The sequence below is a fragment of the Sedimentitalea sp. XS_ASV28 genome, from assembly GCF_041224545.1.
Lineage (GTDB): Bacteria > Pseudomonadota > Alphaproteobacteria > Rhodobacterales > Rhodobacteraceae > Sedimentitalea.
Genome location: NZ_JBGFGP010000176.1, coordinates 227,811 through 285,481, shown reverse-complemented (window position 1 = coordinate 285,481; position 57,671 = coordinate 227,811). Strand labels below are relative to the sequence as shown.

Annotated in this window: 50 protein-coding genes and 1 tRNA gene (2 of these 51 cut by a window edge); 24 read left to right on the top strand and 27 right to left on the bottom strand. The window is 62.6% G+C overall.

Features of this window, described 5'->3' with window-relative positions:
• The 5 genes in view from pdxA to lptF are tightly spaced (each overlapping or abutting the next) and all read right to left on the bottom strand, a layout consistent with a single transcriptional unit that may run on beyond the window.
• On the bottom strand, positions 1–38 hold the start of the coding sequence (gene pdxA / locus AB9K34_RS23160; RefSeq protein ID WP_369957039.1) for a 4-hydroxythreonine-4-phosphate dehydrogenase PdxA. Its footprint begins 967 nt before the window's first position; only the first 38 of its 1,005 coding nucleotides appear in the window; it begins with the start codon at positions 36–38; the stop codon falls past the left edge of the window.
• The gene (locus tag AB9K34_RS23155; protein ID WP_369957038.1) at positions 35–1,282 is read right to left on the bottom strand and encodes a peptidylprolyl isomerase; all 1,248 of its coding nucleotides are present in this window, start codon (positions 1,280–1,282) and stop codon (positions 35–37) included. Before AB9K34_RS23155 ends, pdxA begins: the two co-directional genes overlap by 4 nt.
• Positions 1,273–3,426, bottom strand: a complete 2,154-nt coding sequence (locus tag AB9K34_RS23150; protein ID WP_369957037.1) for an LPS-assembly protein LptD — start codon at positions 3,424–3,426, stop codon at positions 1,273–1,275. Before AB9K34_RS23150 ends, AB9K34_RS23155 begins: the two co-directional genes overlap by 10 nt.
• Positions 3,423–4,526: an LPS export ABC transporter permease LptG gene (lptG, locus tag AB9K34_RS23145; RefSeq protein WP_369957036.1), complete on the bottom strand. Its 1,104-nt coding sequence runs from the start codon at positions 4,524–4,526 to the stop codon at positions 3,423–3,425. The genes AB9K34_RS23150 and lptG overlap by 4 nt, the downstream gene beginning before the upstream one ends.
• The gene (gene lptF / locus AB9K34_RS23140) at positions 4,523–5,665 is read right to left on the bottom strand and encodes an LPS export ABC transporter permease LptF (protein WP_369957034.1); all 1,143 of its coding nucleotides are present in this window, start codon (positions 5,663–5,665) and stop codon (positions 4,523–4,525) included. The genes lptG and lptF overlap by 4 nt, the downstream gene beginning before the upstream one ends.
• Positions 5,666–5,800: 135 nt before the next feature.
• Between lptF and AB9K34_RS23135 the strand changes: the two genes are divergently transcribed.
• Together AB9K34_RS23135 and AB9K34_RS23130 are read left to right on the top strand one after the other, a co-directional pair.
• The gene (locus AB9K34_RS23135) at positions 5,801–7,285 is read left to right on the top strand and encodes a leucyl aminopeptidase (RefSeq protein WP_369957033.1); all 1,485 of its coding nucleotides are present in this window, start codon (positions 5,801–5,803) and stop codon (positions 7,283–7,285) included.
• Between the two features lie 84 nt (positions 7,286–7,369).
• Positions 7,370–7,825, top strand: coding sequence for a DNA polymerase III subunit chi (locus tag AB9K34_RS23130; protein ID WP_369957123.1), 456 nt, complete (start codon positions 7,370–7,372; stop codon positions 7,823–7,825).
• 27 nt (positions 7,826–7,852) lie between these two features.
• On the opposite strand, the gene AB9K34_RS23125 is transcribed toward AB9K34_RS23130, so the two are convergent.
• The 4 genes from AB9K34_RS23125 to AB9K34_RS23110 form a co-directional block, all read right to left on the bottom strand.
• Positions 7,853–9,055: a cation:proton antiporter gene (locus AB9K34_RS23125; RefSeq protein ID WP_369957031.1), complete on the bottom strand. Its 1,203-nt coding sequence runs from the start codon at positions 9,053–9,055 to the stop codon at positions 7,853–7,855.
• Positions 9,056–9,143: 88 nt separating this feature from the next.
• A complete protein-coding gene (locus tag AB9K34_RS23120; RefSeq protein WP_369957030.1) occupies positions 9,144–9,725 on the bottom strand; it encodes a TIGR02281 family clan AA aspartic protease in 582 nt (193 codons plus the stop codon).
• 51 nt (positions 9,726–9,776) lie between these two features.
• Positions 9,777–10,394: a MarC family protein gene (locus tag AB9K34_RS23115; RefSeq protein WP_369957029.1), complete on the bottom strand. Its 618-nt coding sequence runs from the start codon at positions 10,392–10,394 to the stop codon at positions 9,777–9,779.
• 2 nt (positions 10,395–10,396) lie between these two features.
• Complete coding sequence (locus tag AB9K34_RS23110; protein ID WP_369957028.1) at positions 10,397–12,247, bottom strand: ABC-F family ATP-binding cassette domain-containing protein; 1,851 nt, start codon at positions 12,245–12,247, stop codon at positions 10,397–10,399.
• 94 nt (positions 12,248–12,341) lie between these two features.
• Between AB9K34_RS23110 and AB9K34_RS23105 the strand changes: the two genes are divergently transcribed.
• A complete protein-coding gene (locus AB9K34_RS23105; RefSeq protein WP_369957027.1) occupies positions 12,342–13,544 on the top strand; it encodes a multidrug effflux MFS transporter in 1,203 nt (400 codons plus the stop codon).
• A 137-nt stretch (positions 13,545–13,681) separates the two neighbouring features.
• Positions 13,682–14,104, top strand: coding sequence for a nucleoside-diphosphate kinase (gene ndk / locus AB9K34_RS23100; protein ID WP_369957025.1), 423 nt, complete (start codon positions 13,682–13,684; stop codon positions 14,102–14,104).
• A gap of 171 nt (positions 14,105–14,275) precedes the next feature.
• Here ndk and trpE read toward each other — a convergent pair whose 3' ends face one another.
• The 6 genes from trpE to fabI form a co-directional block, all read right to left on the bottom strand.
• Positions 14,276–15,790, bottom strand: a complete 1,515-nt coding sequence (trpE, locus tag AB9K34_RS23095) for an anthranilate synthase component I (RefSeq protein WP_369957024.1) — start codon at positions 15,788–15,790, stop codon at positions 14,276–14,278.
• Between the two features lie 6 nt (positions 15,791–15,796).
• Positions 15,797–17,641, bottom strand: a complete 1,845-nt coding sequence (locus AB9K34_RS23090; protein WP_369957022.1) for a peptidyl-prolyl cis-trans isomerase — start codon at positions 17,639–17,641, stop codon at positions 15,797–15,799.
• A gap of 80 nt (positions 17,642–17,721) precedes the next feature.
• Positions 17,722–18,891 (bottom strand): aminotransferase, encoded by a 1,170-nt coding sequence (locus tag AB9K34_RS23085; protein ID WP_369957021.1) that lies wholly within the window; start codon positions 18,889–18,891, stop codon positions 17,722–17,724.
• Positions 18,892–18,921: 30 nt separating this feature from the next.
• On the bottom strand, positions 18,922–19,428 hold the full coding sequence (gpt, locus tag AB9K34_RS23080; protein WP_369957020.1) for a xanthine phosphoribosyltransferase: 507 nt from the start codon (positions 19,426–19,428) through the stop codon (positions 18,922–18,924).
• A 64-nt stretch (positions 19,429–19,492) separates the two neighbouring features.
• Complete coding sequence (locus AB9K34_RS23075) at positions 19,493–20,101, bottom strand: LysE family translocator (protein ID WP_369957019.1); 609 nt, start codon at positions 20,099–20,101, stop codon at positions 19,493–19,495.
• 6 nt (positions 20,102–20,107) lie between these two features.
• Complete coding sequence (gene fabI, locus AB9K34_RS23070; protein ID WP_369957018.1) at positions 20,108–20,914, bottom strand: enoyl-ACP reductase FabI; 807 nt, start codon at positions 20,912–20,914, stop codon at positions 20,108–20,110.
• Between the two features lie 129 nt (positions 20,915–21,043).
• Between fabI and pdxH the strand changes: the two genes are divergently transcribed.
• From pdxH to AB9K34_RS23050, 4 genes are all read left to right on the top strand, one after another.
• The gene (gene pdxH, locus AB9K34_RS23065) at positions 21,044–21,649 is read left to right on the top strand and encodes a pyridoxamine 5'-phosphate oxidase (RefSeq protein ID WP_369957122.1); all 606 of its coding nucleotides are present in this window, start codon (positions 21,044–21,046) and stop codon (positions 21,647–21,649) included.
• Positions 21,650–21,772: 123 nt separating this feature from the next.
• A complete protein-coding gene (locus AB9K34_RS23060) occupies positions 21,773–22,309 on the top strand; it encodes a cold-shock protein (protein ID WP_369957016.1) in 537 nt (178 codons plus the stop codon).
• Between the two features lies 1 nt (position 22,310).
• Positions 22,311–22,781: a DUF192 domain-containing protein gene (locus tag AB9K34_RS23055; protein WP_369957015.1), complete on the top strand. Its 471-nt coding sequence runs from the start codon at positions 22,311–22,313 to the stop codon at positions 22,779–22,781.
• Positions 22,782–22,928: 147 nt separating this feature from the next.
• Positions 22,929–23,005, top strand: a tRNA-Pro gene (locus tag AB9K34_RS23050).
• Positions 23,006–23,237: 232 nt separating this feature from the next.
• On the opposite strand, the gene AB9K34_RS23045 is transcribed toward AB9K34_RS23050, so the two are convergent.
• The gene (locus AB9K34_RS23045; protein WP_369957014.1) at positions 23,238–23,684 is read right to left on the bottom strand and encodes a hypothetical protein; all 447 of its coding nucleotides are present in this window, start codon (positions 23,682–23,684) and stop codon (positions 23,238–23,240) included.
• A 559-nt stretch (positions 23,685–24,243) separates the two neighbouring features.
• Between AB9K34_RS23045 and AB9K34_RS23040 the strand changes: the two genes are divergently transcribed.
• From AB9K34_RS23040 to AB9K34_RS23030, 3 genes are all read left to right on the top strand, one after another.
• Entirely contained in the window at positions 24,244–27,915 is a 3,672-nt protein-coding gene (locus AB9K34_RS23040; protein ID WP_369957012.1) for a vitamin B12-dependent ribonucleotide reductase, read from the top strand.
• A 488-nt stretch (positions 27,916–28,403) separates the two neighbouring features.
• Positions 28,404–29,348, top strand: coding sequence for a calcium-binding protein (locus AB9K34_RS23035; protein WP_369957011.1), 945 nt, complete (start codon positions 28,404–28,406; stop codon positions 29,346–29,348).
• Between the two features lie 333 nt (positions 29,349–29,681).
• Positions 29,682–29,918, top strand: a complete 237-nt coding sequence (locus tag AB9K34_RS23030) for a hypothetical protein (RefSeq protein ID WP_369957010.1) — start codon at positions 29,682–29,684, stop codon at positions 29,916–29,918.
• 82 nt (positions 29,919–30,000) lie between these two features.
• Here the strand turns inward: AB9K34_RS23030 and AB9K34_RS23025 are convergent, their stop codons facing one another.
• Together AB9K34_RS23025 and AB9K34_RS23020 are read right to left on the bottom strand one after the other, a co-directional pair.
• On the bottom strand, positions 30,001–31,551 hold the full coding sequence (locus AB9K34_RS23025) for a trimethylamine methyltransferase family protein (RefSeq protein WP_369957009.1): 1,551 nt from the start codon (positions 31,549–31,551) through the stop codon (positions 30,001–30,003).
• Positions 31,552–31,816: 265 nt separating this feature from the next.
• Positions 31,817–32,998 carry a pyridoxal phosphate-dependent aminotransferase gene (locus AB9K34_RS23020; RefSeq protein WP_369957008.1) on the bottom strand — a complete coding sequence of 394 codons (1,182 nt, stop codon included), beginning with the start codon at positions 32,996–32,998 and terminating at the stop codon, positions 31,817–31,819.
• A 279-nt stretch (positions 32,999–33,277) separates the two neighbouring features.
• Here AB9K34_RS23020 and cysS point away from each other — a divergent pair, with 279 nt between their 5' ends.
• The 4 genes from cysS (at position 33,278) to AB9K34_RS23000 (ending at position 37,896) form a co-directional block, all read left to right on the top strand.
• Positions 33,278–34,660, top strand: coding sequence for a cysteine--tRNA ligase (cysS, locus tag AB9K34_RS23015; protein ID WP_369957007.1), 1,383 nt, complete (start codon positions 33,278–33,280; stop codon positions 34,658–34,660).
• Positions 34,661–34,778: 118 nt separating this feature from the next.
• Positions 34,779–36,401, top strand: a complete 1,623-nt coding sequence (gene cimA / locus AB9K34_RS23010) for a citramalate synthase (RefSeq protein WP_369957006.1) — start codon at positions 34,779–34,781, stop codon at positions 36,399–36,401.
• Positions 36,398–37,111: a trans-aconitate 2-methyltransferase gene (locus tag AB9K34_RS23005; RefSeq protein ID WP_369957005.1), complete on the top strand. Its 714-nt coding sequence runs from the start codon at positions 36,398–36,400 to the stop codon at positions 37,109–37,111. Before cimA ends, AB9K34_RS23005 begins: the two co-directional genes overlap by 4 nt.
• The gene (locus AB9K34_RS23000; protein ID WP_369957004.1) at positions 37,108–37,896 is read left to right on the top strand and encodes a squalene/phytoene synthase family protein; all 789 of its coding nucleotides are present in this window, start codon (positions 37,108–37,110) and stop codon (positions 37,894–37,896) included. Before AB9K34_RS23005 ends, AB9K34_RS23000 begins: the two co-directional genes overlap by 4 nt.
• A 4-nt stretch (positions 37,897–37,900) precedes the next feature.
• Here AB9K34_RS23000 and AB9K34_RS22995 read toward each other — a convergent pair whose 3' ends face one another.
• Complete coding sequence (locus AB9K34_RS22995) at positions 37,901–39,133, bottom strand: MFS transporter (RefSeq protein ID WP_369957002.1); 1,233 nt, start codon at positions 39,131–39,133, stop codon at positions 37,901–37,903.
• 102 nt (positions 39,134–39,235) lie between these two features.
• Here AB9K34_RS22995 and AB9K34_RS22990 point away from each other — a divergent pair, with 102 nt between their 5' ends.
• The 3 genes from AB9K34_RS22990 to AB9K34_RS22980 all read left to right on the top strand — a co-directional run bounded on the left by AB9K34_RS22990 (position 39,236) and on the right by AB9K34_RS22980 (position 41,447).
• On the top strand, positions 39,236–39,991 hold the full coding sequence (locus AB9K34_RS22990) for a cobalt-precorrin-6A reductase (RefSeq protein ID WP_369957000.1): 756 nt from the start codon (positions 39,236–39,238) through the stop codon (positions 39,989–39,991).
• A complete protein-coding gene (locus AB9K34_RS22985; protein ID WP_369956999.1) occupies positions 39,988–40,623 on the top strand; it encodes a DNA-3-methyladenine glycosylase in 636 nt (211 codons plus the stop codon). The genes AB9K34_RS22990 and AB9K34_RS22985 overlap by 4 nt, the downstream gene beginning before the upstream one ends.
• A 158-nt stretch (positions 40,624–40,781) precedes the next feature.
• Positions 40,782–41,447: an alpha/beta hydrolase gene (locus AB9K34_RS22980; protein ID WP_369956998.1), complete on the top strand. Its 666-nt coding sequence runs from the start codon at positions 40,782–40,784 to the stop codon at positions 41,445–41,447.
• A gap of 122 nt (positions 41,448–41,569) precedes the next feature.
• Here AB9K34_RS22980 and AB9K34_RS22975 read toward each other — a convergent pair whose 3' ends face one another.
• Together AB9K34_RS22975 and AB9K34_RS22970 are read right to left on the bottom strand one after the other, a co-directional pair.
• Positions 41,570–42,001: a VOC family protein gene (locus tag AB9K34_RS22975; RefSeq protein WP_369956997.1), complete on the bottom strand. Its 432-nt coding sequence runs from the start codon at positions 41,999–42,001 to the stop codon at positions 41,570–41,572.
• A gap of 12 nt (positions 42,002–42,013) precedes the next feature.
• Positions 42,014–42,586 (bottom strand): pseudouridine synthase, encoded by a 573-nt coding sequence (locus tag AB9K34_RS22970; protein WP_369956996.1) that lies wholly within the window; start codon positions 42,584–42,586, stop codon positions 42,014–42,016.
• 238 nt (positions 42,587–42,824) lie between these two features.
• On the opposite strand from AB9K34_RS22970, the gene AB9K34_RS22965 reads away from it, so the two are divergent.
• Entirely contained in the window at positions 42,825–43,409 is a 585-nt protein-coding gene (locus AB9K34_RS22965) for an HNH endonuclease (protein ID WP_369956995.1), read from the top strand.
• A gap of 50 nt (positions 43,410–43,459) precedes the next feature.
• On the opposite strand, the gene AB9K34_RS22960 is transcribed toward AB9K34_RS22965, so the two are convergent.
• The 3 genes from AB9K34_RS22960 to rocF form a co-directional block, all read right to left on the bottom strand.
• Positions 43,460–44,440, bottom strand: a complete 981-nt coding sequence (locus AB9K34_RS22960) for an HAD family hydrolase (RefSeq protein ID WP_369956994.1) — start codon at positions 44,438–44,440, stop codon at positions 43,460–43,462.
• 220 nt (positions 44,441–44,660) lie between these two features.
• Positions 44,661–45,707, bottom strand: coding sequence for an ornithine cyclodeaminase (locus tag AB9K34_RS22955; RefSeq protein WP_369956992.1), 1,047 nt, complete (start codon positions 45,705–45,707; stop codon positions 44,661–44,663).
• Between the two features lie 106 nt (positions 45,708–45,813).
• A complete protein-coding gene (gene rocF / locus AB9K34_RS22950) occupies positions 45,814–46,728 on the bottom strand; it encodes an arginase (protein ID WP_369956991.1) in 915 nt (304 codons plus the stop codon).
• 107 nt (positions 46,729–46,835) lie between these two features.
• Between rocF and AB9K34_RS22945 the strand changes: the two genes are divergently transcribed.
• Positions 46,836–47,261 (top strand): Lrp/AsnC family transcriptional regulator, encoded by a 426-nt coding sequence (locus AB9K34_RS22945; protein ID WP_369956990.1) that lies wholly within the window; start codon positions 46,836–46,838, stop codon positions 47,259–47,261.
• A 1-nt stretch (position 47,262) separates the two neighbouring features.
• Here the strand turns inward: AB9K34_RS22945 and AB9K34_RS22940 are convergent, their stop codons facing one another.
• Both AB9K34_RS22940 and AB9K34_RS22935 read right to left on the bottom strand, forming a co-directional pair.
• The gene (locus AB9K34_RS22940; RefSeq protein WP_369956988.1) at positions 47,263–48,654 is read right to left on the bottom strand and encodes a DUF2235 domain-containing protein; all 1,392 of its coding nucleotides are present in this window, start codon (positions 48,652–48,654) and stop codon (positions 47,263–47,265) included.
• 104 nt (positions 48,655–48,758) lie between these two features.
• A complete protein-coding gene (locus AB9K34_RS22935; protein ID WP_369956987.1) occupies positions 48,759–50,798 on the bottom strand; it encodes an ASKHA domain-containing protein in 2,040 nt (679 codons plus the stop codon).
• A gap of 239 nt (positions 50,799–51,037) precedes the next feature.
• Here AB9K34_RS22935 and guaB point away from each other — a divergent pair, with 239 nt between their 5' ends.
• The 3 genes from guaB to AB9K34_RS22920 all read left to right on the top strand — a co-directional run bounded on the left by guaB (position 51,038) and on the right by AB9K34_RS22920 (position 56,184).
• On the top strand, positions 51,038–52,486 hold the full coding sequence (gene guaB / locus AB9K34_RS22930) for an IMP dehydrogenase (protein ID WP_369956986.1): 1,449 nt from the start codon (positions 51,038–51,040) through the stop codon (positions 52,484–52,486).
• A 117-nt stretch (positions 52,487–52,603) separates the two neighbouring features.
• Positions 52,604–53,782, top strand: a complete 1,179-nt coding sequence (locus AB9K34_RS22925) for an RsmB/NOP family class I SAM-dependent RNA methyltransferase (protein WP_369956985.1) — start codon at positions 52,604–52,606, stop codon at positions 53,780–53,782.
• Positions 53,783–53,994: 212 nt separating this feature from the next.
• Positions 53,995–56,184 carry an ATP-binding protein gene (locus AB9K34_RS22920; RefSeq protein WP_369957120.1) on the top strand — a complete coding sequence of 730 codons (2,190 nt, stop codon included), beginning with the start codon at positions 53,995–53,997 and terminating at the stop codon, positions 56,182–56,184.
• Positions 56,185–56,195: 11 nt separating this feature from the next.
• On the opposite strand, the gene AB9K34_RS22915 is transcribed toward AB9K34_RS22920, so the two are convergent.
• Entirely contained in the window at positions 56,196–56,789 is a 594-nt protein-coding gene (locus tag AB9K34_RS22915) for a gamma-glutamyl kinase (RefSeq protein ID WP_369956984.1), read from the bottom strand.
• Between the two features lie 194 nt (positions 56,790–56,983).
• Here AB9K34_RS22915 and recA point away from each other — a divergent pair, with 194 nt between their 5' ends.
• Positions 56,984–57,671, top strand: the 5' portion of a protein-coding gene (recA, locus tag AB9K34_RS22910; RefSeq protein ID WP_369956983.1) for a recombinase RecA. 386 nt of this gene lie beyond the right edge of the window; only the first 688 of its 1,074 coding nucleotides appear in the window; it begins with the start codon at positions 56,984–56,986; its stop codon lies beyond the right edge, outside the window.

Sequence of the window (57,671 nt, the reverse complement as noted above, 5' to 3'; positions counted from 1 at the left end):
GCAGGATCCCCGCAGGTCAGCGCGATCGGCGCGGTCATCTTTCCACGATGATGGCGTCGGCCTGAAGCTGGTCGAGATAGCTGTCGGCATAGGCGGTCAGGCGCTGCTGGATCAGCGATTGCGCAACCTGCTCCCGGGTGGCCTCTTCGTTGGCTTCGGCGGTGCGCCCGCACATCATCAGCAGGACGAGAGTCTGCCCGTTGGACCGGGTCAGTGCGGTGGACACCTCGCCCTCATCGAGCTTGGCCAATTCGACGGCGACATCACGAGGAATCTGCGACGGGGCCTGGCTCAACCGTTCCAGTTGCGACGGCGGCTGATCCTTGGCGATGCCATAGAGATCGTCACAGGTGTCGATGTCGCTTGCAATCCGCGCCGCATTGCCAAGCGCTTCGGGCGTCCGGCCGCCGGGCAGGTAATAGAGCGCATAGTCGATCTTGGAATAGCGCGGCGTACTCACGGCGGCTTCCCTGATGTCCCGAAGCTGGAACAGGGCAACCGCTTCGGAAAGGGAAATCGGGTCGGTCACCTCGCCCGGGGACAGCGCGAGGATCAGCGGACGAAGCCCTGGCGGCAGGGCATTCAGGTCGATCCACTCCATACGCCCGCCGTTGTTGCGGGTCTGTGTCGCCGAGTATTTGCTTGCGGCATCGGAGAATGCGGCAAAGCTCCTGAGCTGCGCCAGTTGCCCGGCCAGTTCGTCAACCTGATCCCGCGTCTGCGGTGTGACCGGGATCACGATTTCCGAGAGCAGAACGCGCAGCCCACCGCCCCCGCCGCTGCCGATGGCGCGGTCGATCTCGGCTTCGCTGGGACGTGCGCGCGACAGATAGAGACCACGGATCAATTCGCGCCAGGCCACGTTGACCTTGGCGAAATCGCGCAGGGTTTCGACCGAAACACCCCCCCTTTCGATTTCCTTTATGAACTCTTCCGGCGAAAGATCGGTGCGCGAGGACAGTTCTTCTATGCCGGCATCGATCTGTTCGGAGGTGATTTCCAGATCGACGGATTTGACGGCCTGCAATTTCAGCCGGTCCTCGATCAGTGCCTCGCGTGCGAGTTGGTCCGGGTTGCCCGGCACGCCGAGCAACCTGAGAAATTCGGCGCGCTGCTCGAGCTCATAGCGGGTGATGACCTGGTCGTTCACCGTGATAACCGGCGCAAACAGCCCTTGCGCAGCGGCGATTCCCGTTGTCGCTGACAGGGCCAGGGCGGCGAGAAAACCGGAACGCAGCCTGTTGGCGGCGGAGGAGATTCGGAAAGTGAGGTTCAACTGCATGATCGCCTATATTTTTCGGTTCCGCTGTCTACGGCAAAGCCGCGTAGCGAGATACTAAAGCCAAAATCGGTCGTTGGCTCAATACTTGTGGATGACGTATAGTCGCGACTGAGGGAAAGATCGACCGTTACGCACTCATTGCGGTAGACAAGCCCCAGACCGGCCCGTGTGGCGCGACGGTCGGAGATGTCATACCGCAGACTGGCGCCCGCGGACCAGCTTGGGCTGATGTCATACATGCCGTCGAACCACATTTCGGAAAGCGGCGATCCGCGGTCTTCCTCGGGATCGGTGCCCAGCCAGAGATAGGTGCCCGCCAGGTCGAGCCGGTCATTGCGCCAGCGGCCCCGGAACTCGGCCTTGTTCATGCTCAGCGAATTGTCGATCAAACCGCGTCCCATCAGCAAAAGACCGCTTTCGTGCTCAAACTGCCCTGCCACCAGGATCGAGGACGATGTTCCCGACAGCCCGGACGTGTCGGTGAACGAGCCGTCCTCGGTCTTGCGAAATACCTGTCCTATCGTGGCCCAGGCCTGCCAGCCGGAGGGCGCATAGCGCGACCAGTTCAGGCCATAGACCAGGGCCGCGCCATTCTCGCGGCGGTCGGGTGCCGGAAAGCGTGACAGGGACAGCAGATTGCCCTGATCGAATTCGACAAAGCGGCTTTCGTCGTTGGGCGGATCGTCTCCGTGAACGTCGCTCCAACCGAGCTGAACAACCGGACCCAGGTAATGGGTGACGCCGTTGCCCATGCTCTTGCTCATGGGATAGCTGAACGTCAACGCCGCACTCGGGGTCGTGCGGATGATGTCGTCGGGATAATCGCTGTCCTGGTAAATCTTGAAGATGTCACCGGTGACGCCCATTTGCCAATCGGTGCGCAGGCCGTTGCCTGCAATCCAGCTCCGCCGCCAGTTTATGTCGGCCGTCGCACGCACGACATCGCGTCCGTCGATATCGACGCTTGAGACACGTTCGTGGCCGTGGCCTTCGAAATTCAGCCGCAATTCGCCGCCGATCGCCCGGGGGAAGTACCGGCGTTCGTAGAATACGTCGGCAAAGCGGCTCGGTGTCGTCTCGTCGTCATCCTCGCGCAGGGACTGGTAGTGAATCAGGTCGATCTGAAAAGCGCTGTCGCGCTTGACGCGCGTCAACGCGATCTCGCTGCGCAGGCGGTCGAGATCCGGCAAGTCATATTCAGACAGGTAGGCATCGTCGGAAACCAGCGCCAGATCGAATTTCAGTTCGAAATCGCGGGGCAGGTCAAAGGCGCCATAGCCGAACAGGTAGCCGCGCGAATCGCCCGGCTGCAGGTCGTCGCGCGTATAGGCGCCTTCAAAATTGATGCGGCCGTTGCGGAACGCCTGCCGGTAGCGATAGTCCAGCGTTCGCGTGCGCGATGAGATATAGGGGGCAAGCGTGATATCACGCGAGTCACCCCAGGGGATGAAATACGGCAGCCGTACCCCGGTGCTCAGTTGCGTGGTCGTTCGGATCGACGGGATCAGGAAGCCGCGCGCGCGGTCGAGCGTCGGATCCGGCAGGCGGAACCGCGGCAGATACATCACCGGCACGTCAAGAATGCGAAACTGCGCATCCTCGAAATAGAGCTGTTTCTCGGTCTGGTCGTGGATCACCCTGCGCGCCCTGATCTGCCAGAGCGGTGGACGACCGTCCCCGCAGACATGACAGGAGGTCACAGCGGTCTTGAACAGTTGCGTATAGCGGCCACTGACCCGGTTCATCTGCAAGGCGGCCATTTGCAGTTGTTCGTCCAGCACCATCCGCGCGCCGGTCAAAAGGCCGTTCTGAAAGTCCGAATCGATCTGCGCGGCATCGGCGAGGATGACCATGTCGCCGCCGTCATCGATGTAAATTGGCCCTTCGATCGAGAGCAGCCCGGTTTCGCGATCATAGATGATCCGCCTGGCGCGCAGGCGGGTGGTGCCCTGAAACGCCTCGACATTGCCCTCGGCCACCAGTTGGCGATCCGGCGTGACAAAGACGCTGTCCGCAACCAGCATCGCCGGAACCGCGCCCTGCGCCGCGCTGTCAGGCTCCTGCTGTGCAACCGCAGGCGTGGCCGTCCAGACTGCGGTTGCGAGCAAAAGGCTTCTGAATAGGTTGCCGATGGTGTGCGTCATCCGTCTTCCGCATGCAAGAGTAACCCGAGGGTGAGCATAATCGACGCGATCGGCGGTGCCCAGGCGGCCAGCAATACGGGGATCTGGCCATTTTCTCCGAGTATTTGCGCAAAGTTGCGGATGAAGTACAGCCCGAAACCCAGAAGGACCGAGGCCAGCACCGCAATGCCGGTTCCGCCAAAGCGGGTGTGGCGCATGGTAAAGGCGGCCCCGACCAGAACCATCGCAACCAGGAAGAGCGGTCGCGCCAGTTCGCTTTGCAACCAGACCTCCTGGCGCTTGGTCGAGAACCCGGCCCGTTTCAGTTCGCGAATGGTCTGCGGCAGGTCATAGACCGAAATGCCGGTCGGTTTGCCGATACTGTCGCGGATACGGTCCTCGGTCAGCGTGGTCGGGATGCGCAGCGTGTCATATGTGACGGCGTTGGATTCCGGGTTCAGCCCGGCGGCGAGCGGCCACACCTTGACGTCGCCCAGTATCCATTCCTCCTCGGTCAGTGTGGCGCTTTCGGCACGAATACGCCGCACCGGACCGCCATCCCTGGCATAGGTCAGGATGGTCACATCATAGAGCACCAGCAAATCCTCGTCGCCGCCATATCCCGTGGCGTGAATGACCGACTGCCCCTGAAGCGCCCCTTGCCGCAACCACAGACCTTCGCCGCTGAGCGACAGCGCCGATGGACCACCGGTGCGGTAGGTGTCGGACAATTGCTGATAGCGGTTGGAGGTCGCGGCGACGATGGGATTGAGCGTGCTGACGGCAAGCCCCCCGATGATCATCGCCACCAGCACCGGAGCCGCCAGCGCGCGGATGCCCGATCGCCCCGCAGCGCGCGTCACGACAAGTTCGCTGCTGCGGGCCAGCCCTATGAACAGGACGATGGTCGAGAGGATCATCAGCAACGGCAGGATTTCGTTGATCGCCGCCGGCGCATTGAGCAGCATCAGGCGAAACAGCTGCCCGAAGCTGACATCGACGCCCTCGAACCTGCGCAGTTGCTCGATCAGGTCGATCAGCATGATCAGCGTCAGGAACACCGCGCCGATCATCAGGAAACTGATGAGAAAGCGTTTTGCAAAATACCGGTCGAGGATCATGGGGCGACCTCGGCGGGCGGGGCCGGGTTCGGCTTGATGCGCCGCAGGCGCGGTCGCGAGGCGAGACGCAGGAACAATACCGCGACCATCAGTCCAACGACGGTCGGCAGGTAGATCAGCGGCCATCGGTTCGCATTCTCCAGAACCGGGTCGGACACGACACCGCGCAGCATTTCGAGGAAGATCAGCAGCACGAACGCCAGAAGTGCCTGCCGCCAGACGCCAAAACGCGAGAACCCGCCAAGCATCAGGGTCGAGAACCCGATCAGTGTCACCGCCACACAGATCAGTGCCCGCGCGAAGCGCAGATGCAGTTCCTCGGCGATCTGTCCGGGCGTATAGCCGTCATTCTCGGTGATATCGCCTGGTGTCCGCATCAGTTCCAGGGTCGGAATGGCACGGATACTGCGGGTGCGATTGTCGTTCTTCTTGATCAGCGAGCTGATATCGAAGGAAAAATCCGCAAAAACCGTGGTCGAGAGGGTCTCGGTCGCCGTGTCGAGACGCTGCGCCATACCATCCACCATGATCAGATTGGCACGATCCCCCTCGCGCACGAGATAGGCCTCGGCCCCGGTATAGGTCACGCGTTGTTCGGGATCGCGTCGATCCGACAGGAAAACGCCGTTCAACCGGCCGTCCGGGTCGATCTGGCGGATGTAGAAGGTGACGCCGTTGGCAGGGTGCAGGAAACTGCCTTCGGTCAGAAGGCGGGCGGTGACGTTGCGGGCGATCTCGGCCTCGCGGATCGCCAGTTGCTTGGTCGAGGCGGGCATCAGCACATGGGTGAGAATGCTCATCATCAGCGCGGTGATCAGCCCGAAAGCCAGCGCCGGGCGGGCCAGTTGCCAGGGGCTCGATCCCGTGGCCTGCATCACCGTCAGTTCACTTTCGGAATTCAGCCGGTTGGTCACATAGACCGAGGCCGCAAACGCCGCCATCGGCAGCACCATCCGGATCAGGTTGGGAAGGGTCAGCGCAGTGAATTCAAGAAACACCATTGCCGACTGCCCGTCCCCGATCAGCCGGTCGAACAGCACGACCGCGCGGTTGATCCAGAACACGGCCACGAGAATCAACGAGAAGAAGCCGAACAACACAAGGTACTGCGACAGGACGTATCTGTCGTATCGTGACACCGCGCTCTCCCTGCTCGACTGCAAAATTCGTGAACGCGACCCTAATGCAATTCGAAGGTGGCGGAAACTGCTATCTGGTCAAGCTGTGCCGCCCGCGTTACCTGTAGCGGCGACACCAGATGGGAGAGCCCGAAGATGAGCCGATTGACGCCGATTGCATTCGAAACCACCGATCTTGACCTGATGGAGACCGCCGAGGGGCGGGTTGCCATCATCGTGGCGCCGGACGGCAAGCTGAACCCGGCGGCGCGCCGGGCCAACCGGCTGACCAGGGGGGCGCTGGCGCGGCTGTTGGAAAGCGAGCGTTTCTCCAAGGCCAAGTCGGGCCAGGTGATCTCGCTGGCCTGGCCGACCGGCATGGCGGCAGAGGCGCTGGATGTCCTCGTTCTGGATCGCAAGGTCTCGGCGGTCGACGCCCGCAAGGCCGGAGCGGCTCTGGCCAAACTGAAAGGCGACAAAGCGCTCAGCATCATGGCCGGCAGCAGCGGCAAGGCGGCGGAACTGGTTCTGGGAGTCGCGTTGCGTGACTACCGTTTTGACGTGCACAAATCCTCTGACGAGGAGACGCAGGACACGCCCGGCGCGGTCACGCTCTATCACACCAGGGCGGATGAGGTTTCCGAGGCCGCCGCGCCGTTGCTGGCGGTCGCCGAGGGCGCGCATATGACCCGCGATCTGGTGAACGAGCCGGCAAATGTGCTGACCACCACCGAGTTTGCCGACCGTCTGGCCGAGATGCGGGAACTTGGCCTCAAGGTCGAGATCCTCGAAGAGGACAAGCTCGAGGAACTGGGCATGCGCACCTTGCTCAGCGTCGGGCAGGGCTCTGCCAGCCCATCCAAGGTTGTGGTGATGCAATGGGACGGCGGCAAGGAAGGCGATGCGCCACTGGCTCTGGTCGGCAAGGGCGTGGTGTTTGACACCGGCGGTATCTCGCTGAAACCGGCGGGCGGCATGGAAGACATGACCATGGACATGGGCGGCGCGGGGGTTGTCGCCGGCACCATGCGCGCCCTCGCGCTGCGCAAGGCAAAGGCCAATGTCGTCGGGTTGGTCGGGCTGGTCGAGAACATGCCATCGGGCACGGCCACGCGGCCGGGCGATGTCATCACGTCGATGAAGGGCACCACCGTCGAGGTGATCAACACCGATGCCGAGGGCCGTCTGGTTCTGTGTGACGTGCTCTGGTACGCGCAGGAACGGTTCAACCCCGCGGGCGTGATCGATCTCGCGACCCTGACCGGCGCGATCATCATCGGGCTTGGCCACGACAATGCCGGGGTGTTCTCGAACGATGACGACCTCTGCAACGCCTTTCTCAAATCCGCGGCGGCGGAGGGCGAGGGCGCGTGGCGGATGCCGCTGGGCAAATCCTATGACGATCTCATCAAGTCGCGTATTGCCGACATCAAGAATACCGGCGGGCGCCCGGCCGGGTCGATCACCGCGGCCCAGTTCCTCGCGCGTTTTATCAAGGACGAGACGCCGTGGATTCATCTGGACATCGCCGGTGTGGCGTCGGTCAAGGCCGAGACCGACTTTGCCCCCAAGGGCGCGACCGGCTGGGGCGTTGCGGCGTTGAACCGGCTGGTGCTGGACAAGTTCGAAGCGTCGGAGTGATCGGGATCGCGTGATCATGCCGGAACTTCCCCCATTGCCCGTGGCGTCGACGCCGGGAAACCATGATCCGATGGCCGTGTCGTGATGGGGGCGGTGTATTTCTATCATCTCACGCGCCAGCCGCTGGAACGCACTTTGCCGGTGCTGCTGGGCAAGGCGCGTCAGGCCGGTTGGCGCGTCGCGGTGCGTGGCACCGATACTGCGCGCATGAACTGGCTGGATGAACAGCTCTGGCTTGGCCCGGAGGATGGATTTCTGGCACACGGGATCGCGGGCGGGCCGCATGATGCGGACCAGCCGATCCTGCTCACCACCGACCGCGCCGCGAATGCGCCGGATTGCATGATGACCATCGACGGGGCGGATATCGAACCGGCGGAAGTGACCGCTCTTGAACGGGCCTGTATCCTGTTCGATGGCAACGATCCTGCGGCGGTGCAGCGTGCGCGCGAGCAATGGAAATCGCTGACCGCTGCAGGATGCGCGGCGCAATACTGGTCCGAAGACTCCGGTCGCTGGGAGAAAAAGGCGGAACACTGATCCACGGTTTCGCCGGCGCGAAACGCTTCAGCTTTCCCCGGACTTGTCCAGTCGGAACATCTGTGCCGCGTATTTGGCCGTGAACCCGTGGACAAAGGCCGAAATCAGCACCGCGGTGATCGCGATGGCGACGATCTGCTGCACCATAACGATTCCCTTGAAATCGGTGGCGACAAAGATCGCGAACAACGCCGTCGCGAGCCCGCGCGGTCCGAACCAGCCATAAAACAGCCTTTCATTGGTGCTGGTTTTCGTTCCCAGCAGCGAGAGCCAGATGGCAAGTGGACGAACAACCAACAGCGACAGCAGGATCACGAGCAGCGCCGGCCCGGTCATGTAGCCAAGCGCCTCGGGGATGAACAGGACGCCGATGAAGAAGAAACTGAGCATGGCGAGAAACTGGCCATCGCCTTCGAGAAAGTGGCGGGCGGGCAGTATCGACGCCTTGACCGTATTGGCATAGGCGAGCCCGGCAACGAACACCGCAACAAAAGCGTTGCCCCCGATATGATCGGCCGCGAAATATATGAAACCGACCAGGATCAGGACGGCAACCTGACCGAGTTCCGGGTCCATCAATCCGCGCGCGTTCACGTGATTGCGCAGCTTGCCGATCACGAACCCGCCGGCCAGCCCGACGGCGGCGCCGATGCAGATTTCCCTGGCAACCAGCGTGACCAGGACGCTGCCACCAGAGGACGGATCGGAATCGCCCACCGCGAGCCCGGCAAAAAAGACCACGAAGGGCAGGGCCAGCCCGTCATTCAGCCCGCTTTCCGCGTTCATGGCATCACGGAAGTCCTGCGGGATGTTGTCATTGGACTGGATCGATTGCCCCAACGCCGCATCCGTCGGAGCGAGAAGCGCGGCCAGCAGGCAAACCTCCCACAACGGCCAACCGGGCAGCAGCAGCCAGTTCACACAGGCGCCGATGACGATGGCAAGGGGCAGGCCAACCAGCAGCATGCGCTGCGTGCGTTGTCCGATCTTTCGCAGGCTGTCGCGCCGCAGGCTGGTCGCGTCGGCAAAGAGCAGCAACGCCAGCGTGACTTCCGCCAGGTGGTGAAAGGTGGTGGCCGCGCCAAGACCAAGCGTGGAATCGGCCAACCCGAACAGGACGCCGAGCGCAAGGCAGACCATGGGCATGGTGACGCCGAACGAGCCGATCCTGGCCGAGTACATGCAATACAGAAGCATCGCGAAGGCGATGTAGACGAGATAATGTTCCATGCACGGGTCCTGCGTTCGACAGCGTCAGGACCATCTATGCATCATCGAGAGCGCGGGCCAACCCGATTTCCAGCCGGATCGCAACGTGTTAGCGGGTCAGCACCAGCGCATTGTCGCTGATCTCGATGCGGCTCCAGCGGCGCAGATAGGTCATGCCGAGCAGGGATTGCTCCATCTTGCCTTCGTTGACCCATGCGGTCACATCCCGGTCACGATGGTCGCCAAGGGCAACGCTGTCGAGGCGGGCACGCGCGGTGCGTACCTCGCCATTTGCAGTCATGGCGCGGCCGGAAAAGATCAGGTCGTCCATGACCAGCCCTATGCGTTCCGCGTCTTCGGCGGTCAGCACCATCTCGGACGCGCCGGTATCGACAAGGAAATCAACCGGTGTGTCATTGATCTGAAGGGTCAGATAATAATGTCCGTCGGGCGCACGCGGGACCTCGATCTGCCCGGTTGCGGTTATGACGCTCTGGGTCGGGCGCAGTGTCTGACGGATATCGTCCCAGACCCCGATTGCCGCGACGACGCCGACAAAGATCAAACCCCAGGCCAGCGCCTGTTGCGCAACCCGCCCCAACGACCGGCGGTTCTGCGCGACATACCATGTGAGTACCATGACCAGCAGCAGGATCAGGTAGAGCGCGTTGCCTATTTCGAATGACGACATGGGGACCTTTCGCAGCGTACCCGATGCATATAGGCAGTCGGCGCGCGCTTGCTAGCTGGCAAAGCCGAAATTGCGCAGCCCGTCGAGCACGAACTGGGTTGCAAGTGCGGCGAGCAACATGCCGAGCAGACGGGTGACAACGACAATCCCGGTCTTGCCGAGCGCCCTGGCGAGAACGTCGCTGAGCAGGAACATGAGAAAAACAAGCGCGACAACCGCGATCATGATGCCGATCACGACGGCGAGTCCCTCGACCCCCGGTTTCTGTCCTGCCAGAAGGATCACGGTCGCGATCGACCCCGGACCGGCGATCAGCGGGATGGCCAGCGGAAACACCGACGGGTCCGGTCCCTCGTCTTCCTCGGCCTTGTCTTCGCGTCGCTTGGTGCGCCGTTCGAACAACATGTCCAGCGCAGTCAGGAAAAGCAGAATACCACCGGCGACGCGAAAGGCGGGCATCGAGATTCCGATGAAGCTCAGCACCGCCTCGCCAAACGCGGCAAAGACGGTCAGGATGCAGATCGAGATCACACAGGCGCGAATGCCGATCGCCCGCCGTTTTTGCGCCGATGTGTCATGGGTCATCGCGATGAACAGCGGTGCAAGCCCGATCGGGTCGATCACGACAAACAGCGTGACAAAGGCGGTGATCAGAAATGCGGTATCCATGCTCAGGTCTCGGCCCGTTCGAGTTTTTCCAGTGCGCTCATCCACAGGGCCTCGGCCCGGTCAAGCCCGTCCATCACCTCGGCATATTTGCGCTGCCAGACCTCGGCCTCGCCCTTCTTGTCGTCATCATAAAGCGCAGGATCGGCCAGTTTCGCAGCCAGCCTGTCGCGCATGTCGTTCAGTTTCTGCACCCGTTCCTCGCCCTTGCGGGCCTCGGCTCGCAGCGCAAGGATAGCATCGCGCGACGGACGTTTGGGTTTCGGCCTGGCCTCGGCCTGCTTGCGCGCCGGCTTGTCGCGCGCCAGCAGCAGGTCGCGATAAGAACCCAGATCGCCCTCATACGGTTTCACCGTGCCCCCAGAGACCAGCCACAGTCGATCCGCGACCAATGACAGCAGATGCATGTCGTGGCTGACGAGGATCACCGCGCCGGAATAGGCGGTCAGCGCCTCGACGAGCGCCTCGCGGCTCTCGATATCAAGGTGGTTCGTGGGTTCGTCAAGGATCAGAAGATGCGGCGCGGGCAGGGTGGCCAGCAGCAGCGACAATCGCGCTTTCTGCCCCCCGGACAGGCGCCCCACCTCGGTATCGGCCTGGTCCGCGCCCAGCCCGAAGCCGGCCAGCCGCGCGCGCAGTCTCGATTGCCCCTCGGCGGGCCGCTCGCGCAGCAGATGTTGCAGCGGCGTTTCATCGACCCGCAGTTCGTCCACCTGATGCTGCGCAAAGAAAGCGATGCGCAGCTTGCCCGACCTGTTCATCCGGCCTTCCATCGGCGCGAGACGGTCGCTGAGCAGTTTCGCAAGGGTCGATTTGCCCTGACCGTTCTTGCCAAGCAGCGCGATGCGATCATCCTGGTCGATGCGCAGGTCCAGGTTGCGCAGCACGACCGTATCGCCATAACCGACCTTGATGCCTTCGGTGGAAATGATCGGGGGCGACAATTCTTCCGGCTCGGGAAAGGAAAACACCGTGCGGGCCGCATCTTCGGGCGCGCGGATGGTTTCCATCTTTTCCAGCATCTTGATCCGGCTCTGAGCCTGTTTCGCCTTGCTCGCCTTGGCCTTGAAGCGATCGACAAAGGCTTGCAAATGCGCGCGCCGCGCATCCTGTTTCTTGGCCGCCGCCGCCTGCACCGCGCGGTTGGCGGCGCGCTGGCGGGCAAACTGGTCGTAATTTCCGGTGTAATAGGTCAGCCCCCGGTTCTCGAGATGCAGAATGCCGCCCACCGCCCGATTGAGCAGTTCGCGGTCGTGGCTGATGATGATGACCGTATGCGGATAACGCGCGAGGTAGTTCTCGAGCCACAACGCCCCTTCGAGATCGAGATAGTTGGTCGGCTCGTCCAGCAGCAGATAGTCAGGTTCGGAAAACAGCACCGCCGCCAGCGCCACCCGCATCCGCCAGCCGCCGGAAAAGGCGCTGCACGGCATTGCCTGTTCCTCGCTGTCAAACCCGAGCCCGCGCAGGATCGACGATGCCCGCGCCTCGGCCGACCAGGCATCGATATCCGTGAGCCGGGTCTGCACCTCGGCGATTCGCGCGGGATCGGTTGCGGTCTCCGCCTCGGCCATCAGCGCCGCGCGCTCGGTATCGGCCGCGAGAACCGTATCGAGCAATGACACCTCGTTGCCCGGCACCTCCTGCGCAACGCCGCCGATGCGGGCCTGTGCCGGCAGGCTGATCGACCCGCTTTCCAGCGCAAGTTCGCCCCGGATCAGGCGGAACAGCGTGGTCTTGCCGGTGCCGTTGCGCCCGACCATGCCCACCTTGTGACCGGTCGGAATCGTGGCGCTGGCCGCCTCGAACAGCGGACGTCCCTCGACCGCATAGGTGATATCGTTGATGCGTAACATGTCGCGGCTCTTAGCAGAGGCGGGGAGGCTATGGCCAGCCTGTCCGCGACGTGATAGCGCGGCAATATACAGACCCCTGGTATGGCCGACCCACATGCGTCCCGCGCAAACCCCACCACATCTGTTCACACTCGTGATCCTGAACGGGGTGTCGGTGGTCACCCTGAACATGATCCTGCCGTCGCTGACACGGATCGCCGATGAATTCGGGGTTTCCTACGGCTATGTAAACCTTGCGATCTCTGGTTATCTCGCGATCACCGCCGTGCTGCAAATCCTGATCGGGCCCCTGTCCGACCGGTTCGGGCGTCGCCCCGTGCTGCTGGTCTCGGTGGCCGTTTTTGCGCTGGCCTCGGTTGGATGCCTGCTGGCCCGGGATTTCCGCATGTTCCTGTTCTTTCGACTGCTGCAGGGGGTCATCGCCTCCGGCCAGGTTCTGTCCCGCGCGATCATCCGCGACATGTACCCCCCGAACGAGGCCGCGAGCCTGATGGGCTATGTGGCAATGTCGATGGCGCTGGCCCCGATGCTGGCACCGGTACTGGGTGGCGCGCTGGACATGCTGTGGGGCTGGCGCGCCGGCTTTGTCGTTTTCGCGACTCTCGGGGCCGCGCTTCTGATCCTGCTCTGGGTCGATCTGGGCGAAACCCATCGCAATCGCTCAGCCGGGTTCGCTCAGCAGATACACGACTATCCCGACCTGCTGAAATCGCGCCGTTTCTGGGGCTACAGCCTCTGCATCGCCTTCTCCGTCGGCGGGTTCTATACCTTCATTACCGGCGCACCGCTTGTCGCCTCTGCCTGGTTCGATCTCAGCCCGGCAATGCTCGGGGTGGGAATCGGAATCATCACCACCGGTTTCATGGCCGGCAATTTCGTGACCGGGCGCATGGCGACCCGCACCGGGGTGATGCCGCTGATCCTCTGGGGGCGCGGCGCGGCAACCATCGGGCCATTGATCGGCCTCTTGTTGTTTCTGCTCGGCCTCGGGAACCTCTGGGTGTTTTTTGGCGCGGCGGTGGCGGTGGGCTTTGGCAACGGTCTCACCGTCGCAAATGCCAGCGCTGGCCTGCTGTCGGTCCGCTCCGACCTCGCCGGGACGGCATCGGGGCTGTCCGGCGCGCTGGCCGTTGCACTCGGCGCGGTCCTCACCAGCGGCACCGGCGCCATCGTGACGGCAGACAATGCGCCTTTCGCGGTGCTGGGCCTGATGTCGTTGATCAGCGGCCTCGGGCTTCTGTCCGCGCTCTATGTCCGTCATTGCGACAGGATCGATCCGCTGCCCGGTATCTCCTGACCGCGCCGCCGCCACAGTCGCCAAAATGCGTGCCGCACACCGTCAACGCGCCTTTTCAAACCCGCCAGCCCATGCTAGGCGCGCGCCATCCATTACCCGGCCGGCACGCGGCCGGCCGAATTGCAAGGAGATGCCCGATGGCACTGGAACGCACCTTTTCGATCATCAAGCCCGACGCCACCCGCCGCAACCTGACCGGCAAGATCAACGCCAAGTTCGAAGACGCGGGTCTGCGCATCATCGCGCAAAAACGCATCCACATGACCAAGGCGCAAGCGGGCGTGTTCTACGAGGTCCACAAGGAACGCCCCTTCTATGACGAACTGTGCGACTTCATGTCGTCGGCCCCGGTGGTCGTGCAGGTGCTGGAAGGCGAAAACGCCATCACCCGCAATCGCGAGATCATGGGCGCCACCAACCCGGCAGACGCTGCTCCGGGCACGATTCGCGCCGAATTCGCGGAATCCGTCGGTGAAAACTCCGTGCACGGTTCGGATGCTCCGGAAACCGCCGCTGTCGAAATCGCCTATTTCTTTTCCGGTCTCGAACTGGTCGGCTGACGCGTTTCGCGAAAAACTGCACCGGGGCTGGTCCAGGACGGATTGGCCCCTCTGTCTGCCCGGCAATCCCCACAGCACTTCATCTTTGTGAAAATACTCCGGGGGAGCCGTCCCGTGGACGGCGGGGGCAGAGCCCCTGTCGCGTTACCCGCTTACACGCGCGAGTGCGGCTCAGCCGTTGCCATTGCCGGTAAACCGCGCGGCATCCGCGGCGGCGCGCCGGATGGCGTTCGATTTATGGACGGTCTCCTGGTATTCCGCCTCGGGATCGCTGTCATAGACAACGCCACCGCCGGCCTGGATATAGAGCTTGCGGTCCTGCACCACGGCGGTGCGCAGCGCGATGCACATGTCCATGTCGCCCCCGGCCGAGAAATATCCGACACCACCGCCGTAGACACCGCGCTTTTCCGGTTCCAGTTCGTCGATGATCTCCATCGCGCGCACCTTGGGTGCGCCGCTGACGGTGCCTGCGGGCATCCCGGCAAAGAACGCATCGAGCGCGTCCTTGTTCTCGTCCAGTTCGCCGACGACGTTGCTGACGATATGCATCACGTGCGAATAGCGCTCGATGATGAACTTCTCTGTCGGGCGCACCGTTCCGATCCGCGCCACGCGGCCGGTGTCGTTGCGCCCGAGATCGAGCAGCATCAGATGTTCGGCCAGCTCTTTCTTGTCCGCCAGCAGTTCCGCCTCGAGCGCGCGGTCCTCTTCCGGGGTCGCGCCGCGCGGACGGGTGCCGGCGATCGGTCGAATTGTCACTTCCCTGCCAAAGACCCGCACGAGGATCTCCGGGGATGCGCCGATCACCTGAAAGCCGCCGAAGTTGAAATAGAACATGAAGGGCGACGGGTTGGTGCGCCGCAGGCTGCGATAGAGCGCAAAGGGGGGCAGGGGGAAATCCTGCGTCCATCGCTGCGACGGCACGACCTGAAAGATGTCCCCGGCGCGAATGTATTCCTTGGCGGTCTCCACCGCGGCGCGATAGGCTTCGGGGCTGAAATTGCTGACCGGCGGGGCGATCTCGGCCGCGTCGCCCAGGTCGCGGGTTTCCGCCGGCATCGCCCGTTCCAGGTCGCGCACCGCGTCCATGACCCGCTCGGCGGCCTGCGCATAGGCGGCCCGCGCTGTCTGTCCGTCGCTGACCCAGGCGGGCGAGACCACCGTGACTTCGCCCTTGACGCCGTCCAGAACCGCCACCACCGACGGGCGCAACAGCACCGCATCGGGCAGCCCCATCGGGTCGGGCGGCACATCCGGCAGATGTTCCACGAGACGCACCATGTCGTAACCCAGATAACCGAACAGCCCGGCGGCGGCCTGCGGCAGGTCATCGGGCAGTGCGATGTAGCTTTCCGCGATCAGCGCGCGCAGGTTCGCCATGGGATCGCCGGGTTGCGGTTCGAACGCATCGGAGTCAAAGCGGGCAGAGCGGTTCAACGCGCTTTCGGTGCCGTGACACCGCCAGATCAGGTCGGGCTTCATCCCGATGATCGAATAACGGCCACGCACCTCTCCCCCGGTCACGGATTCGAGCATGAAGGCGTCCTTCTGGGCCCCAGCCAGCCTGAGCATCAGCGAGACGGGCGTATCCAGATCGGCCGCCAGCCGTGTATAGACAACCTGGTTTTCCCCGGCTTCATAGGCACGGGCAAAGCTCTCATAATCGGGGGTCAGCACGTTCATCTGCCCCTACTGGAAACTGGCCTGCACGGCGTTCAGGGCCTGCTGGTCGATCTGCGGTTTGGCGCGCAGGCGGGCGTCGCGCGCGAACACCTCGAACAGGGCCTCGGACAGCGCCTGATCGACCCCGTCCGCAAACGCCGTTTGCATCGCCGCCAGCTCATCCGTCTCTTCCGGCGGCAAAGTGTCGTCAAGCCGCACGATGAACGCAGTTCCCGGCCCGGAAATGACGCGCAGTTCACCTTTGTCCATCGCAAATACCTGTGACATGAAATCTGTCGGTGCGCCGTCTATGAAGGCACTGCGGGTCATGCCGTTTTCGACGCGGACGGACAGACCGGTGGTCGCGAAATCGTCACTGTCGCTCAGATCCGCGACGATCCGCTCCGCCTGCTCGCGCAGCGCGATGGTGGTTTGTTCGAGTGTCCAGGCATCGGCCACCTTGTCACGCGCCGATGCAAAGGGTTCCGGGCGAACCGGAAGCACTTCTTCCAGGCGCAGGGCAAAGATCGCGCCATCTTCGGTAAAGCCGATCTCGGGGAAATCATCCCCTGTCACTGCGGCGGCCGCGGCGCGAAATTCCTCATAGGCCGCCACACCCTCATGGGCATCGTCGGTCCAACTCATGGTGCCGAGTTCCATGTCGGTCTCCTGCGCCAGCTCCTCGAGCGTCGCGCCTCCAGCCATCAGGTCGTTGATCTCTTCGGCGCGCGTTTCTATCAGACGGCGTGCGCGATCCCCGGCGAGTTCGGCACGCAGCTCCTCTTCCGCATCCTCGAACGGCGTGACACGCGCCGCAAGAGTGCCGTTGACCCGGAACAATGCGGGGCCAAGCGACGATGGAAGCGGACCCAGGACATCGCCTATGTCGGCGGCAAACACGTCGTCGGCCGCATCGCCGAGATCCGAACGCGTGACATCGCCGAGATCGACATCGGCCAGCGCCAGCCCGCGTTGCTCGACCAACGCCTCGAAGGTCGTGCCGCCCACATCGATCTGTGCCTTGGCGGTGGACGCGGCGGTGACGTCGGAAAACACCAGCCGCTCAACCAGACGCCGTTCTGGTACGTCATATTCGACGCTGCGGCTGTCATAGAGATCGCGCAGGGCAGTTTCGTCGACGTCGACCTCGTCCAGGATCATTTCCGGAGTCATGAGCAGATAGGTCAGACGCTTGGTTTCCGGCAGCATGAAATCATCCGGTTGCGCGTCGTAGAAGGCCTGCAACTGCTCAGGAGTCGGCTCGGGCACCGGTGTCTGCAAATCCTCAGCCGTCATCTGGGTCCAGGTAAAGTTGCGGCGCGCGGCGATGTAATCGACCATCGTGTCGCCCAGGACAGCAGGCATCCTGGTGCCTGCCATGATCGCCCCCTGCACGAGCGTGCGCGCAGATTCCTTGCGCAGGTCGTCTTCGAACTCGGTTTCGTTCAGACCGGCCTGGCTGAGCGCAAATCGATAGGCTTCGCGGTCAAAGCCGCCGTCGATCCCCTGGAACGCCGGAATTTCGATGATTTCCTTTTGCAGGTTGGCATCACCGATCGAAATCCCGAGATCGGCCACTTCGTTGTCGATCGATGCCAGCCCGACCAATCGCGAAAGCACCACTTGCTCAAGCCCCATGGCGCGCACCTGTGACATCGGCAGGGTCTGTCCCGACTGGGCCTCGATCGCGCGGATCTCGCGCTGGAGTTCGCGGGCATATGAATCGACGCTGATAGGTTGATCGCCCGCATAGCCGATGGTCCGGATGGTCCCGCTCAGATTGGTCGCCCCGAATCCGGCCAGCCCCACGATGAGAAGTGCGAGAATGATCCAGACGAATGTCCTGGACATACTTTTTACGCCTGCGGCCATGATGCCTCCCTGCTGGCAGTGAACTGCCTTGAATTTCGCCGCCTTGTCTACGACGCACATACTGGGGGGGCAAGACGGGTTCAGGCGGGCAGGGCCGCCATTCGGTCGAAAAAGGTGGCAATTCCGGCGCGATCGAGGTTGGCAAAGGCCACACGCAGGTGGCGCGCGCCATGGGAATCGCCGGGCGGGGTGAACATGGTGGCAGGCAAGGCAAGAATGCTCGCGGTTTCAACCATCGATCTTGCCAGCGCGTCGGACTCTTTGTCGAACGGATGTTCGAGATAGGCGAAATAGGCCCCCAGCCCGCGCAGTTTCCACCCGCGTTCGGAAAGCACCGAAAAGCCATCGCGGATCGCGGCGCGACGCGCCAGGATTTCCGCGCGCTCACCCGCCAGCCATTCAGACAGGTTGCGCATGCCCCACAATGCCGCGCGCTGCCCGGTCTGGGTCGGGCATATTGTGACGGTGTCCAGGAACTTTTCGACCTCGCTCAGCAGTTGCGGAGAGGTCGCAAGCGCGCCAACGCGGTGGCCGGTCAGTCGGTAGGCCTTGGAAAAGGAATAGAGATGTACCAGCGTCCGATCCCAGTCCGGATCGCCGAACAGGTCATGCGGAGCGCCATCGCGGCTGTCGAAATCGCGATAGGTTTCATCCACGATGAGCTTCAGTCCCCGTCTGCTGGCAAGATCGTAAAAGGCGTGCAGCAACCCGGCGGGGTATTCGGCGCCGGTCGGATTGTTCGGGGTGACCAGCACGATGGCGCGCGTGCGCTCGGTAATCAGGGCAGCGGCCTGCTCGGGATCGGGCAGCATGTCGCGCTGAACCGGCAGCGGCACGGCAGTGACGCCGGACATGTCGAGCCACATCTTGTGATTGAAATACCAAGGAGTTGGAAGGATAACTTCATCCCCCTGACCGGTCAGTGTCGCGATGGTCGCGGCAAAGGCCTGGTTGCAGCCAGAGGTGATGGCGATCTGCTCGGGTGCGACCTGGCCACCATATTTGCTGCTGCATTGCGCGGCGAGTGCCGCGCGCAAATCCGGCAGGCCAAGCACCGGCCCGTAAAGATGGATCGAGTCATCATGCATCACCATCTCGGCCAGCGCGCGGCGCAACTCTTGTGGAGGGGGCGCGACCGGTGCGGCCTGTGACACCAGCATCAAGGGGCGATCCGCCGGATGCTCGATGCCCTTGAGCCAGCCAAAGGTCTCGACGATTGGAGAGGCGAAGGTGGATTGCGTTCGTGTCATCGCTGGCACCGGCAAACGTGACCTCTGCACCTAGTCCGTGCCCCGGTAGGGCTCGACATATTGCAGGGCCATGTCCCAGGGAAAGAAAATCCAGGTGTCCTGGCTGACTTCGGTGATGAAGGTGTCAACCTGCGGCCGTCCCTTGGGTTTGGCGTAAACCGTCGCGAAATGCGCTTTGGGGAACATCCTGCGCACGACTTCGAGCGTCTTTCCGCTGTCGACGAGATCATCGACGATCAGAACGCCCGTGCCGTCCCCCATCATCTCGCTGTTCGGCGCCTTGAGCACCTTGGTCTCGGACTGTTTCTGATGATCGTAGGATTTGATGCTGATCGTATCGACGGTGCGGATATCAAGCTCGCGCGCCACGATCATCGCGGGGGCCATGCCGCCACGGGTGATGGCAACGACGGCGCGCCAACCGCCGTCATCCGGGCCGTGACCGTCCAGACGCCACGCCAGCGCGCGGCTGTCCCGGTGAATCTGGTCCCAGCTGATGTGAAACCCTTTCTCATGGGGCAGGCGGTTGTCGGTCATGTGATCTCTCCTCGTCTGTGCCGCCTTAGCGCAAGCGCGGGGTCGGCGAAAGCCCGATCACGCCCTATCCGCGCGACAACAGCAGCCGCAGGCCAAGCGCACCGAGAACGGCGGCGGCGATCCTGTCCAGAACCGGTTTCAGGCCCAGATAGCGACGCCGTATCACCGCAGTCGACAGCAGCACCGCCAGCAAGGGCTGTACGGTCAGTTCGACCACCAGGTGGTTGAAGAAAATTAAGGTCTTTTCGGCAACGTTCAGATCGGATGGAAAGATCACCAGCAACACGGCGGCGGCGAACATCACCGATTTGGGATTGCCCAGGTTGATCAGCACCCCTTGCAGGAACATGCGCCGTCCCGAAGGCGCGGCCACCTCGTCCAATGGTTCGCGAGCGCTGCGCCACGTGGTCCACGCGATATAGAGCAGATAGCCCGCGCCCAGCAGCTTGAACGCGCCATAGGCCCAGGGGAACAGGATAAACAGCCCCTCAAGACCCAGCAGCGCCATCAATGTCCAGAGCGCGGCCATGACCGCGAGCCCGCAGGCGGCGGCGACACCGGCGCGCCGGCCATGCGCCATCGAACTGCGCGTCAGGAAGAGCAGGGAGGGACCGGGGCTTGCAATGGCCGCCAGCAGCGTCAGGTTGAACGCGATGACATGTGCAAGCTCCATCGCGACCTAGCCCTTGGCCATGTCCGGCGCATCGACCGCCTTCATGCCAACCACGTGATAGCCCGCATCCACATGCAGAACCTCGCCGGTGGTGCCCGCAGCCAGATCAGACAGCAGATAGAGCGCGGAACCGCCCACATCGTCGATTGTCACGTTGCGGCGCAAGGGCGAATTGTACTCGTTCCACTTCATGATATAGCGGAAATCGCCGATGCCGCTGGCGGCCAGCGTCTTGATCGGGCCGGCCGAGATGGCGTTGACCCGGATCCCGTCCTTGCCCAGATCCTCGGCCAGATAACGCACCGATGCTTCGAGCGCCGCCTTGGCAACGCCCATCACGTTGTAATGTGGCATGACGCGTTCCGCACCGTAATAGGTCAGTGTCAGACAGGAACCGCCTTGGTTCATCATCTTTTCGGCACGGCGCACCACCGCAGTGAACGAGTAGACCGAAATGTCCATCGACATCTGGAAATTCGCGCGGCTGGTGTCGACATAGCGGCCCCGCAATTCGTTCTTGTCGGAGAAGCCGATGGCGTGCACCACGAAGTCGAGCGTGCCCCAGCGTTCCTGCAATTCGTCAAAGAGCGCGTCGATCGACGCCTCGTCGCTGACATCGCAGGGCAGGACGATGTCGCTGCCAAGTTGCGCGGCAAGTGGATCGACTCGCTTTTTGAGCGCATCGCCTTGATAGGAAAACGCCAGTGTCGCTCCGGCATCGGACAGCGCTCTGGCAATGCCCCAGGCAATCGACTTGTCGTTCGCGAGGCCCATGATAAGACCCCGTTTGCCGGCCATTAGCTGATTTGACATTCTTTTCTCCGACCAATGCGCAATGTGGGCTTGACCTTTAGGCGATTGGTCTGACTGCTTCAAGTGCCGGCGGGTCGCCATAAGCGGCGGTCGGACGATCGATGCAGAGGGCCATGCAGAGGGAACATGATGACCGAACGGGACGGGATATTCGCGGGTGACGACCCATTTGAAATCGCACGGCGCTGGCTGGCCGAGGCCGAGGCGGTCGAGCCGAACGATCCGAACGCCATCGCGTTGAGCACGGTCGATGCGGATGGTCTGCCCAATGCGCGGATGGTCCTGCTCAAGGAGATCGAACCCGCAGCTTTCGTCTTCTACACGAACTATGAAAGTCAGAAGGCGCAGGAACTCGACGCGGCAGGCAAGGCCGCTTTCGTGATGCACTGGAAATCGCTGCGCCGGCAGGTTCGGGTGCGTGGCACGATCAGCCGAGAGGACGGCGAACAGGCCGATGCCTATTTCGCGTCGCGGTCGCTCAAGAGCCGTCTCGGGGCCTGGGCCTCGCGGCAATCGAGACCTCTGAGCAGTCGCGCTGCCCTGATGGCCGAGGTTGCCAGGGTCACGGCGCAGCATGGCACGACTCCGGCGCGCCCACCGTTCTGGGGAGGCTACCGCATCGTTCCGAGCCATATCGAATTTTGGGCTGACGGTGCGTTTCGATTGCATGACCGGTTCCTCTGGCAACGTCCGGATGCGGGTTCGGAATGGCAGATTCAGCGACTCAGTCCGTGACATTCACGTCACGCGAAATGCAACTATTTGTAATACCGTCGTAATTTCTTCTTGAAATTGGTGCTTAAACTTGTCCACTACTTCGTGTAACAATGGGGCAACAATCATCGTGGTGGTTAATTTGTGGCGGACGATCTGAATAGCATGTACCGCGTGCGCGGTCAGGTGAAGTGGTTCGATCCCGTCAAGGGGTTCGGCTTCGTCGTGAGTGACGAAGGGGGGCCTGACATACTGCTCCACGTCAACGTTTTGCGGAACTTCGGACAAAGCTCGGTCGCGGACGGCGCCGGCATCGAAGTGGTGACCCATCGGACCGATCGGGGCGTGCAGGCGGTCGAAATCGTCAGCATCACGCCCCCCGTCCGGGACGAAGCGCCGGTTCTGACCGATTTCGCGGCGCTGGAATCCGACGCCATCCATAACGCGCCGCTCGAACCCGCGCGGGTCAAGTGGTTTGACAAGTCAAAGGGCTTTGGTTTTGCCAACGTGTTCGGCCGGCCTGAGGATGTGTTCCTGCACATCGAGGTGCTGCGCCAGTCGGGTCTTGCGGATCTGCAACCGGGCGAGGCGCTCGCGATGCGCGTGATCGATGGCAAGCGTGGACGCATGGCTGCCGAGGTCATGGCCTGGGAAATGGCCGTAACGGCATCCAAAAAGTGACATGATACGCGTTCTCGCGGTTGTTCTGGCCCTTGTGTGTGGCGCAGCGGTCGGTGCCGCCGAAACCACATGTCGTGAGGATCATGTGCAGTTGCGCGGATCCTGGGGCGAGGCAGGCTTTGACGTCGAGGTCGCCGATACGCCGAAAACACGGTCCAGGGGGCTGATGTTTCGCGAGTCACTGCCGCGTGGCGCGGGCATGCTGTTTGTCTATGAAGCGCCGCGCCGCGCGAGTTTCTGGATGAAGAACACCCTGATTCCCCTGGACATGATTTTTGTCGATCAGACCGGGACCGTCATCTCTGTGCATCATCGCGCCATCCCCGGTGATCTGACGCCGATCGAAGGCGGCACCGGCATATTTGCGGTGCTCGAGATCAATGGCGGGCTGGCGCAACGCTATGGCATCGCGCCGGGAACCCAATTGCGGCACCCGGTTTTTTCCGCAGGCCCTGCAATCTGGCCCTGTTAAAGCCTCTCGCGACAGACTTGAAACATCCCGCATCACCGACCGCGCCGGACATCTCTGATTTCAGGCAGCGTTTGCCGAGTCAGGGCCATCGCGGCACGCTTTTGGGCTTTTCAAAACGGATTGTCTTGGCTAGAGAGGCGCACGGTCCGGGGCGTGGCGCAGTCTGGTAGCGCACCTGTTTTGGGTACAGGGGGTCGTGAGTTCGAATCTCGCCGCCCCGACCATTTTACATGACGTTGCAGAACTGATGCGTGAGCCTTGAACTGTCGGGTGATCGCTGAGGGGCGCTGCCCCTCAGACACCCCGGAGTATTTCAACAAAGATGAAATAAAGCGTTTCGTGATTGATTTGAAATATCAGTTATCACCTGACGCATTGAAATCTTCTGTTTCAAGTAGCGTCGGATGATGCAGGATTATCGCGAAATGCTATAGGCGGCCGGGTTTCGCGGCACCGTCAGGGCGTGGGTGTGCCGCCGGAACGGCGATAAAGCGCGGCGACGACGCGGTTGAGCCGGGGATCGCGCTGGTAGACATGCAGAGGCGGTCCCGATTTCTGCGGCACGTTCAGATAGACGTCATTTTCGACAAGGTAGCCGGTGGCATCCTTGCGGGTCTGGAAGCGTATCACCAGCTGGGGCAGGTCGTCGGGGACACCATCATAGGTCAGGATGATCGCCGCCGTGGGGTCAGGGGGGAGGTATTCACGGCATTCGATCGAATCCCGCGTCGGCCGTGCGAAGGTTTGCGCCGGACCCTCGCAGGCGGATTGCAGCGCGGAGATCAGCGAGTCGGGGTAGGTCGCGAAGCGGGCCTTTGCGGTTGTTGCCCCCATATCTTGTGGTGCGCAGCCGCCGAGCATGACCGCCAGCAGCGATCCGAAAACAGGTAGGGCCGGGCGCATGGGGCGGTTCTCCGAAAAATCTGTGACCGGAACGCGACGCGGCAGCCGTGTCGCATGTCGGTGTATAAGTCGTGGCTTTCCATGTGCCGCGGTGCAGCAAAAGGCAATCCGGTTTCTTAACATGACATGCCAAAGCCCCTTGAAACAGGTGTATTCTCGTCCTGGTGCCCGCATCCTTCGGCGGGTGCGGCACAATTAACCTTTTGTGGATGAATCGGTCGCTCTGCCGGGGTCGGAATGCAGGCGGGCATGGTCAACAGAAAAGAGTCGAAAAATCTGGAAAAATTGCGTTGACCACCCATGGCCTGATACGTCAGATTGTATGAGCCGGCCGCTGAGCCACTAAATCTGGTAGCAAAAACCAGAAAAGGCTCTGACAAGGTTGGGACGGTAAGGCACCACGGTCAGATCTCGGCGCGCACGCCGACAGAGCCCTTGTTTCGTCAGGGGACCGGGACAGCTTTGCCACGTGCAACCGGGCACATGAGAGAGCGTCGGCATTTCCGGCGCGGGCCTGACAACAGGCTTTTAAGACAGCTGGAAGACAGAGGCAGCGCACATGAAGATTGAACGCAAATTCACCACCGCCGGCGAGGACGCCTATGCGGCGCTCGATTTCATCTCGGCGACATCGGAGATACGCAATCCCGACGGAACCACCGTGTTCCGGCTTGAGAATGTCGAGGTGCCCTCGACCTGGAGCCAGGTGGCAAGCGATGTGATCGCGCAGAAATATTTCCGCAAGGCGGGTGTGCCGAGCCGGCTGAAGAAGGTGCGTGAAAAGGATGTGCCCGAGTTCCTGTGGCGTTCGGTTGCCGATGGCGATGACGTGGAGATGGGGGGCGAAACCTCGTCCAAGCAGGTGTTTGACCGTCTTGCGGGCGCCTGGGCCTATTGGGGCTGGAAAGGCGGGTATTTCAGCACCGAGGAGGATGCGCGTGCCTATTACGACGAAATGCGCTTCATGCTGGCCACGCAGAAGGCCGCCCCGAACAGCCCGCAATGGTTCAACACCGGGTTGCACTGGGCCTATGGCATCGACGGCCCCGCGCAGGGACACCATTATGTCGACCACAAGACCGGCAAGCTGACCAAGTCGAAATCCAGCTATGAACATCCACAGCCGCATGCCTGTTTCATTCAGGGGGTGCGGGACGACCTGGTGAACGAAGGCGGGATCATGGACCTCTGGGTGCGCGAGGCGCGGCTGTTCAAGTATGGCAGCGGCACCGGCACCAACTTCAGTCATCTGCGGGGAGAGGGTGAGAAGCTCTCGGGAGGTGGCAAGTCGAGCGGTCTGATGGGCTTTCTCAAGATCGGCGACCGGGCGGCGGGCGCGATCAAGTCGGGCGGCACGACCCGTCGCGCGGCCAAGATGGTCATCGTTGACGCGGATCACCCGGATATCGAGGATTTCATCAACTGGAAGGTGCTGGAAGAGCAGAAGGTGGCGAGCATCGTTGCCGGCTCGAAAATGCACGAGAAAAAGCTGAACGGGATTTTCGACGCGATCCGCGCCTGGGATGGTGCCGAGGACGACGCATATGACACCGCCAGGAATGGCGCGCTCAGGGATGCGGTGCGTGACGCCAAGCGCAACATGATCCCCGAAACCTATATCAAGCGCGTTCTGGATTATGCGCGGCAGGGACACACCGGTATCGAGTTTCCGACATATGACACCGATTGGGATTCCGAAGCCTATAACAGCGTGTCGGGCCAGAACTCGAACAATTCGATCCGCGTGACCAACGCGTTCCTGACCGCGGTCGAGAAGGATGCGGATTGGGAATTGATCAACCGGGTCGATGGCAGCGTGGCGCGCACGGTGCGGGCGCGTGATCTGTGGGAGCAGGTCGGACATGCCGCCTGGGCCTGTGCCGACCCGGGCATCCAGTATCACGATACGGTCAACGAATGGCACACCTGTCCGGAAGATGGCGAGATTCGCGGCTCGAACCCGTGTTCCGAATACATGTTCCTGGACGACACCGCCTGCAACCTTGCGTCGATGAACCTGCTGACCTTCCTCAAGGATGGCGAATTCCAGGCCGAGGACTACATGCATGCCTCGCGGCTCTGGACGGTGACGCTGGAGATCAGCGTGATGATGGCGCAGTTCCCTTCCCGCGAGATCGCGCAACTGTCCTATGATTTCCGCACGCTGGGGCTGGGTTACGCCAATATCGGCGGATTGCTGATGAACATGGGCTACAGCTATGACAGCGACGAGGGCCGCGCGCTCTGTGGTGCGCTGACCGCGATCATGACCGGTGTCGCCTATGCCACCAGCGCCGAGATGGCCGGCGAGCTCGGCCCCTTCGCGGGATACGAGCGCAACAGCGACCATATGCTCCGAGTCATCCGAAACCACCGCAACGCGGCATATGGCGAGACCGAGGGTTACGAGAACCTGTCGGTCAAGCCGGTGCCGCTGGATCATGGCAACTGCCCGGATGCGCGGCTGGTCGATCTGGCCAAATCCGCTTGGGACGAGGCGCTGAGCCTCGGGCAGAAACATGGCTATCGCAACGCGCAGGCGACGGTGATCGCGCCGACCGGCACCATCGGTCTGGTCATGGATTGCGACACCACGGGGATCGAGCCGGATTTCGCGCTGGTCAAGTTCAAGAAGCTGGCCGGTGGCGGATACTTCAAGATCATCAACCAGTCGGTGCCCGCGGCGCTGGAAAAGCTGGGTTATGGTTCGGCACAGATCGAGGAAATCGTATCCTATGCGGTCGGGCATGGAAGTATCGGAAATGCGCCCGCGATCAACCATACCACGCTGGCGGGGCATGGGTTCGGTGCGAACGAGCTGGCCAAGGTGGATGCGGCGCTGGAGAGCGCCTTTGACATCCGCTTCGTGTTCAACCAGTGGACGCTGGGCGAAGAGTTCTGCCAGAACGTCCTCGGTATCCCGGCGGCCAAGCTCAACGATCCCGCCTTTGATCTGCTGCGGCACCTGGGATTCAGCCGCAAGGATATCGAACTGGCGAATGACCATGTTTGCGGCACCATGACGCTGGAAGGCGCGCCATTCCTGCGCAAGGAGCATTACGGCATCTTCGACTGTGCCAACCCCTGCGGCAAGAAGGGCAAGCGTTATCTCTCGGTCAACAGCCACATCACCATGATGGCGGCGGCCCAGAGCTTTATCTCGGGCGCGATCAGCAAGACGATCAACATGCCCAACGACGCCAGCATCGAGGATTGCCAGCGTGCCTATGAACTGAGCTGGTCGCTGGGCATCAAGGCAAACGCGCTTTATCGCGACGGGTCCAAGCTGTCGCAGCCGCTGGCTTCGGCGCTGATCGAAGATGATGACGATGCGGCGGAAACGCTGGAAACCGGAACGCCGCATGAAAAGGCTGCGGTAATCGCCGAGAAGATCATCGAAAAGGTGGTGGTCAAGGAAATCATCAAATCGCATCGCGAAAAGATGCCGCAACGGCGCAAGGGTTATACGCAAAAGGCGATCGTCGGCGGCCACAAGGTCTATTTGCGGACCGGTGAATACGAAGACGGCAACCTGGGCGAGATCTTTATCGACATGCATAAGGAGGGCGCGGGTTTCCGGGCGATGATGAACAACTTTGCCATCGCCGTTTCGGTTGGCCTGCAATATGGCGTGCCGCTCGAGGAATTCGTTGACGCGTTTACCTTCACCAAGTTCGAACCGGCGGGGATGGTGCAGGGCAACGACAGCATCAAGAACGCGACCTCGATCCTCGACTACGTGTTCCGCGAACTTGCCGTGTCCTATCTCGACCGGACCGACCTGGCGCATGTCAAGCCACAGGGGGCGACCTTTGACGACCTTGGGCGTGGCGAAGAGGAAGGTGTCTCGAACGTCAGCGAGATCAGCGAAACCGCGGCGAGCAAGTCTCTGGAAGTGCTCAAGCAGATCAGTTCGACTGGCTATCTGCGCAAGCGCCTGCCGCAGGAACTGGTGGTCTTGCAAGGCGGTGCCAATATCGGCGCCACGGCGCTGAGCGGGACGGATGCACAGGCTGCGATCCAGACCCTGGTGCCCGAGACCACGGCGACGATCAGCACCACGACCACAACCGCAATGGCCAGCGGCACCGTATCGCTGGACGCGCGCACCAAGGCCAAGATGCAGGGGTACGAAGGCGAGGCCTGCGGCGAATGTGGCAACTATACGCTGGTGCGCAATGGCACCTGCATGAAATGCAACACCTGCGGCGCGACGAGCGGCTGTAGTTGATCGGGATCGCGTTCCGCGAGGAGCGCGTAGGGGTCGCGGGGCTGCCGACCGGTGACCGGACCCCGACGAGACAAGGAAGCAGGGCGATGCGATTGCCCGCTTCACCCCGACGGGGCAGGACTTCGCAGAAACCTCTGGTTTCCGCTCTGTCCTGCCCGGTGAAACCAAGCGGTTTCACCGGAGACAAGGGGCGGGTGCGCTCGCTCTGGACGACGTTCAGGCCGCAGGCAAAAAACACCGGGCGGTAAACTAGATGAGCCTGGACGGCGAAACTCAAACGGGGGTCATTCGGCCCCCGTTTTTTCGTTGCCTGATCACACTTTTCCGTGCCTCGCCCGAGAATACGGCAAAGGTGAAGTGACTCAATCATAAGGAGATATTATTGTGTGGTGAGTCCCGGTATAGGATTGTTCCGGGCGATCATGGTTGCGCACGAGTGCTGTCTTTTCCTCATCCCGTCACCTGACACCACCGCAAGGAAAGCTCCGATGCCTTTTACGATTGTCCTGCCCGACGACTCTCACTTCGCGATTGCCGATATCCCTGACGTCATCGAATTCGTTTCGACCGAAGCCGTACTTGGAACCCGGTTCAGTTCGACGCAGTTCACGGGGAGCGGCAGTTACCGGGGGGATGCCGCCACCTATTCGGCGTTTGGAAACGGCTTTTCCACGGCGGTGACGGTCGATGGTTTGATCTATGTCGCAACTGGCGTCATTGACACGATCCTTGTCACGACGGTTATCGACTCGATGACCATCACGGGTGTCGATATCGACATGCTGACCTTCGCCCCCATCCGTCTTCTGGACCTTTCAGGGGTCGATCCGATTGCAATCGAAACCTATATCATGAGTCGCGCCTGGGACATCACGCTTGGCAAGCTCGATGACGTGTTGCCCGAAGGATCGACAATTGGCGACGGCGCCACGTTCAACACGCTGGGCGATGACATCTTTCGGGGTGGCAGGGGCAATGACGACCTGTTCAGCGGTGATGGTCGTGACATTCTGTTCGGCAACCGGGGCGATGACAGGCTCAGCGGTGGCATGGGCAGGGACATTCTAAAGGGCGGCCAGGACGATGATGTCCTTGAAGGGGGAATCGGCCGCGACCGGCTCTTCGGGCAGATTGGCAATGACCGGCTCGACAGCGGCAAGGGCGATGACGTCCTGCATGGCGGGGCGGGGAACGACGTGTTCGTTTTTGCCAACAAATACGGCAACGATACCGTCTTTGACTTCGACGCGACGAATGACGATGAACTGATCGACCTGACTGCCGTGACCCGGATCCGGAGCTTCGATGACCTGATGAACAACCACATCAGCCAGGTTGGGACCAGCGTGGTGATCGATGACTCCGACAGAACCATTATCACACTCCATAACGTCGATCTGGCCGATCTCGACGCCGCCGATTTCCTGTTCTGAGCCCGAATCCCCGCGTTTGTCCCGCGCGTCGCCGTCGGCTCGATTCACCCGCACGGTGGTGGCCGGTTTTTGCCGGTCGCTAACGCGGCTCTTCTCAAGCAAGGGACTGCCAGTTCCGGGCTGCGGCATAGGTCGGGAACCGCCGAGCAAGGCCGGCAAAGAATGCGCCTGCAAATCCTTGCCAATCCACAGCGGGCGTTCCGGCGATCTTTGGCGCGCCCCGGACGATCTGTTCGTGGTCTGATGACAGAGGGGCGTCGCGGGTGTCTGTAGAGGCTGTCCACCACTTACGGGCAACGACGAAACCCTTACGACACACGAGGATACAAGACCATGAAACTCAAAGCACTTGCCGCGCTCGCAATCGGACTTCCCGCAATGGCCTTTGCCGCAACCGAAATCGACGCGAACGGCGATGGCGTTCTGACACTGGACGAGGTCCAGGCGGTCTATCCGGAGATCAGCGTCGAGAGCTTTTCGGCGATGGACCTGAATTCGGATGGCGCGCTGGATGATGCCGAATCGGTGGCCGCGCAGGATGCCGGGCTGCTGCCGAAGTCGCGGGGCTGACACGCCCGCACGCCTGTGTCGTGCGATCGATGGAAACAGGAACGCCCGGCAGCTTTTGCCGGGCGTTTTCAGTTTTCGATCATCAGGCGGGCAGGTGGATGTTGAACCGTGCCCTGATTTCGGCGTCAGTCACCGGATCGAACCGCGCGGCAGCCGGCTGCGCGAGGATCGCGTTCTTGCGCGCGGTCGCGCGTTGCACGAGGTCGGGTTTACCCAATTCGTCCCATTCCTTGGGCGAGGAGCGGTCGCCCATGGCGGGATAGACGTGATCTGTCTGCATCCGCCCGAGCGTTTCATCGGTTCCCAGGTAGTGCCCCGGTCCTGACATGCAGACCGAACGGATCTGTTCCAGCGCAAGCGTGTCGTCAGTCACCTCGATCCCGCGCACACAGCGCAGCGCCTGACCGATGATGTCGTCGCCGAGAATCAGCGATTCGTGACAGAAGCCCAGCAGCGACGCATGCATGCCCGCCGCTTCGTAGACCATGTTCAACCCGGACAGCCCGGCCATCACGTTCGAACACATCTGCTCCCATCCGGCCTGCATGTCGGGCAGTTTGGAATCGCTGATACCCGCCGCAGCGCCACCGGGGACGCCATAGAACTGATGCATCTGCGCGCAGCCCGCGGTCAGCAGGGCCTGTTCGCCGGACCCGCCGGTCATCGCGCCGCTGCGCAGGTCGAGCCCGAAGGGCCAGGTGCCGAAAATCGCCGGATGCCCGGGCCTGACTGAGTTGACATAGACCAGCCCGGCCAGACACTCGGCCACCGCCTGCACGATGGCGCCAGCGATGGTTGACGGGGCGGTGGCACCGGCCATGCCCGCAGACAGCAACAGGATCGGCATCCCGCCTTCGATACAGCGCTCCATGGTGTCACAGCTTTCGGTGGCAAATTTCATCGGTGGCACGACAAAGCAGTTGGAATTGCTGACAAAGGGCCGTTCGCGCCATTCGTTTTCGCCGCCGGCGATCATGTGCAGCAATTCGAACCCCTGCGCCACATGCGACGGATCGCTGAAGGACATGCCGACATGCTTGGTCGTGCCCGAACAGCAGGCATAGATCGAGTTGAGGTCCATTTCGAGATTGTCGGCGATGTCGCGGCACACCATCGGGCGCTGCACGAAATGGATGTTTCCCAGCTGTTCGGCAATGCGCGCGGCATCGTGCAGGTCCTGCACGGTGCTTTCCCGGTAATTCCGCCCGTCGACATCCACCATGTGGACCGCCGCGCCGGCTGTGCCGAAATGCACGCGGCTGCCGGACAGGGTGAGATCATGGGCCGGATCGCGGCCCATCAGCGTCACCGAGCGGTTGGCCCTGGCAATAGTGTCCTCGACGAGGGCACGGGGGAACCGGATGCGGCCGTCGTCGCCAAGGCGCGCGCCGGCACCGGTCAGATACCTGATTCCGCTTTCGGGCGCGTCCGCCAGCCCCACCTGTTCGAGGGCATCGAGCGCGGTTGCATGGATACGCTCCATGTCCCGCTGGCTGAGCGGTTTGTAGGTGCCGCCGGGCAGGCCGGGACGGATGGGGCGCAGATGCGCGGCAAGCGGCGCGCTGCGCGCGGCACGACGCGCGGCGCGACCACCGCTGCGACCGTGGGCAGAGTGCGTGGACTGATCATTCATGTTGGGAACTCGTGTTGAGAGAAAGGGAAGGCGCTCAGCGCGTGCCGGGCCTTCCGCGCGCGGCACGTCCGCGATCCGCACCGATGGTGCGGGAGATCAGCCTGATCTTGCTCTCTTCAGCCTGCATCGCGTCTCCTCTTGGCACCGAGTGTGACGCGCTCCTGCGGTGAATCTGTCCTGTTTGCGACGCAGGTGACGTATTTGCCGGGCGCGGCTTGTACGCGCCCGGCAAATACGCGGGCTCTGTCTGTGCCGGAGACGACTGCTAGCCGGTTTCGCAGGCGCGGCTCTCGGCGAATTCGCACAGGGTCGCGAGCGCTCTGGCAAAGGCGCGATCCTCGATCGTCATCGCCACGCGCACATGACCCGCTGCCGCCGCGCCAAAGCTCTCACCGGGCATCACCGCAATATGGTGAGCGTCAAGCAGCGCACCTGCAAATCCCTCGCCGGTCATCCCGGTCGCGCGGATGTCGAGCATCAGGTACATGGCGCCCTGCGACGGGATCAGCCCCACGGTGTTCTGCCGCGCAAGAATATCCTGCGCGATGACGCGGCGCCGGCGGAACGGCGCAGCCACTTCCTGCTCCAGCCCGTCGCCCTGGGTGAGCGCGAAAACCGATGCGTCCTGAATGTAACCCGGCACGCCATAGGTGGTATGGGTCGCAAGCGTGATCAGATGGTCGATGGCCGTTTCCGGACCGGCGATCCAGCCACAGCGCGAACCGGTCATGGCAAAGGATTTCGACATGGAGCCGACGACCAGCGTACGCTCTGCCATGCCGGGCAGGGCGCGCGGTGACAGGTGGCGGCCCTCCCAGACCTGGGTGTCATAGACCTCGTCCGAGATCAGCCACATGTCATGACGGCGGCACACATCGGCGATGCGCGTCAGGGTGTCTTCGCTATAGACCACGCCGGTCGGGTTGTTCGGCGAATTGATCAGCAGCGATGCAGCGCCGACCGCCGCCGCCTCGACGTCTTCTGCACGGGGTTGAAACGCGTTGTCGGCGTGGGCCGCGACCGCACGCGGCACCGCGCCGACACCGCGAATGGTGCCGGGGTAGGTGGCATAATAGGGGTCGATATAGAGTGCGACGTCGCCATCGTCGCACACCGCCATGTGGCTGGCGAACAGGGCCGACTGTCCGCCGGGCGTGATCATCACGTTGGCGGCAGTGGTGGCAACCCCGGTCTGTTCCTTCAGCCGCGCGGCGACGGTTTCGCGCAGCGCGGTGGTTCCGGGAACCGCGGCATATCCGGTGTGCCCGCCAAGGGCTGCGTCGTGCATCGCATTGAGAATGCTGGGATGGGTCGGGATGTCATGCTCGCCGATTGTCAGTTCCGTGACCTCGACGCCTTGTGCGATCATGGCGCGCGCACGGTTGAACAGATCCCAACCATCCGATCCGCCGCCGGTGATGTTGGTGATACGCTGGGACAGGTGCATGTGGATCTCCATCGCTGGTTTCGCGCGCGAGAGGGTCAGAGTCGCCGCGCTTTGTCAATGCGATGGCCCGGGGTGGTGGCCAGTGCGATGGCCGGACAATTGGGAATGCGACAATTACCTTGGCGAGTGAGTGGATCCTGTGCTATGCGCCTTGTCATGACCTGCAACCGCGCCATTATTTGCTGCATTCCCTGCTGATCTTACCAGCGGGCCGGTTTCTGTCATTTTCTTCTCCTGACCAAGTTGCTAAGCCCGCGCTGCCTGCGTGAGGATATTGCCATGACGATCAAGCTGCACAACACCAAGACCCGCAAGAAGGAGCCGTTTGATCCCATCGATCCCGGGAATGTGCGGATGTATGTCTGCGGGCCGACGGTTTATGATCGCGCGCATCTGGGCAATGCGCGCCCCGTCGTGGTGTTCGATGTGCTCTACCGGCTGTTGCGCCACACCTATGGGGCCGATCACGTGACCTATGTGCGCAATTTCACCGACGTGGATGACAAGATCAACGCCAGGGCCGCCGAAAGCGGGCGTTCGATCGGCGAGATCACCTCTGAGACGACGCAGTGGTTCCTCGATGACATGGCGGCGCTCGGGGCGCTGGAGCCGGATCACATGCCGCGCGCCACGCAGTATATCCCGCAGATGGTCGCGATGATCGAGGAGCTGATCGGCAAGGGCCATGCCTATGAGGCCGAAGGCCACGTGTTGTTCGCGGTGGACAGTTGGCGCGAAGGATATGGCAGACTGTCCGGCCGCTCGGTCGACGACATGATCGCCGGCGCGCGGGTCGAGGTCGCGCCGTACAAGAAGAACCCGATGGATTTCGTGCTGTGGAAACCGTCAGGCGCCGATCTGCCGGGGTGGGAGTCGCCCTGGGGACGGGGCCGTCCGGGCTGGCATATCGAATGCTCGGCGATGGCCTATGAATTGCTGGGCGAGAGTTTCGACATTCACGGCGGCGGCAACGACCTGATGTTCCCGCACCACGAAAACGAGATCGCCCAAAGCTGCTGCGCCCATCCCGAAGGCGATTTCGCCAGGGTCTGGCTGCATAACGAGATGCTGCAGGTCGAGGGCAGGAAAATGTCCAAGTCGCTGGGCAATTTCTTTACGGTACGCGATTTGCTGGAACAGGGCGTGCCGGGGGAAGTGATCCGCTTTGTGTTTCTAAGCACACATTACCGCAAGCCGATGGACTGGACTGCGGAGAAGGCAGAAGAAGCAAAAGCGACCTTGATGAAGTGGCGCAGTGCGGTGGATGGAATCAAGCCATCAGATGTCGATCCGGAAATGCTGCGTTTGCTGTGCGACGACCTGAACACGGCAGGTGCGATTGCGCGGTTGCATCAACTTCATCGCGAAAAGGACATGGGGGGCCTTGCCGCATCGGCAGGGATGCTGGGCTTGCTCGATTTTGAAACCGGCGCATGGTGGCGAGAGATTTCGGATTCTCCGACGGATGAGCTGAAAAAGACCGTTGAACGATACATATCCGAACGTGCTGAAGCCAAGAAGAACCGAGATTTCGCAAAGGCCGATGCGATCCGCGACGATCTCGCTTCGATCGGAATAATGTTGTCGGACTCCCCAAATGGGACCGATTGGATGCTGGATCACACAAATCCGCAGCTTGGAAACTTCGAGGCACTGAAATGACGGACGCGACGCAGGTCAGCGCCCGACCCTGTGTGGGTGCAAAGCGCCCTCCCGGGGGGAAGGTCGGACACTGGTCGGGCCGTTGGCCCGTCCCGGTTGATTGTCGCGGGAGAGTCCTATGAGCCGCGAGCGTCTCTATCTCTATGACACCACCCTGCGCGACGGGCAGCAGACACAGGGGGTGCAGTTCTCGACCGCCGAGAAGATGCAGATTGCCCGCGCACTCGACGATCTCGGCGTGGATTATATCGAGGGTGGCTGGCCGGGCGCCAATCCGACCGACAGCGCGTTTTTCGAGGAAGCCCCGCAAACCCGCGCCAGGCTGACGGCGTTTGGCATGACCAAACGTGCCGGCCGGTCGGCGGAGAATGACGACGTTCTTGCGGCGGTGACAAATGCCGGCACGAATACCGTCTGTCTCGTGGGCAAGGCGCATGATTATCACGTGACCGCCGCGCTGGGGATCACGCTGGAGGAAAATCTCGAAAACATCGGTGCGTCGATTGCCCATGTCGTCGGGCAGGGGCGCGAGGCCCTGTATGACGCCGAGCATTTCTTTGACGGCTACAAGGACAATCCCGACTACGCGCTGGCCTGTTGCCGCGCGGCACTGGACGCGGGCGCGCGGTGGGTGGTTTTATGCGACACCAATGGCGGCGCGCTGCCATCACATGTCGGGCGGATCGTGGCCGAGGTGATCGCCGCCGGTATTCCGGGGGACCGGCTGGGCATTCACACCCATAACGATACCGAGAACGCGGTCGCCTGTTCGCTGGCGGCCATCGAGGCCGGGGCGCGGCAGGTACAGGGCACGCTGAACGGGCTGGGCGAGCGGTGCGGCAATGCCAACCTGACCTCGCTGATCCCGACGCTGCTGCTCAAGGAGCCTTATGCCAGCCGGTTCAAAACCGGGGTCAGCCGTGCGGCGCTCAGGGGACTGACCCGGACGAGCCGGATGCTCGACGATATCCTGAACCGGGTGCCGATGCGGCAATCGCCCTATGTCGGGGCGAGCGCCTTTGCCCACAAGGCGGGGCTGCATGCCAGCGCGATCCTCAAGGATCCGGGCACCTACGAACATATCGAACCGGATCTCGTGGGCAACCAGCGGATCGTGCCGATGTCGAACCAGGCCGGGCAGTCGAACCTGCGCAAGCGGCTGGCCGAGGCGGGGCTGAAGGTGGACAAGGGCGATCCGGCGCTTGGGCGCATCCTCGAACAGATCAAGCAGCGCGAGGATCAGGGCTATTCCTACGACACGGCGCAGGCGAGCTTCGAGTTGCTCGCGCGCGAGGAACTGGGGCAGTTGCCCGAGTTTTTCGAGGTCAAGCGTTACAAGGTCACGGTCGAGCGACGCAAGAACAAGTATAACCGGATGGTCAGCCTGTCCGAAGCGGTCGTGGTGGTCAAGGTCGATGGGCAAAAGCTGCTTTCGGTGAGTGAATCGCTTGATGAGGACGGCAGCGACCGGGGTCCGGTCAATGCGCTGAGCAAGGCGCTGGCCAAGGACCTGGGACAGTATTCCTGGGTGCTCGAAGACATGCGGCTCGTGGATTTCAAGGTGCGCATCACCCAGGGCGGGACCGAGGCCGTGACCCGCGTGATCATCGACAGCGAGGACGGCAAGGGGCGGCGCTGGTCCACCGTCGGGGTCAGTCCGAACATAGTCGACGCGAGCTTCGAGGCGCTGCTGGATGCGATCCGCTGGAAACTGGTGCGCGATTGTGGGAGCGCCACATGATCGATCCCGAGATGCTGGTGCGGATCTACACCGGCCTGGATCGTGAAGGACCGGGCGAGCCAGCGGATGTGGCCTGGGCGATCGCGCGGCTGGGCCTGTCCGGCAGGATCTCGATCTGCGATGCCGGTTGCGGATCGGGCGCAGACAGCGCCACCCTTGCGGAACTGCTGCCGCAGGCGCAGATCACCGCCATCGACCAATTGCCCCACCTTGTGAAAGAGGCGCAGGCGCGGTGCGGCAGCCTGGCGAATGTCACCGTGCGGCAGGGCGATATGGCGGATCTCACGGGTCGCCATGACCTGATCTGGTCCGCCGGTGCCCTCTATTTTCTGGGTGTGACGGAAGGGTTGCGTCGCTGGCGCGATGCGCTGGCAACCAATGGCAGCGTGGCGTTTTCCGAGCCGGTGCTTCTGGGGCCGCCGGATGACACGGTTTCCGCCTTCTGGAAAGGATATCCCGCGATTACCGATCTGGACGGGATTGTCGCGCGCATCGATGCCGCCGGTTTCGAATTGCTGGATCATCGCGTGATCGTTGGTGCGCCCTGGGCGCGATATTACACGCGGTTCGCGGCCCATCTGGCGACACTGCGCGCCGAAGACGATCCGGATCTGCGCGCCGCCGTCGCCACGTGCGAACGGGAAATTGCCATGTGGCGCGCGGCGCAGGACCGCATTGCCTATGCCCTGATGCTGGTGCGCCCCCGGTGACCACGGCGGCCGTTTTTTCCGACGATCTCATCGCCTGTGCCAATCTGGTCCGGCGTGGCGATCCGGATCGGTTCATGGCCGCGATGGCCGCGCCGGTGCAGGCCCGGCGCGTGCTGTTTCCGCTTTATGCCATGAATGTCGAAATCGCCCGCGCGCCCTGGGTGACGCAGGAACCCATGATCGCGGAGATGCGCCTGCAATGGTGGCGCGATGCGCTGGCTGAAATCGCCGGGGGCGGTCCGGTTCGGCCGCACGAGGTGGTGACCCCGCTTGCCGGGAGCCTGCCGCCGGAACTTGCAGCGCAGGCGGACGAGATGATCGCGGTGCGCCGCTGGGACATCTACCGGGAGCCGTTCGAGGACAGCGATCATTTCGAACGGTATATCGACGCGAGTTCGGGAACGCTCATGTGGTTGGCGGTGCGCAGCCTGGGGCGCGCAGAGGAAACCGTTGTCCGCGATTACGCTTATGCGGTGGGACTGGCCAACTGGTTTCGCGCGATTCCGGAGCTGGAGGCGCACCGGCGTGTGCCCTTGCTCGACGGGACGGGCGACGGTGTGCGCCGTCTGGCCGAGCAGGGACTGGCGCGGCTGGCGCGGGCGCGCAGGAACAGATCAGGGGTCGACCCCGAGGCGCGGGCCGGCCTTCTGGCCGGGTGGCAGGCGGAAACCATCCTGGACCAGACACGCCGCACGCCGGATCGGGTGGCCCGTGGAACGCTGGGCACCAGCGAGGCGCGCAAGCGGCTGAGCCTGATGCTGCAATCGGCGACCGGGCGCTGGTAAGTGCTCAGACGCCTTGTTCGCGGGGTTGCAGAACCAGCCAGAGCAAGGCTCCGCCGGCAAGGCACAAGAGCGGCACCATCGCCATGTTGACGGCGGTCCAGCCTTCGACGGCGCTGCCACCGGAACAGTTCATGAGACCGCCCGAGGCAAGCGACGCCACTGTCACGCCACCAAATACCAGCAGGTCGTTCAGCCCCTGCATGCGGCCGCGTTCCTCGGGTCTGTGGGCGCCGGCCAGCATTGTCGTCGCGCCGATAAAGCCGAAGTTCCAGCCGAGACCCAGCAGGATGAGCGCCACGAAGAAATTTTCCAGCGCCACGCCGCTCAGCGCCACCGCACCGGCACTGGCCAGGATCATCAGGCCAAGCGCGACGATCCGCTCGACCCCGAAGCGGGCGATCAGGTGACCGGTGAAAAATGACGGGGCAAACATCGCGAGGACATGCGCCGAAACGATGTCGGCGGCATCGCCCTTGGTAAATCCGCATCCCACCACGGCCAGCGGGGTCGATGTCATTACGAGATTCATCAACGCATAGGACACCATCGCACAGATCACCGCCACGGCAATGCGCGGGGTGGTGATCAGCTCCCATCGACTGCGGCCGCGCGGGCTGTCGGCACCGGGCGGCGGCGGTTTGGGGATGTCAATGAACAAGAACAGTAACGAACCAATCAGGTTGATCGCGATGATCGCCAGATACGTGCCGGCAAATGCCGAGACCACCGCATTCGGGGAGAGCACCAGACCGGATGTTGCCTTGACAAGTTGTGGGCCGATCACTGCCGACAGCAGCCCGCCCGCCATCACGTAGGAAATCGCCTTGGGGCGATAGCTGTCCGACGCGGTGTCGGCGGCGGCAAAGCGATAAAAGCCCTGCGCGCTCATGTAGAGACCGGTGAGAAAGCTGCCCAGCAGAAACACCGGGAAGGAGTTGAGATAGAGGCCATAGGCACCCACCGCGCCGCCAAGGGCCCCGCCAAGCGTGCCGAGAAAGAACCCGGCGCGGCGTCCGAACTTCTGCATGATCGCCGATACCGGTGTGGCCGAGACCATCGATCCCAGCACGATCAGCGAAATCGGCAGCGTGGCAAGGCAGATATTGGAGGCCAGCGACTGACCCGCCAGCCCGCCGACCGTGAAGATCATCGGCATCTGCGCCCCGAGAAAGGCCTGCGCCGCTACGAGCACCCAGACATTGCGCCGGGCGCGCTTATCATCGAACTGGTTTGTCATATGGATTGGTTATCCGCGAGACTCAATATGGGTTGGTTATCCGCGAAACTCAGGGGGTACAAGCGGCTTGCACGCGCGCGCCAGCGGGATAGTGTCGCGGCCATGGCAAATGTATCGGGACAGCATCGGCATATCCTGCTTCTGGCCGGAGCGGGAGAGGCACGCGCAATTGCTGCGGCGCTTGCCGAACGCGACGATTGCAAGGTGACAGGCTCGTTTCTCTATCCGCCGCGCAGTTTCGGCCCGCTGCCGGTGCCGACCCGTTATGGCCGGTTTGGCGGAGAGGACGGCATGGCCCGATACCTGATGGCCGAAGGGATCGATGCGGTGATCGACGCCACCCATCCTTTTGCGCATCAGATCAGCGCAAGCGCGGCGCGGGTCTGTGCGAGGCTGGCCATTCCGCTGCTTCAGGTGCTGCGCCCGTGCTGGACACCGGGCGCTGGCGATCGCTGGACCGAAGTCGCCGATGAGCGCGCGGTTGCGGCGCACCTGCGTCCGGGGCAGCGGGTGTTCACCACCACCGGTCGTGCCACACTCGATCATCTGGTGTCCCGGTGCGATGCGCGCTTCTTCGTGCGGCAACTCGAAGAGCGCAGGCCGCCCGAGAACTTGAAGAATGTCCGCTATGTCACCGGAAACGGTCCATTTTCGGTCGAAGAAGAGAGGGACACCCTGAGCGGGCTGGAGATCGACGTGCTGGTTGTCAAGAACAGCGGCGGCACGACCAGCGAGACCAAACTGATCGCGGCGCGATCCCTCGGTCTGCCGGTGATCCTGATCGCGCGGCCGCCGCAGCCGGATGTCCCGCGCGTTGAAACCGTGTCTGGTGCGCTGAACTGGGTCGACGGGTTATGAGTGTCGGGCGGATCATCGTCTGCGATGACTGTGTCGAGGAAGGCGCGGCATGGCTTGCCGAGCGGGACGAGCGTATGGCGGCGGCGCTGCGTGACACGGGGCCGCTGCCCCTGCGCCTGCGACCGGACGGGTTCGACCAGCTTCTGAGCGCCATCGTCAGCCAGCAGGTCAGTGTCGCATCTGCGAACGCAATCTGGACCCGTATGCAAGAGGCGGGACTGTCCGATCAGGCGGGCGTGCGCCGGGCCGATGATGCCGCGTTGCGCGCGGTCGGTCTGAGCCGGCAAAAGATGCGCTATGCCCGCGCCCTCGCCGGGGCCGATATCGATTACGTCGCCTTGCGGACGACACCCTCGCCGGAGGTGATCAAGACGCTGACGCAGGTGCCCGGCATCGGCGCATGGACAGCAGAGATTTACGCCATGTTCAGCCTTGGCCGCGCCGATGTGTTCGCGCCGGGGGACCTTGCCCTGCAGGAAGCCGCGCGTATCCTCTATGGTCTGTCGGAGCGCCCCAGAGAACCTGCGCTGCGTGAGCTGGCGCTGGTGTGGTCGCCGTGGCGATCCGTGGCGGCGCGGATACTCTGGGCCTATTACAGGGTTGCAACCCGGCACAGGGGCATCTCCGACTGATGCCGGGCGCTCGCCGGTTCCCGTGTGGGAGCGGTGGCCGGGCACCAAGTTGCAGCAATCGCCTTGTCAGTCACGGGAGCGCATGCCAGAACCGTGCAATTGCAGGCCGTGTCGCGAAGGTTGTGTGGCACCCTGCGGCAAACAGGATCGAGGATTTCATGACGCGCGTATTGACTGCAGGCCGCAAAGAGCCGCTCTCGGGCACAACACGATCGGTGGTGGTCTTCCTGCACGGGTACGGGGCCAACGGGGCCGACCTGCTGGGATTGGCCGACCCCTTGGGCGAACATCTTCCGGATACGCTTTTCGTGGCGCCCGATGCGCCGGAGAGCATTCCGGGAATGCCCAATGCCTATCAGTGGTTTCCGATCCCGTGGATAGACGGGTCGAGCGAAGAAGAGGCAATGCGCGGGATGTCGGCCGCGATCGACGATCTCAATGCGTTTCTCGATGCGCTGATGGTGGACGAGGATCTGCTGCCGGAACAACTGGTCCTGTTCGGTTTTTCGCAGGGGACGATGATGGCGCTGCAGGTCGGGCCGCGCCGCGAGGACGAGATTGCGGGAATCGTCGGGTTCTCGGGCCGGTTATTGTCGCCGGAAACGCTGGCGGACGAGGTGGTCGTGCGCCCGCCGATCCTGTTGGTGCACGGAGATCAGGATGACGTGGTGCCACCGCAATCCTTGCCGGAAGCCGCCGAGGCGCTGCAGGAAGCCGGCTGGCAGGATGTCTATGCCCACGTGATGAAAGGCACCGCGCACGGTATCGCGCCCGACGGGCTGAGTGTGGCGCTGGCCTTCATGCGCGACAAGTTGAGCCTGTAGGGCAAACACCGCTTTGACGCCGCCCATGGCTGCCCGTCGCGCGGCCTTGGGCGGGATCGGCGTGGTTTCGCGCGACATCGTGAAATATCCCGCCGGCGTACGCAGGAGTCTCTGTCAGCGGGTCATTCCCAGAGCCAGGGTTCGGCAAACTCGACCGAATTTCCTGCGGGATCGCGCACATAGAGCGAATGGGCACCGTTGGGCCAGTCGAACTCGGCATCCACCGCGACGCCCGCAGCGATCAGGCGCGCGCGCATGTCGGCAATCTGCGGGCGCGGCATGGCAAAGCAGACGTGACCCGATCCGCGTGCGCCATGCGCCGGAACCGGTATTTTCGCGTTCCTCGACGGTTCCGATGTCGCATCCGGGTTGAAAACCAGAAGAACCGCGTCGCCGATCCGGAAAAACACGTGCCGGCCCGGAACGGTCTGAAACGCCTCAAGTCCCAGCAATCCCTGATAAAAATCTGTCGCCGCGCCGAGGTCTTCGGCATAGAGCGCGGTTTCGAGCACCTTGGCCGGGGCCGTGGCGGAGGGGAGATCCGTGGTCTTCATGCGCCCATGCTATCAGCGCCGCAGGCGTCTGTCAGCGTCCGCGTCGCGCCATTCTCCCGGTGGCAGACCGTCGAGCGACCACGGCCCGATGCGCGCACGGATCAGGCGCAGGGTGGGATGCCCGACCGCTGCGGTCATGCGGCGGACCTGCCGGTTGCGGCCTTCGGAAATCACCAGTTCGATCCAGCAATCGGGCACCGATTTGCGCACGCGGATCGGCGGGGTGCGGGGCCACAATCCGGCGGGCGGCGCGATGCGCCGGACCTTGGCGGGGCGGGTCGGACCGTCTTTCAGGGTGACACCGCCGCGCAAGGTGGCGATGGCATCGGTATCGGGTATCCCTTCGATCTGGACCCAATAGGTCTTGTCCATCTTGTGCCGCGGATCGGATATTCGCGCCTGAAGCCGGCCGTCATCGGTCAGGAGCAACAACCCCTCGCTGTCGCGATCCAACCGCCCGGCGGGGTAGACACCGGGCAGGTCGATGAAATCGGACAGGGTGCGACGCGGACTGTCACGGCTGCCCGAATCGGTGAATTGTGACAGCACGTCATAAGGTTTGTTAAAGCGGATGAGGTGGCTCATGCCGCCGTCCTACAGCGCCCGGCAGCACCGGTTCAACAGGGCAAAGCGCAGCAATGTGGATAACTGTCATACCCCGGTTACCTTGCACTTGCAGCATGCGCGCGAATTGATGGCGACATATTGTGGCAAAACAGGACTTGTCAGGTGGTAACCACGATATATAGTCATCTTCAGGCTGGGGCGGGTTCCCCGCTCTGGTGCCGCGAAACGGGCAGACAGGGCGAGGACGGAGTCACCCATGAACGCTGAATTCAGGACGGATTTTGTCAGAGAACCCGGTGCGTTGCGCCAGAACCCGGCTTTGGTCCTGAACGCCGATTATCGCCCCTTGTCCTACTATCCGCTCAGCCTCTGGAGCTGGCAGGAAGCGATCAAGGCGGCGTGGCTGGACCGGGTTGATATCGTGGCCGAATATGACGAGGTGGTGCGCAGTCCGAGTACCAGTATCCGAATACCTTCGGTGGTGGTGCTGAAGGACTATGTAAAACCTCAAAAGCGCGTGGCCTTCACGCGCTTTAATTTATTTCTGAGAGACGAATTCCGCTGCCAGTATTGCGGCAGCAAGGGGGAACTGACCTTTGATCACGTGGTGCCTCGCGCCAGTGGCGGGGTGACAAGCTGGCAGAACGTCGTCGCGGCGTGCTCTCCCTGCAATCTCAAGAAAGGCTCCAAACCGCTGCATCGCACCGGCATGTCCCTGCGCAAGCCGCCGCGCCAGCCGCGTGCCGAGGAACTGCGCAATATGGGTCGCAAGTTTCCGCCAAACCATCTGCACGAAAGCTGGATGGATTTTCTCTATTGGGACGCCGAACTCGAGGCCTGAGCCGCTCTTGTGACGGTCGTCAGCGTCGATCGGATCGACGCGTCTTGCGGTCACTCGGGAAAGATCGTCTTCCAGTCCGTCTTCATGTCGATCACCAGCCAGCCATTATCGTTGGCGGCGTCGAGCGCCTTGTCGAGTTTGCCGACAGGCGAGGCGCGGTCATAGGCGTATTCCCGATCGGCGTCGGTGTGATGCACGATGGCGCCGAGGCTGGGGCCTTCAACGCCCACCGTGGTATATTCCAGCATCTGGAAATCGCCATCTGAATTGCCGAAGGCGATGATGGGACGACGCCCGATATGTGAATTGATCCCGACCGGCTTGCCCGCCTTGTCGTCAACAAACGCGATCTCGCCGGTGCGCATCAGGGTCGGTTTTCCGTCCACGATCTCGTATTCGGTGACTGTTGATGATCCGACCACCTGTTGCGGCGGGATGTTATAGACCTCCTGGGTCCAGGGGCGCATGAATTCGATACCGCCACCGGACACGATGTAGGTTTCGAAATCATTGTCCTGAAGATAGTCGATCAGTTCCAGCATGGGTTGATAGACCAGCTTTGTATAAGGCTTGTCGAACCTTGGATGTTTCGCCTCCGTCAGCCAGTCGAGGGCGATCTGTGCGAACTGCTCGGTGCTCATCCCCGCATGGGTCGCCGCGACGATCTCGAGCAGCCCCTTGTCACCTGTTGCGGCAAGAGCATCCATATCGTCCTCCAGAACCGCCTGAAACGGCTGTGTGGTTTTCCAGTCCGGGTGATCGGCGGCGATGTCCCTGACCCGGTCCAGCGCAAAGGCGAGCTGGGTATAGATCGGCTGTTCCACCCATAGGGTGCCGTCATTGTCAAAGGTGGCGATGCGGTCGTCCTCATCGACATGGGCATCGCCATTCTCATCCGTCACGTCTTGCACGAAGGCGATGATCGCGCGCTTGCTCTCCCCGTCATTCCACGAGGGCAGCGGATCGTCCTGTGCCGCCGCGGGCAGGGCAAGAGCGATTGCGATGGCGAGGCCGGGTGCTGCTGGTGTCATATCATCTGCGCCTTGTCGCTAGACAGCCTGGGTGTCATGTCGGTCCTGACCGGGCGAGACCGCCCGAACACCTCCCAGTTTAGACCTCCATCGCCGTTCGGCAAGCGAATGTCGGGGGACCGGCGCAATCGGGATACGGCGATTGCAATACCTGAACACGCGGCAAAAGAACCGGCGGTCAGGCCATGAGCGCGGCTTGTCCGATCTTCATGCCGGATATTTATTTGGCGGCGCGGCTCAGCATGCCGAACAGATCGCGCGGGTCATCCGGATCCGCCAGCAGGTCGAGCGGATGGTAGAGGCCGGTCTCCGGCAATTGATCGCGAACATAGCGCAGGGCCGAAAAATCCTCGATCGCAAAGCCGACGCTGTCAAACAGCGTGATCTGCCGCTCAGACGTGCGCCCCTGCGCCGTGCCGGATATCACCTTCCACAGCTCTGTGACCGGGTGATCGGGATCAAGCTGCTGAATCTCGCCTTCGATACGGGTCTGGGGCGGAAATTCGACAAAGATGTCCGCACGATTCAGGATCGCCGGTGCGAGTTCGGTCTTGCCCGGACAATCCCCGCCGATGGCGTTGATATGTACGCCCGCCCCGACCATGTTGTCGGTCAGGATGGTGGCATATTGCTTGTCGGCGGTGCAGGTGGTCAGGATTTGCGCGCCCTCGATGGCGTCTTCCGGCGATGTGCATGCCACCACGTTAAGTCCGTGACCCGCGAGGTTGGTGGCGCATTTTTCGGTGGCGGCGGAGTCGATGTCGTAGAGGCGCACGGATTTCAGCCCGCAGATCGCCTTCATGGCGAGGGTCTGGAATTCCGACTGGGCACCGTTTCCGATCATTGCCATCGTGTCGGCCCCCTTGGGCGCAAGGTGCCGGGCGACCATCGCGCTGGTTGCGGCGGTGCGCATGGCGGTCAGGATGGTCATTTCTGTCAACAGAACCGGATAACCCGAGGCGACATCGGCCAGCAGGCCGAAGGCGGTCACGGTCTGCAGTCCCTCAGCGGTGTTCTTGGGATGGCCATTGACATATTTGAAGCCGTAAACCTCGCCATCCGACGTCGGCATGAGTTCGATGACGCCCTCGGCGGAATGGCTGGCGACGCGGGGCGTCTTGTCGAACAGTTCCCAGCGTTTGAAATCCGCCTCGATATAATCCGCGAGACCACGCAGCATCGGTTCGATCCCGATATGGTGGATCAGTTGCATCATGTGGTCGACGGAAACAAAGGGGACGAGGGCCTTGTCGGAAGGTTGGGTCATGTCGGTCTCTTTCATCTTCATCAGCGGCGGGCCGGACGTCCGGCGGTTTTGAGTCTGGACAGAACCAGCGGCGAACGGCTGGGGTCGCGGCGTGAGAGCCGGGCCGTCAGGTCGGACGATCAAAGACGCGGCGTCCGAGCGACGATGCGGCAAGGTCAACCATCACCGTCGCGGTGCGGCCGCGATCATCCAGAAACGGGTTCAATTCCACGAGATCGAGCGACGTCATCAGGTCGCTGTCACAGATCATCTCCATCACCAGATGTGCTTCGCGGATGGTGGCGCCGCCCGGAACCGTGGTGCCAACCGCAGGGGCGATCATCGGATCGAGAAAATCGACATCGAGGCTCACATGCAGCAAACCGTTCGCTGCGGCGACCTTGTCAAGGAATGCCGCCAGCGGAGCGGCGATGCCGGTCTCGTCGATCGCGCGCATGTCGTGGCGTTCGATCGCGGTCTGCTGGAGCGCTTTCCTCTCCGCTGCATCGACTGAGCGCAGTCCGATGATACAGATGTTTTCCTGCGGCACCGGGTTTGTGATGACGGGAAAGCCGCCGAAGCCCGACCGGCCGGTGACATAGCCCAGAGGGGTGCCGTGCAGGTTGCCGGAATCCGAGGTTTCGGGGGTGTGATAGTCGCTGTGGGCGTCGAGCCAAAGCACGAAGAGCGGCCGGCCGCGGGCGGCGGCGTGGTTGGCGACGCCGGCGACGCTGCCCAGCGACAGCGCGTGATCGCCGCCCATGAAGATCGGCAGGCCGCGGCCCATGGCGTCTTCGGCGACACGGATCAGCCGGTTGGTCCAGCCGATGGTTTCGTTCGGGCGCACCAGCCTGCCTTCGCCGGTATCGGGGGCGTGCGCCGCCGGGGTGAGGTTGCCCATGTCCTTGACCTTGTGACCAAGATCGCCGAGCGCCTCGGCGAGGCCGGCGGTACGATAGGCGTCCGGGCCCATCAGACAGCCACGCCGCTCCTTGCCACTGTCGACGGGCGCACCGATCAATATGCAGGTTTTTTGTGTCATGAAAGCCTCGCAGAATGGGGTGCTTTATGATTAACTTCCGAAATGGTATTGTCGAAAGTGCGTATTTTGCACGATTGCTCCGGAATATGTGCAAATCGGAAGTTTGAATGGACAAAACGGATGAGCGTCTGATCGCCGCGCTGCGTCACAATGCGCGCGCGTCGCTTTCGGAACTGGCGGCGACGCTGGGTCTGTCGCGCACAACCGTGCGCTCAAGGATCGAACGGTTGCAGCAGAGTGGCCAGATTCTCGGGTTTACCGTGGTGATGAAAGAGGACACGCTGCGCGATCCGGTGCGCGGGCTGATGATGATCGGGATCGAAGGGCGCGGGACGGAACGGGTGGTGCGCCAGCTGCACGGGCTTGCCGCCGTGCGGGCGGTGCACTCCACCAATGGCCGCTGGGATCTGATCGTGGAACTGGGCACTGAAACACTGGAGGCGCTCGATGCGGCTCTTGCGACGATCCGGCGGTTCGATGGTGTCAGCACCAGCGAAACCAGCCTGCTGCTCGCCACAAGAAAGGCGACCTGAGCTACTCCGAAGAGGTATCGGGCAGGTTCACGGGCCGGTAGAACCGCCAGCGCCGCATGCGGTCATGCACCGACTCGTCGATGCTGTCGTCCGCTTCGATGACGCGCGGCTCGGACAGGGGCAGGTACCAAAGCCATCCGGGCCGATTGCGCCATTGCCGACGCAGGGTCGTCTTGGGAAAGATTTCGAGCGGCGCCCAGGCCAGCGACATCGAATTGTGCAGCGGCGCCATGGCATCCGGCTGCGCAAAACGCTGGCCGTCCGGTGTCCGGCGCTTGCGATCCTTGCCTTGCAGGAATCCCGAGCGATAGCGCGATTTGATCTCAAGCCCATGAACGGGCCTGGCGCGCCGCTCGCCCGGTTTTGGCGGATCGAGCGCGGTGTCTTCTTTCCAGGCGAGGTGTTCCATGCGGCGCAATTCGTCGAGCATCCAGAGCAGGGTGATCTTGCCGATCCCGCTGAAATACTCGCGCGGTGTGCCGCCTATGTCCGAGTGGTATCCCGGGAACCATCGCTGGTGAACGAATTGCGTGCGCTTGTCGCGCGCGTGGCGAAACCGGTCGCCGTAATAATCGCTCTGCTTCCATCGCAGGGGGCGGAACATGCTGCGGCGTTCGTCGACCGCCATGGCGTGCAGGACGATGCGCACCGAACTGTTGGTCTCGACATTTGCATGGGTGCTCAGTTCCATCGGGCTGCGGTAGGTAAACAAGGACGAGAACGGTCGGTTCAAGCGCACCATCGAGGCCACGGTATCAAAGAGGCCAAGGCATCGGATGGGCACACGTCCTTTTGGCCTGAGTACGGATTCGTACTGGCGCAGGGCCTTGAACACCACGGCATTCGGGGCATCGCGGTCATGTTCGGTGACGATCCTGTAGGCGCGGAACGCCTTGGTGATCATATGCAGTCTCGCGGGATCGACCAGGCCGAAATTGTGGATGAACCCCGCGAGGATCCGCGCCGCATAGGCCCCGCGGGAAAACCCGAAAATATAGATCTGGTCATCTTCCGCCCGGGGCGCGGAGGTCTGTTTGCGCGGCGCCTTCATGCCGAGTTCGCGGGCGGTTTCCCGCAGGGCCATGCGGTTGGCCGCATGGGCGCGGCGCTTGTCCGAGGCGCTTTGATAGGTGTGGCACAGAAAGCGATAGGCATCGAGCACATCGTCCTCCAGCCCCATGCCGAAGGCCAGCCCGGCCAGAGCCCGCGCCTTGCGCGTGAGCGCCGATTCAAAGAGCCGCGGGCCGTCCATGGTTCCGACGCCCGGCACATAGTGAACGATCTGCCGGTCCGATTGGGCCAGGCCCTTGTACAGCTTGAGAATATTGCTCTCGTTATCTCCGACCTGATTGCCGGTGCCGTCGATGCAGATGATGATCTTGCGGGCGTGCATGCGCAACCTTGTGCAATGACTGGATCAGGACCTCCAGCATGCCGGTTCCGCGCGCGCTGACAAGTGGGGGATACCCGACCCGAGAGGTCGCGGGCGCAGGTGTTTCACTTGCGCCGCCGCCGTCGTTCGCGCGTCTGGGTTTCCCGTCCACCCTGATTGAAGTTGACATCGGGCAGCGTCACGATGCTGTTGAGGATCGGATAGGGTTCGATCGCGTTCGGGATGTTCGAGGCATTCACGAAATGCTCCTGAAAGCGCGGCTCGATTGCTGTTTCGATCTTGTGGATGGCGCGCACGGTCTGTTCGATCTCGTCGCGTGCCTTGCGGTTGAGCAAAGCGATCCGCGCCCCGGTGCCGGCCGCGTTGCCCGCCGAACTGACCTTGTCGAGCGGCGCATCGGGGATCATGCCCAGAACCATCGCGTGTTTCGGGCTGATATGGGCTCCGAACGCACCGGCCAGGACGATCCGGTCAACCTGGTCGACCTCGAACTTGTCCATCAGCAGCCGGGCACCGGAATAGAGCGCCGCCTTGGCCATCTGGATCTCGCGAATGTCCCGGTTGGTCACGGTGATGCGCGGTCCGCCATCTGCGGTGCCATCCCAGACGAGATAGGAATAGGTGCGCCCATCCAGAATGCAGCGGTCGCTGCCTGTCTGTTCGGGCGATCCGATCAGCCCTGGCGCATCCACGAGACCCGCCATGCGCATTTCGGCGACCAGTTCGATAATGCCCGAGCCGCAGATGCCGGTAATGCCGGTGGTGGCGATGGCATCGGCGAACCCGTCTTCGTCCGACCAGACATCGCTGCCGATCACGCGAAAGCGCGGCGCCTTGGTCACCGGGTCGATCTCGACCCGCTCGATGGCACCGGGCGCGGCCCGCTGGCCCGAGGAAATCTGCGCCCCTTCAAAGGCCGGTCCGGTGGGCGAGGAACAGGCCAGGACCTTATCCTTGTTGCCCAGCAGGATCTCGGCATTTGTGCCCACATCGACCACCAGAACGAGGTCTTCGGATTTGTCGGGCGCTTCGGACAGGGCCACCGCGGCGGCATCGGCGCCGACATGGCCGGCGATGCAGGGCAGCAGGTAGATGCGCGCGCTCGGATGCAGTTTCAAATCCATCTCGGCCGCCGTCAGGTTGAGCGCGTCCGAGGTCGCCAGAGCGAACGGTGCCTGTCCCAGTTCGAACGGGTCGATCCCCAGGAACAGGTGGTGCATCACCGGGTTGCACACGAACACCGCATCCATGATTTCGGTCTTGTCGATCCCGGCCTCGGTTGCGATCTGATCGAACAGCGTGTTCATCCCGGCCCGCACCGCCGCAGTCATTTCCGCCGCGCCGCCGGTGTTCATCATCGAATAGCTGACCCGGCTCATCAGGTCCTCGCCAAAGCGGATCTGCGGGTTCATGATCCCCGATGAGGCCACGACGTCACCGGTCTGCATGTTGCACAGATGCGCCGCGATGGTGGTGGAGCCGAGGTCGACCGCAAGACCATAGACGGGGGCGTCGTGAAAGCCCGGCCAGACCTGCATGATACGCGGCCGATAGGCACGCGATCCGAGATGCACCGCGCAGGTCACTTTCCAGTCGCCCTTGCGCAGCACCGGTTGCAGGGTTTGCAGTGTCGCCAGGTCGATCTGCAGATCGGTCACGTCCCATTGCTCGCGTATGGCGTTGCGCAGGCGTTCGAGATCGCCGGTGGGATCATGCATGTCCGGTTCCGCGACCTCGACGTAAAAGAGTTTGACGCTCGGGTCGAGAACGATGTCGCGGGCCTCGGCCCGCTTGCGCACCACCTGTTTGTGGACCTGGCTTTCGGGTGGCACGTCGATCACCACATCGCCACGGACCTGTGCCTGGCATCCCAGACGGCGCCCGTCGATCATGCCACGCTTGGACCTGTAGCGTTCTTCGACCGCATTCCATTCGGTCAGCGCATCGGCGGCAACGCGGACGCCGTGCTTTGGGAATTCGCCATAGCTCGGGGTGATCTGGCACTTGCTGCAGATGCCGCGCCCGCCGCACACGCTGTCGAGGTCAACGCCAAGTTGGCGCGCGGCGGTCAGAATCGGCGTGCCCACGGGGAAACGGCCGCGTTTGCCCGAAGGCGTGAAGATCACGAGAGGGTCGGTTTGCATGCCTCTGTTCCACCTTGTGTGTCGACTTGGGTCACCATAGCCGGGGCTGTGTAAAGCGAAACGCGGGTAACGGCAATTTCTGATGCGCCAGCGTCATCGCTCTTGCGCGCCGGGCTGTCATGCCATGTGGCGCGTGCAAAATGCGCGGGATACGTCACAATATGCTGTATGAACCCTTTCCCCCATCATCCAACCGTGCCATAGGGAAGCGCCAAACGAGATATCCACGGAGAAAGACGATGGAGATTCGCGAGGCTCTCACCTTCGATGATGTTCTGCTGGTTCCCGCGGCCAGCAACGTGTTGCCTTCGACGGCGAGCACCGTGACCCACGTGACGCGGAGCATCCGGATGAACATTCCGCTGCTGTCCAGCGCGATGGACACCGTGACCGAGGCGCGCATGGCGATTGCCATGGCGCAGGCGGGCGGCATGGGGGTGGTGCATCGCAACCTGTCGATCGCGGAACAGGCCGAGGAAGTGCGGCGGGTCAAACGGTTCGAGAGCGGCATCGTCTACAATCCGATCACGCTGCGTGCGGATCAGACGCTGGCGGATGCCAAGGCCCTGCAGGAGCGCTACAGCGTGACCGGCTTTCCGGTGGTGGACGAGTCGGGGCGCGTGGTCGGCATTGTCACCAATCGGGACATGCGTTTTGCCACCGACGACAGCACGCCGGTGCGGGTGATGATGACCTCGAACAACCTCGCGATCCTGCAGGAACCGGCGGATCGTGACGAAGCGATCAGCCTGATGAAGGCGCGCCGCATCGAAAAGCTGCTGGTGACGAATGCCGAGGGCAAGCTGACCGGCCTGCTGACGCTCAAGGATACCGAGCAGGCGGTGCTGAACCCGACGGCCTGCAAGGATCATCTGGGGCGTTTGCGCGTCGCAGCGGCAAGCACCGTCGGAGATGCTGGTTTTGAACGCGCCGAGGCGCTCGTGGATGCGGGGGTGGACATGGTGGTGATCGACACCGCGCATGGCCATTCAGAGGGCGTGGCACATGCGGTCGAGCGCGCCAAGAAGCTGTCCAACGAGGTGCAGATCGTCGCCGGCAACGTCGCAACCGCCGAGGCGACGCGGGCGCTGATCGGGGCAGGGGCGGATGCAATCAAGGTCGGGATCGGACCGGGCAGCATCTGTACCACGCGCATGGTGGCGGGCGTCGGCGTGCCGCAATTGACCGCGATCATGGACTGTGCCGCAGGGGCCGGGGATGTGCCGGTGATTGCCGATGGCGGCATCAAGTTCTCGGGCGATTTCGCCAAGGCCATTGCGGCCGGGGCCTCCTGCGCGATGGTGGGCAGCATGATTGCCGGGACAGACGAGTCCCCCGGCGAGGTCATTCTCTATCAGGGGCGCAGCTTCAAGAGCTATCGCGGCATGGGCTCGCTCGGCGCGATGGCGCGCGGATCGGCGGACCGGTATTTCCAGAAGGACGCCGCCAGCGACAAGCTGGTGCCCGAAGGCATCGAAGGCCAGGTTCCCTACAAGGGCAGCGCCGGAACGGTCATTCACCAGTTGGTTGGCGGGTTGCGTGCCGCGATGGGCTATACCGGATGCGCGACGGTGGACGAGATGCGAAAGAACTGCAGCTTCGTCAAGATAACCGGCGCGGGTCTCAAGGAAAGCCACGTGCATGACGTGCAGATCACGCGTGAGTCTCCCAACTACCGGATTGGTTGAGGCGGCACGTTCCCGCTGTGCTTTTGGCAGGTCGGGGCGACGTAGACAGGACTGGGCAGTGGGACGACACGGTATCGATCATTCTGTGGCTGCTGCCGCGGCGACGGGGGCAAGGCAATGACACCTGCGGCGCGGGTACAGGCGGCGATCGAGATTCTTGACGAGATCGAGGCGGGCAAACCGGCGGAGCAGGCGCTGACCGGCTGGTCGCGCCGCAGCCGTTATGCCGGGTCCAAGGATCGCGCGGCCGTGCGCGATCATGTGTTCGATGCCCTGCGCTGCCGGCGATCTTTCGCGGCGCTCGGCGGCGCGCAGACCGGTCGCGGACTGATGCTGGGCGCGCTGCGACATGCCGGTATCGATCCGGACACGGTGTTCACCGGCGCAAATTACGCCCCTGCCGTGCCGGACGACCAAGAGCGCGAGGCGGGAACCGCGCTATCTGCGGGCCCCGAGGCGCTGGATATCCCGGACTGGCTCTGGCCACGCTTCCGGAACAGCCTGGGCGCGCAGAGCGAAGACTGTGCGCGTGTGTTGCAATCCCGCGCGCCCGTGCATCTCAGGGTGAACCACGGCAAGGCCGGGATCTCCGATGCACAGCAAAGCCTTCTGCGCGACGGGATCACGACGATCGCCCATCCGGCGGCGCGAAGTGCGCTTGAAATCACCGATGGAGCCCGACGCTTGCGGCAGTCGGCGGCCTACCGCGCGGGGATGGTTGAATTGCAGGACGCGGCAAGCCAGGCCGTGGTCGAGATGCTGCTCCTGCGCGACGGGATGCGGGTGCTCGATTTCTGTGCCGGGGGCGGGGGCAAGTCGCTGGCGATGGCCGCGCGGGCGCGCCTCAAGCTCTTCGCCCACGACGCCGCTCCGGATCGCATGGCTGACCTGCCGGCACGCGCCGAACGGGCGGGGGTGCATGTCAACCTGATTTCGGGTGACGATGTGGAACAGGTTGCGCCGTTTGACATTGTCCTGTGTGACGTCCCGTGCTCCGGAAGCGGCGCATGGCGGCGTTCGCCCGAGGGCAAATGGCGACTGAACGAGGCGGCGCTGCAACGGCTTGGCGAGGTTCAGGCGGGTATTCTGCAGACCGCTTCGCGCCTTGTGGCGGATGACGGTGTGCTGGCTTATGCCACATGCTCGGTGCTGCGTGACGAAAACGACGACCAGATCGAGCGTTTTCTGCAACAAAATGCCGGCTGGAAGCGCGCTGTTCAGCGACAGTGGACAATGCTGGACGGGACCGACGGCTTTTTCACGGCACACTTGACGCGGGATGTTTCAGGTGGATAGACAACCTATACGGTAAAGTTCGCACGTTAATCATCGGTTAACGTCTGGCCTACGACAGTAGCGCGGACGAACACAGGTTTGGGAGTCGTCGTTTGAAGAACATCCGCGACTTGTCTTTCTACTCCTTTCTGGAGGCGCATTTTCCCAGCAGCGTGCGTCTCGGTATCGTTGCCGGGCTGGCCTGTGCCCTGGGGGCGATCGGGTTTTTCGTGATGCCGCCTGGCGTCCTGTCACACAGCATGCTCGCGGGCGCGGCGACGTTGCTGGTGGTCTCGATTATCTTTTCGGCCCGCAACATCACGCAGCGCAGTTCCGCCGATGCCGAAAGTCAGGCCCTTGCGGCGGTGATCGAACGGGATGCCGCGCCCGGTTTCGTGACGGATGAGGACGGTTCGATCCGGTTGTGCAATACCGCCGCCAGAACGCGGTTCTCGGATACCGAGAGCGATACGCTTGCGAGGACGCTTCGGATCATGTTCGCCAACCCGTCTGCCGTGCTCTACCGATTGCAATGCCGTGCGCGGCTGGAGGGCGCCGCGCACGAAGACCTCGTGACGCGCCGCGGGCACATTCGCCTGTCGGTGCATCAGGTCGGGGAGACCGGCTTTCTCTGGCGGCTCGAAGACATGCCGGCGCGCGCGACCAACGCCGGGCGCGGCGAGACATTGCCGGTGCCGATGATAACAACCGGGCGTTCCGGGGCGGTGCTGTATATGAATGACGCGGCGCTCGATCTGGTGGGCAAGCGTGTCAAGTCGCTGGATCGGCTGTTTGCCGAGCTTCCGGTCAAACCCGGCAGCGTCAACCGGCTGAGCGCCAAGGATGGCCCGATTGCCGTCATGGTGGCCGAGAATGACGGCTTTGCCGGTCGGCGCGAACTCTATTTCCTGCCCGCGGACACGGCCGGGAATGCCGGGCATGACATCGTGTTCGAAACCCTGCCGGTGCCGATGATCAAGATCGCCACCGATGGGCGTATCGTGCTGGTGAACCAGATGGCGGCCGCGCTGCTCGGCAATGACAGCGCCGAAGGGCTGATGCTCGGACAGACGATGGAGGGGCTGGGCCGACCGATTTCCGACTGGTTGCAGGAAACGGTGTCGGGGCAGGCGCAGAAGATTTCCGAGTTCCTCCGCGTGAGCCGCAAGGACAGAGAGGTCTTTTTGCAGGTCACTCTGAGCCGCGTCACGGAGAACGGTGAAACGATGCTGATCGCCGTTCTGAATGATGCGACCGAATTGAAAACGCTCGAAGCGCAGTTCGTGCAGAGCCAGAAGATGCAGGCCATCGGCCAGTTGGCGGGCGGCGTCGCGCATGATTTCAACAATCTGCTGACGGCAATTTCCGGGCATTGCGATCTGTTGCTGTTGCGGCATGACCAGGGGGATCAGGATTATGGCGACCTGGTGCAGATCAACCAGAACGCCAACCGCGCGGCGGCGCTTGTCAGTCAGTTGCTGGCGTTCTCGCGCAAGCAAACGCTGCGCCCCGAGGTGCTTGATCTGCGCGAAACGCTGTCGGATCTGACGCATCTGCTGAACCGGCTGGTTGGCGAGAAAGTGGCGCTGACACTCAGCCACGACCCGGTGCTCAGCCCGATCAGGGCCGACAAGCGACAATTGGAACAGGTGCTGATGAACCTCGTGGTGAACGCCCGCGACGCCATGCCCACCGGCGGTGAAATCCGGATCGAGACGGAGATCACCACGCTCAAGACGCCGCTGACGCGCGATCGGGCGACGGTGCCGCCGGGATCTTACGTGACCGTCAAGGTGGGCGATGAAGGGGTGGGAATCCCACCGGACCGGCTGCAAAAGGTGTTCGAACCGTTCTACACGACCAAGCGGACAGGCGAGGGCACCGGGCTGGGCCTGTCGACAGCCTACGGGATCGTCAAGCAGACTGGTGGGTTCATCTTTGTTGACAGCACCGTCGGAAACGGCACCGTATTCACGCTGTTCTTCCCGGTATACGAGGCCGAAGCCGAAGCGAAGCCGGAGGTGGCGAGGCCCGCGCCGAAACCCACCGCCAAGCAGGGTGAGGGTGTGATACTGCTGGTCGAGGACGAAGCACCGGTTCGCGCCTTTGCGTCCCGCGCGCTCAGGCTGCGGGGCTATACCGTGCTCGAGGCGGAATCGGCAGAGGACGCGCTGAAGACGCTCGAAGATCCGGATCTGAACGTGAATGTCTTTGTGACCGATGTCGTGATGCCGGGCATGGACGGGCCGAGCTGGGTGCGCGAAGCATTGAAAACCCGCCCGAATGTGCGGGTGGTTTTCGTGTCGGGATATGCCGAGGGCGCGTTCGGAGATGCGCAGCCGGCAGTGCCGAACTCGGTCTTTCTGCCGAAACCGTTCTCGCTCAACCAACTCACCGAAACCGTGCATCAGCAATTGCACTGACGGCGAAGAGGTCAGCCGATACTCTCGTAGAGCTGGAACTCTTCGTGGCATTTGCGGCGGTATTTGCGCTCGACCTCGGGCGACAGGTCCAGGGCCATTTCGGGCGAAACATTCTCGCGCGTCAATTGAATTTCAATACCTAGTCGCTCCTCGAGAAACCTGTCGAGACGCGGCAGTTCCTCATATCGGAAAAGATGCGTGATCGCGGTACCGTTGGGATGGGCCCTGAGAAATTTGGCCTGGCTACCGACCGCGGCAAAGGCGGGCCGGTTACCCCGCATGTAGGCGAGCACGAATTCGTCGAAACTCATCCCGCGCGTGCTGCGTTCGGTATCGCGTAGATAGTCGCGTTGCCTGTACCTGTACCAGCTTCCCAGCCAGCTGATCGGCTCGCGCATGACCGCGAGAAGTTCCATTTCGGCGCCGCCCACATTGGCGAACATCGGCTTGAAGAACCGGCCGTAACGATTGACCGAGGCGTGTTTCAGCCCGGTCGGGTGCGAAACAACGATGTCGGCACGTTGCGACAACGCAGCGTGATAGGCCGTGGTGCCTGTTTTCGGAATGGCGAGAAACGCGAGGCGTTCTTTATGAAAAACAAGCATTTACCTGGAATATCTCCGGGGGTGGGCGACGAAATTAGTGGGTAAACTACTCTTTAATACCTTTGGGAAACAGTGGAAGCGGGAAAAATTCCGATTGAAATGTTCTCTTTTTGATCCTATCTGGAACAAGAGGTGAACAAAGCAGCGATTGCCGCCCGTCCGCGGGTGTGACAATAAGACAGGGAAACAGGACTATGGCGGATCTATTGACCATGAGCAGCAAGAAGAACGCGGACAAGCAAAAGGCGCTGGACAGCGCCCTTGCCCAGATCGAGCGGCAGTTCGGAAAGGGCTCGATCATGAAGCTGGGGGCCGAGGGCGCCATTCAGCAGATTGAAGCCAGTTCCACGGGTTCTCTCGGGCTTGATATCGCGCTTGGGATCGGCGGTTTGCCGATGGGCCGCATCATCGAAATCTACGGGCCGGAAAGCTCGGGCAAGACGACTCTCGCGCTGCACTGTGTCGCGGAACAGCAGAAGCGCGGTGGGGTCTGTGCGTTCGTCGATGCCGAACACGCGCTTGATCCTCAATATGCCCGCAAGCTCGGCGTTGATATCGACGAGTTGCTGATCAGCCAGCCCGATACCGGGGAACAGGCGCTTGAGATCACCGATACGTTGGTGCGGTCGGGGGCCGTGAACGTCGTGGTTGTGGACTCGGTTGCCGCCCTGACGCCGAAATCCGAACTTGAAGGTGACATGGGCGACAGCAGCGTCGGAGTGCAGGCCCGCCTGATGAGCCAGGCCATGCGCAAGTTGACAGGCTCGATTTCGCGCAGCAATTGCATGGTTATCTTCATCAACCAGATCCGCATGAAGATCGGCGTGATGTTCGGGAGCCCGGAAACCACATCGGGTGGCAACGCGCTCAAATTCTACAGCT

Coding starts and splice junctions, on each gene's coding strand:
- AB9K34_RS23055 (WP_369957015.1), top strand. CDS start 22,311: ATGATACGCGTTCTCGCGGTTGTTCTGGCCCTTGTGTGTGGCGCAGCG.
- AB9K34_RS22990 (WP_369957000.1), top strand. CDS start 39,236: ATGGCAAATGTATCGGGACAGCATCGGCATATCCTGCTTCTGGCCGGA.
- AB9K34_RS23125 (WP_369957031.1), bottom strand. CDS start 9,055: ATGGAACATTATCTCGTCTACATCGCCTTCGCGATGCTTCTGTATTGC.
- cimA (WP_369957006.1), top strand. CDS start 34,779: ATGAGCCGCGAGCGTCTCTATCTCTATGACACCACCCTGCGCGACGGG.
- AB9K34_RS22980 (WP_369956998.1), top strand. CDS start 40,782: ATGACGCGCGTATTGACTGCAGGCCGCAAAGAGCCGCTCTCGGGCACA.
- AB9K34_RS22970 (WP_369956996.1), bottom strand. CDS start 42,586: ATGAGCCACCTCATCCGCTTTAACAAACCTTATGACGTGCTGTCACAA.
- AB9K34_RS23115 (WP_369957029.1), bottom strand. CDS start 10,394: ATGGATACCGCATTTCTGATCACCGCCTTTGTCACGCTGTTTGTCGTG.
- AB9K34_RS22955 (WP_369956992.1), bottom strand. CDS start 45,707: ATGACCCAACCTTCCGACAAGGCCCTCGTCCCCTTTGTTTCCGTCGAC.
- AB9K34_RS23150 (WP_369957037.1), bottom strand. CDS start 3,426: ATGACGCACACCATCGGCAACCTATTCAGAAGCCTTTTGCTCGCAACC.
- trpE (WP_369957024.1), bottom strand. CDS start 15,790: ATGAACGTGCTGACCCCCGATTATGAGAGCTTTGCCCGTGCCTATGAA.
- AB9K34_RS23130 (WP_369957123.1), top strand. CDS start 7,370: ATGGGGGCGGTGTATTTCTATCATCTCACGCGCCAGCCGCTGGAACGC.
- AB9K34_RS23105 (WP_369957027.1), top strand. CDS start 12,342: ATGCGTCCCGCGCAAACCCCACCACATCTGTTCACACTCGTGATCCTG.
- AB9K34_RS23090 (WP_369957022.1), bottom strand. CDS start 17,641: ATGGCCGCAGGCGTAAAAAGTATGTCCAGGACATTCGTCTGGATCATT.
- AB9K34_RS22915 (WP_369956984.1), bottom strand. CDS start 56,789: ATGCTTGTTTTTCATAAAGAACGCCTCGCGTTTCTCGCCATTCCGAAA.
- AB9K34_RS23135 (WP_369957033.1), top strand. CDS start 5,801: ATGAGCCGATTGACGCCGATTGCATTCGAAACCACCGATCTTGACCTG.
- AB9K34_RS22925 (WP_369956985.1), top strand. CDS start 52,604: ATGACACCTGCGGCGCGGGTACAGGCGGCGATCGAGATTCTTGACGAG.
- AB9K34_RS23120 (WP_369957030.1), bottom strand. CDS start 9,725: ATGTCGTCATTCGAAATAGGCAACGCGCTCTACCTGATCCTGCTGCTG.
- AB9K34_RS22935 (WP_369956987.1), bottom strand. CDS start 50,798: ATGCAAACCGACCCTCTCGTGATCTTCACGCCTTCGGGCAAACGCGGC.
- AB9K34_RS22975 (WP_369956997.1), bottom strand. CDS start 42,001: ATGAAGACCACGGATCTCCCCTCCGCCACGGCCCCGGCCAAGGTGCTC.
- AB9K34_RS23075 (WP_369957019.1), bottom strand. CDS start 20,101: ATGGAGCTTGCACATGTCATCGCGTTCAACCTGACGCTGCTGGCGGCC.
- AB9K34_RS23040 (WP_369957012.1), top strand. CDS start 24,244: ATGAAGATTGAACGCAAATTCACCACCGCCGGCGAGGACGCCTATGCG.
- pdxH (WP_369957122.1), top strand. CDS start 21,044: ATGACCGAACGGGACGGGATATTCGCGGGTGACGACCCATTTGAAATC.
- AB9K34_RS22960 (WP_369956994.1), bottom strand. CDS start 44,440: ATGACACCAGCAGCACCCGGCCTCGCCATCGCAATCGCTCTTGCCCTG.
- AB9K34_RS23045 (WP_369957014.1), bottom strand. CDS start 23,684: ATGCGCCCGGCCCTACCTGTTTTCGGATCGCTGCTGGCGGTCATGCTC.
- AB9K34_RS22965 (WP_369956995.1), top strand. CDS start 42,825: ATGAACGCTGAATTCAGGACGGATTTTGTCAGAGAACCCGGTGCGTTG.
- AB9K34_RS22920 (WP_369957120.1), top strand. CDS start 53,995: ATGCCGCCTGGCGTCCTGTCACACAGCATGCTCGCGGGCGCGGCGACG.
- AB9K34_RS23020 (WP_369957008.1), bottom strand. CDS start 32,998: ATGCACCTGTCCCAGCGTATCACCAACATCACCGGCGGCGGATCGGAT.
- guaB (WP_369956986.1), top strand. CDS start 51,038: ATGGAGATTCGCGAGGCTCTCACCTTCGATGATGTTCTGCTGGTTCCC.
- AB9K34_RS22945 (WP_369956990.1), top strand. CDS start 46,836: ATGGACAAAACGGATGAGCGTCTGATCGCCGCGCTGCGTCACAATGCG.
- AB9K34_RS22940 (WP_369956988.1), bottom strand. CDS start 48,654: ATGCACGCCCGCAAGATCATCATCTGCATCGACGGCACCGGCAATCAG.
- AB9K34_RS22995 (WP_369957002.1), bottom strand. CDS start 39,133: ATGACAAACCAGTTCGATGATAAGCGCGCCCGGCGCAATGTCTGGGTG.
- rocF (WP_369956991.1), bottom strand. CDS start 46,728: ATGACACAAAAAACCTGCATATTGATCGGTGCGCCCGTCGACAGTGGC.
- ndk (WP_369957025.1), top strand. CDS start 13,682: ATGGCACTGGAACGCACCTTTTCGATCATCAAGCCCGACGCCACCCGC.
- AB9K34_RS23085 (WP_369957021.1), bottom strand. CDS start 18,891: ATGACACGAACGCAATCCACCTTCGCCTCTCCAATCGTCGAGACCTTT.
- AB9K34_RS23025 (WP_369957009.1), bottom strand. CDS start 31,551: ATGAATGATCAGTCCACGCACTCTGCCCACGGTCGCAGCGGTGGTCGC.
- AB9K34_RS23035 (WP_369957011.1), top strand. CDS start 28,404: ATGCCTTTTACGATTGTCCTGCCCGACGACTCTCACTTCGCGATTGCC.
- AB9K34_RS23005 (WP_369957005.1), top strand. CDS start 36,398: ATGATCGATCCCGAGATGCTGGTGCGGATCTACACCGGCCTGGATCGT.
- AB9K34_RS23030 (WP_369957010.1), top strand. CDS start 29,682: ATGAAACTCAAAGCACTTGCCGCGCTCGCAATCGGACTTCCCGCAATG.
- cysS (WP_369957007.1), top strand. CDS start 33,278: ATGACGATCAAGCTGCACAACACCAAGACCCGCAAGAAGGAGCCGTTT.
- AB9K34_RS22985 (WP_369956999.1), top strand. CDS start 39,988: ATGAGTGTCGGGCGGATCATCGTCTGCGATGACTGTGTCGAGGAAGGC.
- lptG (WP_369957036.1), bottom strand. CDS start 4,526: ATGATCCTCGACCGGTATTTTGCAAAACGCTTTCTCATCAGTTTCCTG.
- gpt (WP_369957020.1), bottom strand. CDS start 19,428: ATGACCGACAACCGCCTGCCCCATGAGAAAGGGTTTCACATCAGCTGG.
- fabI (WP_369957018.1), bottom strand. CDS start 20,914: ATGTCAAATCAGCTAATGGCCGGCAAACGGGGTCTTATCATGGGCCTC.
- AB9K34_RS23155 (WP_369957038.1), bottom strand. CDS start 1,282: ATGCAGTTGAACCTCACTTTCCGAATCTCCTCCGCCGCCAACAGGCTG.
- AB9K34_RS23110 (WP_369957028.1), bottom strand. CDS start 12,247: ATGTTACGCATCAACGATATCACCTATGCGGTCGAGGGACGTCCGCTG.